Source organism: Hydrogenophaga sp. LT287, from assembly GCF_055702805.1.
The window spans coordinates 278,698-332,753 of record NZ_JBVPZC010000002.1 but is presented as its reverse complement, the minus strand read 5'-3'; the positions used below and the strand labels follow the sequence as shown (position 1 = coordinate 332,753).

Genomic DNA, 54,056 nt, shown 5'->3' with positions numbered 1-54,056 from the left:
GCAAACAGGGCGCGTTGCAACTGGCCGCCCGAGAGCGTGTCCAGCCCGCGCGACTCGAAGCCGGTGAGGCCCACCGCGGCCAGCGCCTCGTCGCACAGGCGGCGGTGTTCGGCGGTGAAGCGCCCGAGCGCGCCCACCCGGTGCCACAGGCCCATGGCCACCATGCGCCGCACGTCGATGGGGAAGCTCGGGTCCAGCCCGCTGTGCTGTGGCAACCAGGCGATGCGCTGCCCGGTCAGGCCGCTCACCGAGCCGCTGATGGGGCGCAGTTCACCCGCCAGCGCCTTGATGAGCGTGGACTTCCCTGCGCCGTTGGGGCCGACCAGCGCCAGCAGCGAGCCCGGCGCAATGCGCGCGCTGACGTGGTGCACCGCGGGGTGGCGGTCGTAGCCCAGCGTGAGGTTGTGCAGCTCAATCACCGGAGCTGCCGAGGTGGTCGGGTCTGCGGGCGGGTGGGACATGGGGGCGGGCCGTTTAAACTGTTGCAACTGAATTGCATTAATGTGCAAAGAAGGCGATAGTAACGCAACTTAGTTGCAACAAATGGAGGCAAGCCCATGTCTGCCCGTCCCGCCAAAGAGCCCGCTGCCGTGCCGCCCGAGATTCAGACCCGCCTGGAAGCCGCTGGCCTGCGCCGCACCCTGGGCACCCGCGCCGTGCTCGGCCTGTTCCTGGCGAATCCGCAGGGCACGCTGAGCCATGCGCAGGCACTGGCCTCGCTCACGGCCCGGGGGTTGGACATCAACCGCGTCACGCTGTACCGCCTGCTGGACCGGCTGGCCGCCTGCGGCGTGCTGCAACGCCACGCCGACGACGGCGCACGCACCTGGCGCTTTTGCCTGGCCGACGCGCCGCAAGACGGTCTGGTGCCCCGGTTTGAATGCGATGCCTGCCACCGCCAGTTTCGACTGACCGAGGCCAGCGAACCGACCCGCGCCGTGGCGACCGATCTGTTTCGCACCCTGGCCAGTCTGGGCCACCAGGGCCAGCGGGTCGACCTGTCCATTCACGGCACCTGTGCCGGCTGCATACCCGCTGCGCCCAGCGGCACCCAGGAGCCGCTCGCGTGATTCAGGCGCGGGGCGTGGCTTTTGCCTACCCTGCGGGGCAGGCGCTGCGCTTTGACGACGTGTCGGTGGCGCAGGGCGGCACGCTGCTGCTGCGCGGGCCGTCGGGCAGTGGCAAGTCCACCTGGCTGGCGCTGGCGGCGGGTTTGCTCACGCCCAGCGCGGGCGCGCTGCGGGTGGCTGAACAGGACGTGGCAGCGCTCGGCCCCGGCCTGCGCGACGCCTGGAGGGCGCGCCACGTGGGCTTTTTGCCGCAAAAACTCTACTTGAGCGACGCGCTCACCGTGGCCGACAACCTGGCGCTGGTGCATTTCGCCGCTGGTTTGCCGGTGGACCGCACGGCCATCGCGCAGGGGCTGGCCGCGCTGGGCGTGGCTGATCTGGCGGGCCGCAAACCCGCCCAGCTTTCGGGTGGACAGGCTCAGCGGGTAGCCCTGGCCCGCGCCCTGTTGCTGCGCCCACGCGTGCTGCTGGCCGACGAGCCCACCGCCAGCCTGGACGACGCGGCCTGTGCCACCGCTCTGCAGCGTTTGCAGCGCAGTGCCCAGGCCTGCGGTGCCACATTGGTGGTGGCCACGCACGATGCGCGGGTGCTGCAGGCTCTGCCGCAGGCGCAGGTGCTCACGTTTGACGCCATCGCACGCGAGGCCATCGCATGAATGTTTTCACGCTGTCGTGGCGCTACCTGTGGTCGCGCCCGCTGGCCACGGTGCTCAACCTGCTGTTGCTCGCGCTGGGCCTGGCGTCCGTGGCCTTTGTGCTGATTGCGCGCGACCAGGTGGACCGCGCCTTTGAACGCGACCTGGCCGGCATTGACCTGGTGGTGGGCGCCAAAGGCAGTCCCATGCAGCTCATTCTGGCGGGCGTGTTTCATGTGGACGTGCCACCGGGCAACATCGCGCTGGCCGATGTGCAGGCCCTGCAGCAGCACCCGCAGGTGGCCCAGCTCATTCCGCTGAGCCTGGGCGACAACCTGGCGGGCTTTCGCATGGTGGGCACCACGGCCGACTACCCGGCCCATTTCGGCGCCAAGCTGGCGCACGGCGCGCTGTGGCAGGCGCCCATGCAAGCGGTGCTGGGTTCGCAGGTGGCAGCCCGCACCGGTTTGCAAACTGGCCAGAGCTTTGAAGGCGCGCACGGCCTGGGCGCTGGCGGCGCTGTGCACGCCGAAGCGGCTTACACCGTCACCGGTGTGCTGGCGCCCTGCGGCTGTGTGCTCGACCGGCTGGTGCTGACCGCCACCGAGTCGGTATGGAAAGTGCACGACGACATGCACGCCACTGACGACATGGACGAAGAAGACCGCGCAGCGTTGGCCGCCGACCGCGAAATCACGCTGGCGCTCATCACCTACAGCACCCCGCTGGCGGCGGTGAGTTTGCCGCGCTTCATCAACGACAGCACCGCCATGCAGGCGGCCGCGCCGGCGGTGGAAATCACCCGCCTGCTGAGCCTGGTGGGTGTGGGCACGCGGGTGTTTCAGGGGCTGGGCGCTGTGTTGCTGGGGGTGGCGGCGTTATCGGTCTTCATCGCGCTGTGGAGCGCGGTGCGCGAGCGCCGGGGCGACCTGGCCATGCTGCGCATGCTGGGCGCATCACCGCTGAAGGTGGGCGCGCTGCTGCTGTGTGAAGCTATGTGGCTGGCGGCGCTGGCGTGCGTGCTGGGCTTGCTGGCGGCGCACGGCTTGGTCGCGCTGCTGGGCGCGATGTTGATGGCCGAGCAGTCGCGCGCCATCTCGGGCTGGCAATGGGTGCGCACCGAGGTGTGGGTGCCCGTGCTGGCGTTGGGGGTGGCGCTCTTGGCGGCGGGGCTGCCCGCGCTCAGCGCTTACCGGCTGGATGTGATGCCATTGTTGAATTCGAGGTGATGCACATGAAAAAATATTCGATGTTTCTAGCTGCTGCGGCGTTGCTGAGCACCGCCGCGCTGGCCCAGCATTCCGACAAAGAACGCAAGGAAGACGCCGCCCGCCACCGCGCCATGGCAGCCGCCCACGACAACGCGGCGAAATGTCTGGAATCGGCCAAGAGCGAAGACGTGTGCATGAAGGAACTCCAGGCGGCTTGCAAGGGTCTGGCCATTGGTAGATATTGCGGCATGAAACACGCCCACTGAGCCCACCCCCATCGCTTGCCCGCTGCGCGCAGCCGCTCAGCCCCTCAAGGGGCCACGCTGGCGCCCGGCAAGCCGGTTCTGTGGCGTTCTTGGGCTCAGACACTTCTTTCGCATGAATCACTTTTCCCGTTCTGTTGTTGCGTTGTCCGTGTGCGGAGTGGCCGCTTCCTTCGCGCAGACGCTGTCGTCGCCTCTGGGCACGCCGACACCATCAAAATCTGCACCTGCGGGCACGCCGTCGGCTGTGCCGCACGGGCAGGGCGCGGGCGTGCACAGCCCGCTGAGTCCGTTTGCGCCGCTGCCCAAACGCACCGACGTCGTGGCCTGGTCGGTTCTGACCGACGTGACCACGCGCATTGAAAACCGGCGCATCGTGCCCGTCTACCCCAAAGCCGTCGCGGCGCTGAACCAGAAAACGCTGCGCCTTCAGGGCTTCATGATGCCGCTGGAAGCGGGCGAGCAGCAGAGCCACTTCTTGCTGGCCTCGGTGCCATTGACCTGTTCGTTTTGCACCCCCGGCGGCCCGGAAAGCATGGTGGAAGTGCGTACCAAAACCCCGGTCAAATACAGCCTGGGCGCGGTGGTGGTCGAGGGCAAGTTCCATGTGCTGCAAAAAGACCCCTATGGGTTGTACTACCGCATCACCGAGGGTGTGGGCGTGAAGTAAGGTCATCGCCCTCAGCCGCTGTGCGCCGGCCTCCGCGCGACAGCGCCCATGCAGGGTCGGCGCTACCATCGCCGGGTGAACATCGCTACCCACCCCGTCGTCGCTTCCCTCACCCCGGTTTTTTTGCTCATTGCCCTCGGCTACCTGGCCGGGCGACTGCAGTGGATTCGTGAAGCAGCCGTCAAGGACCTGTCCAACCTTGTCTTCTTGCTGCTGATCCCGGCCCTGCTGTTTCGCACCATGAGCGCGGTGCATTTTGAGACGCTGGACTTGCGGCCCGTGGCCGCTTACTTTCCGGCGGCGCTGGCCCTGCTGGGCGTGTCCATTGCCTGGCGCGGCTTCAACCGCAGCAGTGTGGTGATGGCGCTGGGCGGGGTGTTTTCCAACATGGTCATGATCGGCATCACCCTGGTGGAGCTGGCTTACGGCCAGGCTGGCCTGGTGACGCTGCTGACCCTGGTGTCGGTGCACGCGCTGATCTTGCTCACGGTGGGCTCTGTGGTGCTGGAGCTGGCGGTGGCCCGCGAAGCCCGTGCCGGTGGCGAGCGCGCGCCCCATGTGCTGCAAACGGCTTGGTCGGCCTTCAAGGGCGCACTGATCCACCCCATTCCGTTGCCCATTTTGAGCGGCTTGCTGTTTGCCCAGACCGGCTGGGCCTTGCCTGCGGTGGTGGACAAACCGCTGCAGCTGCTGGGCAGCGCCTTCGGCCCCATTGCGCTGGTGCTGGTGGGGGTGACGCTGGCCCGCACACCACTGGGCGGCCACTTGCGCCAGGCGCTGTGGATCTCGGCGTCCAAAAACCTGGCTTTACCGCTGCTGGTGGGTCTGTCGGCCTGGGCATCCGGCATCACCGGCTTGCCGCTCACCGTGATGGTGGTGGCTGCCGCGTTGCCCATGGGCGCCAACGTGTTTTTGTTTGCCCAGCGCTACGAAGTGGCGCAAGAACTCACCACCACCAGCATGGGCCTGTCCACCTTGCTGGCGCTGTTTACGCTGAGCCTGGTGATGCTGGTGATGGCGTATGTGAACTGAGCCGCTCCGCCTTGCGAGCGCGCTACTGGCTGATCTTGCGGGCCTCTTCAATCTGGTATTCGAAGTAGTGCTGGATGCCGTAGGTCAAACTGCCCATGAACGACACGGTACCCAGCAGCAGGCCCAGCACCAGCGCGCCAATCGTCAGCCAGTTGGTGGCACCGGCCTTGGCTTCGTCATCGGTGCCCGGGTTGAACCAGCGGTTCCACTTGGCCCGGTCGCTGAGCGCATACACAATGCCCGCCAGGCAGCCCGCCGCGATGCTGCTGCCCAAAAAAGGAATGAGCACCCAGGCCAGCTTGTCGTCTTGCCCCAGCGCCTGCACCCGGTTCACGCCCCACCAGCCAAGACCTGACGCAATCGGGTGCAGCCAGCCGATCCAGTCGCCCAGGCCGCGCAGGTAAAAGCGGTGCACGCCCATGCTGCCAACCACCACAGCCAGCCAGGTGGCCACGGTTTTGTTTTTGGCGCGGCGCGTCATGCCAGGTCCTTCGGTGGCGTGCTGTCGCCAGCGCCCAGCGGCTTTTGCATCAGCACAATGTCCAGCCAGCGGTCAAACTTCCAGCCGCATGAGTTGATGACGCCCGCGGGCTCAAAGCCCAGCGCGCGGTGCACGCCAATGGACCCTGCGTTGGCCGAATCGCCAATCACCGCCATCACCTTGCGCACACCGGCGCGCTCCAGCGCCGCCAGCAGCTCGGCCAGCAAGGCGCGCCCCAGTCCCTTGCCTGCGGCTTCTGGCGCCATGTAAATCGAATCCTCTACCGAAAACCGGTAGGCCGGGCGGGGTTTGAACCAGTTGCCATAGGCAAAGCCCAGCACCTCGCCGCCGTCTTCCACCACCAGCCAGGGCAGGCCTTTGGCCAGCACGTCGGCGCGGCGGGTGGTCATGTCGGCCATGCTGGGCGGAGTGGTTTCAAAGGTGCCAGTGCCGTGCAGCACATGGTGGCCGTAAATGCGGGTGATGGCGTCGAGATCTTCGTCGCGGCTGGGGCGAATCAGGGGCATGGATAGCAAAAGGTTGGGCGGCCATGGGCCGGTGAGGGATGTGTGCTGGCCAGTGCGCCAGCACGGGGCTATAATCGCGGGTTTTGCGGCGTTTCGCTGACCGGGTGGTCAGTCGTGTGTCTCAAGCGTTGCAATGAAACGGGTTGACAAATCGGATGAAGTTCAGCCGATGAAAACCCGGTGAGGTACCGATTGTGGTGCCTCTCCACCCGAAGGATAAATCATGGTCGTCATTCGACTCTCCCGCGGCGGCTCCAAAGCCCGTCCTTTCTACAACATCGTGGTTGCTGACAAGCGCAACCGCCGCGATGGCCGCTTCATCGAGCGTATCGGTTTCTACAACCCCCTGGCCCGTGGTGGTGAAGAGCCCTTGCGTATCGCCGTGGACCGCCTGACCTACTGGACCGGCGTTGGCGCCGAGCCATCGGACACCGTGGCCCGCCTGGTCAAGCAACACGCTGCCAAAGCCGCTCCCGCTACCGCTGCCTGATCCCAGGCCTGCGACTCCCGTGAGCGATCCCACGTCTGGCGTCTTCAAGGCGTCTTCCCTGCCGGTCGACGCCATCGAGCTCGGCCGATTCCAGGAGGCGTGGGGCCTTAAAGGCTGGCTTCACATCCTGCCGCACAGCGCCGATACCGAAGCGCTGTTTGCCTCGACCGAATGGTTTTTGCAGCCGCCCGAAGCCCGCTTCGCGCGCGGCTTTTCGGCGTTTTCCGGCTGCGTCACCGTCAAGATCGCCGAGATCAAGATCCATGCCGACGGCGTGGTGGCCCGCATCGAAGGCGTGGACGACCGCAACGCGGCCGAAGCGCTCAAAGGCGTGCGCATTTATGTGCCCCGCAGTGCTTTTCCGGCCACGCCAGAAGGCGAGTACTACTGGGTTGACCTCATTGGTCTCGATGTGGTCAACCGCGAAGGCGTGCACATGGGCATCGTGCGCGACCTGCTCACCACCGGCCCCAATTCGGTGCTGGTGCTCGAATACACCGAAACGGTTGACGGTGCCGAGCGCATCGCCGAACGCATGATCCCGTTCGTGTCTGCCTATGTGGACAATGTGGATCAGTCCACCCGCCGCATCACGGTGGACTGGCAACTGGACTACTAAACGCAACGTTGCCGAGCGTCGCGATCGCTCAGTTGTGATGGCTGCCAGGTGGTTGCAGCCAGTGACATTTTTGCCCTGTCCACGTCAACGCTGCGAGCGCGACAATAACCGCCATGCGATTCGACGTCATCACCCTTTTCCCCGAGCTGTTTGCCCCGTTTTTGACCTGCGGCATCAACCGCCGTGCGTTTGAGTCTGGCCTGGTCGAGGTGCGTTTGTGGAACCCACGGGATTTTGCCGAAGGCAATTACCGCCGGGTGGATGACCGTCCGTTTGGCGGTGGCCCCGGCATGGTGATGATGGCCGAGCCGCTCTGGCAATGCTTGCAGGCGGTGCGCGCCGAGCGTGCCGAGCCCCCCCCAACCCAGGCGCCTGTGCTGCTGTTTTCACCCATCGGTGATCGGCTCGACCACGCGGCGGTGGAGAGCTGGTCACAGAGCACGGGGGCGGTGCTGGTGTGCGGCCGTTACGAAGGGATTGACCAGCGTTTCATTGATGCCTGTGTAGACGTGCAGATCAGTCTGGGTGACTTTGTGTTGTCGGGCGGTGAAATTGCGGCCATGGCACTGCTGGATGCGGTAGCCCGCCTGCAGCCCGGGGTGTTGAACGACGAAGGCAGCCACCAGCAAGACAGTTTCAACCCTGCGCTGGATGGCTTGCTGGACAGCCCGCACCACACTCGCCCAGAGACGTGGGAGGGCCCGAACGGAGCGGTCACCGTGCCCGAGGTGCTGCTCGGCGGCCACCATGAGCGCATTGCGCGCTACCGCCGCGAGCAAAGCCTGATGCTCACAGCGCGCCTGCGGCCCGATCTTTTGGCGCAGGCGCGGGAGCGGGGTGCACTCACCGCTGCGGATGAAAAATGTCTGCGCGCGCTGCGCAGCGAGCTGGGCGGGCTATAATCCAAGGCTTTTCGATCCTCTGACCGGCCGCCGTGACCGGGCCAGCCCGCATCTGTCACAAACCCGTTTGTGGCGCATGGACAGGGCCCCTGCCGGATTCGTGGCCTTTAGTGCAGCGCGGGCATGATCGTGAAATCAGGAAACCATGAACCTCATCCAGACCCTTGAGCAAGAAGAAATTGCTCGTTTGAACAAAGTCATCCCCACCTTTGCACCTGGCGACACCGTGATCGTCAGCGTGAACGTGGTTGAAGGCACCCGCAAGCGTTTGCAGGCTTACGAAGGCGTGGTCGTGGCCCGCCGCAACCGTGGCCTGAACTCCAGCTTCATCGTGCGCAAGATCTCCAACGGCGAAGGCGTGGAGCGTACGTTCCCGCTGTACAGCCCGCTGATCGCCAAGATCGAAGTCAAGCGCCGCGGTGCCGTGCGCCGTGCCAAGCTGTACTACCTGCGGGAGCGCAGCGGCAAGTCGGCACGTATCAAGGAAAAGCTGGGCGCTTAAAGCCATGGGCACCCAGTGCCCTTGGTTTTGCCCAAAAAAAGCCGCTCTTCGGAGCGGTTTTTTTTCGCGCGTTGATGACCATCGCCATTAGCCGGCCTTGCACCCTACGGTGCGGGCTTTTTGATGGCGATCCATACGTCCAAACATCCCCACCCGATAGCGACCCCATGAGCAAGGCTTTTACCCGCGAATCCGATCAGGACGAAGACGACGATCTGCCCGTGGTTGCGCCCCTGCCCACGGGGAAAAATTACATCACCCGCGCCGGTTACGAGCGCCTGCGCTCCGAGCTCTTCACCTTGATCGACGAAGAGCGTCCGAAAATGGTGGAGATCGTGCATTGGGCGGCCAGCAACGGTGACCGCTCGGAAAACGGCGACTACCTGTATGGCAAGAAGCGTTTGCGCGAAATTGATCGGCGCATCCGTTTTTTGACCCAGCGGCTGGAAATAGCCGAGGTGGTAGACGCCTCGGTACACCATGGCGGCGATCAGGTGTTTTTTGGTGCAACCGTAACCTACGCCGACGAAAGCGGCGTGGAGACGACCGTGACCATTTTGGGTGTTGACGAGGTCGAAAGCGCCCGTGGAGAAATTAGCTGGGTGTCACCCGTGGCGCGAGCGCTGACGAAGGCCCGCGTGGGTGAAGTGGTGCGCCTAGCGGTGCCGGGTGGTGCGCAAGAGCTTGAAGTGCTGGCGGTTCGGTACCCGCCTCACCAACCCGCAAGCTGAACGCTCTGCTGTGTTCAGGCCTTGGCCGGTCGGTGGCGCTGCGCTTTCAACACCGAAGGCGTGCGTTTGAGGCTGCGCAGCACGTCAGCCAGGTGAACCCGGTCACGCACCGCGATGGTGAACCGGATGTCGGTGGCGGTCTGCGCCGGCTCGTCACCCATATCGACGTGGGTGATGTCGGCCTCGGCCGATGCAATGGCAGACGCCACGCGGGCCAGCACGCCTTTGCCGTTGGTCACGGTCACCACCACCAGGGTCTCAAACGAGCGAACCGTTTCGTCGGCCCACTCAACTTCCAGGAATCGCTCGCTGTCGCGCAACAGCAGGCGTTTGCCCGTCGGGCATTCTTCGGCGTGCACCACCAGGCCTTCACCGCGGCCCAGGTAGCCAACGATGCGGTCGCCGGGGATGGGTTTGCAGCATGCGGCGTATTGCACCGACAAGCCTTCGCTGCCGTCGAGTGTGACCACGCCTTGGGATGCTGATTCGTCTTGACCGCTGGCATAGCGTTCGGTGCTGATCAGCAGCGCATCGGGCTTGAGCCCGGTTTCAGACAGCAACACGGCCAGCTTTTTGCCCACCATGCTGGCAATGCGCTTGCCCATACCAATGTCGGCCATCAGCTCGTCGCGCGTTTTGTTGCCCGTGAAGCGCAGCAGTTTTTCCCAGGTGGCTTTGTATTCGCCGTCTTCGCTGGGCAGGGTGGCAATGCCCTCTGAGCGCAGCGCCTGGCCCAGCATGCGTTCGCCCAGTTCATTGGACTTTTCTTGCGCCACCGTCTTGAGGTGGTGGCGTATCTTGGAGCGCGCACGCCCGGTTTTCACGAAGGACAGCCACGCGGGGTTCGGTTCGGCCTTCTCATCCGTGACGATTTCCACCACGTCACCGTTGTTGAGCTCGGTGCGCAAGGGCCGCTGTTCGCCGTTGATGCGCGCCGCCACGGCGCGGTTGCCCACCCCGCTGTGAATGGCGTAGGCAAAGTCCATGACGGTCGCGCCACGCGGCAGTGCCATGATCTTGCTCTTGGGTGTGAACACATACACCGCATCGGGGAAAAGGTCGATCTTGATGTGGTCCCAGAATTCCGAGGCGTCGTGCGTTTCCTGCTGGATGTCCAGCAGCGATTGCAGCCATTGCGTGCCCAGGCGCTGCGATGTGTCGCTGTTGGGCTCGCTGGCCTTGTACAGCCAGTGGGCCGCCACGCCAGACTCGGCCACCACGTCCATCGCGTGGGTGCGCAGCTGGAACTCGATGTTGGTGCCAAAAGGACCGATCAGCGTGGTGTGCAGCGATTGGTAGCCATTGACTTTGGGAATCGCCACATAGTCGCGAAACTTGCCGGGCACCGGCTTGTACAGCTGGTGCAGGATGCCCATGCCGGTGTAGCAGTCGGTCAACTCTGGCACCACGATGCGAAAGCCGTAAATGTCCGTCACCTGCGAAAAGGACAGGTGCTTGTTGTCCATCTTGCGGTAGACGGAATACAGCGTTTTTTCGCGACCCATGATGCGCACGGGCATGCCATGGCGGGCAAATTCGGCTTCCACTTCCAGCTGCACGCGCGCAATCAGGTCGCGGCGGCGGTGGCGTGACTTGTTCAGCGCCTTGGAAAGCACCTCGTAGCGCCACGGGTGCAAGAACCGGAACGCCAGGTCTTGCAGCTCGCGGTACGTGAAGTTCAGGCCGAGGCGGTGGGCAATGGGGGCGTAAATTTCCAGTGTTTCGCTGCTGATGCGCTCCCATTTGCTGCGCGGCATGTCACCCATGGTGCGCATGTTGTGGGTGCGGTCTGCCAGCTTGATCAAAATGACCCGCACATCCTTGGCCATGGCCAGCAGCATCTTGCGAAAGGATTCGGCCTGGTTTTGCTCGCGCGTGTCAAATTCCAGCTTTTCCAGCTTGGTCAAGCCGTCCACCAAGTCGGCTACGGGTGCGCCAAACCGCTCGGCCAGGTCCTGTTTGGTCACGCCACAGTCTTCGATGGCGTCGTGCATCAAAGCGGCCATCAAGGCCTGGGCGTCCAACTTCCATTCGGTGCACTGCGCCGCCACCGCAATGGGGTGGGTGATGTAGGGATCGCCATTTTTCCGCAACTGGCCCAGATGCGCTTCGTCTGCAAAACGGTAGGCCTGGCGGATGCTTTCAACGTCGGCTGGCGACAGATAATCCAGTTTGCCGAGCAGGGCCGCAAAGCTGGCCGCGGCGGCGCTGTCCGCTGGGTGGGCTTGGGCTGTGGTGGGCTCTGAATCGGGCACGGTGATCATCCCTGTACTTTAGCCTGAGATGGCCGGGTTTGCTGTCACCGCGCCGGGTGCCCGAAAACCACGGCAGGCGCGCTTGGAGGACGGCCGTGAACAGATGAAGACAGGACGAAAAAAAACACCGCAAAGCGGTGTTTTTTTGTTCCAAAAGTCAGCGCTCAGAGAGGGACTTTTTTCAGCATTTCCAAGCCAACTTTGCCTTCGGCAATTTCGCGCAGCGCGGTCACGCCGGGTTTGTTTTTGCTTTCGATCTTGGGGGCATGCCCTTGGCTCAGCATGCGGGCGCGGTATGTGGCGGCCAGCACGAGCTGAAAGCGGTTGGGGATTTTTTCCAGACAATCTTCGACGGTGATGCGTGCCATGGGCGGGCTTTCGGGAAATGTGCGGTGGGTCAGTGGATGTTGAGCGCGCGGAACGTGTCGCTGCGGGCGATACGTTGGGCGGCGAACTTGAGCCGCTGGGCATGGACGATGGCTTTGAGATCAAACAAAGCCCGCTCGAACAACTCGTTGATTATAACGAAGTCGAACTCCCGTGCGTGCCCCATCTCGGTGGCCGCGTTCTGCAGGCGCAGCTCAATCACCTCGGCACTGTCTTCGGCACGCCGCTCCAGCCGCGAGCGCAGCTCTTCCCAGCTGGGCGGCAATATGAAGACGAGCACCGCGTTCGGAAAGATCCGCTTGACCTGAATAGCGCCCTGGAAGTCGATTTCCAGCACCACATCAGCGCCCTGGGCCATGCGCTGCTCGATGGCTTGTTTCGATGTGCCGTAGCGGTTGCCATGCACCATGGCCCATTCAAGGAACGCACCTTGGATGACCATTTGGTCAAAGGTTTCCTTGGACACGAAGTAGTACTCGCGGCCATGCAGTTCCTGCCCGCGTGGCGGGCGGGTGGTGTGAGAAACGGACGGCACAACGCGCGAGTCCAGCTCCATCAAGGCCTTGACCAAGCTGGACTTGCCGGCCCCACTGGGTGCCGCAACAACAAAGAGATTTCCGGGGTATTCCATAACGGTAGGTGCTTGGTGTTGGGGTCACGGTCCGCGCAGCGGTACCGTGAGAGGTCAGGCCTTCATTCGATGTTCTGGACTTGCTCGCGCATCTGTTCGATCAGCACCTTCATGTCCACCGAAATGCGTGTCAGTTCCAGGTTGGACGATTTCGAGCCCAGGGTGTTGGCTTCGCGGTGCAATTCCTGGATCAGGAAGTCCAGCCGCTTGCCCACATCGGCCCCTTTTTTGATCAGGCGCTCGATCTCGGTCAGGTGCGAGTCCAGGCGGGTCAGTTCTTCGGCCACATCGATGCGAATGGCGAAGGCGGTGGCTTCGGTGAGCGCCCGGTCTTTGGCCATGTCGCTGGTGATGGCGTTGCCCAGCGTGCCGGAGGCTGCGGCGCCTGGCGCTGCCGCGGCAGAAGCGCCGAGCGCCTCGTTCCAGCGGTCAATGAACCGCTGGCGCTGCTGGGCCACCAGCTGGGGAATCAGGGGCTGCGCGTCTTTGGCCAGCTGGCGCAGCTGTTTCAGGCGGTCCAGCAGCATCTCGGCCAGGCGTTTGCCCTCACGTTCGCGCGCGGCCCGCAGGCCGTCCAGGCCGGTTTGCGCCAGCACCACCAGGGTTTCGTGCAGTTCGCCCGTGTTGCCTTGCTGGCGCGAGGTCAGTTGCAGCACCTCGGCCACCGACAGTGGCTCGGCGGTGGGCAGCCAGGCGCGGATGTTGTCTTGCAGACTCAGCAGCTTTTGCAGCTCCTGGGCGCTGGGCGCTCGGGGCCCTGCATCGGCCCGGCCCTCGACCCAGGCGCGCACCTCCACTTTGCCCCGTTTGAGGGTTGAAGTCAGCAGTTCCCGGATGGCGGGTTCCGACGCACGCAGGTCGTCGGGGAGCTTGAAGGTGAGGTCGAGAAAGCGGCTGTTGACCGAGCGAATTTCGATGCCCAGACCGGGCTTGGCCTCGCGTGCGGGCTCTGTGGCATTCGCGGCAGAGGGCCCGCCTGTTTGGGCCGTGGCGTAGCCGGTCATGCTGTAAACTGCCATTGAACTGTGTCCCATCAAGTTGTTTGGGCCAAAACGAGGCGTTCCGGAACCCATCCGAATTATGTCAAAGGTCAAACCCGCCCCGCTGCCACCCGATACCGTGATTGGTGGCTACCGCATCGTGCGCAAATTGGCGGCCGGTGGATTCGGTGTGGTGTACCTGGCGGTGGACACCGAAGGCCAGCAGGTGGCGGTGAAAGAATACCTGCCCTCATCCCTGGCCACGCGCGGCCCCGGCGAGCTGCTCCCGCAGGTGCAACCTGAAAAACTGTCGCTCTACCGGCTGGGCCTCAAGAGCTTCTTTGAAGAAGGCCGGGCTTTGGCCCAGATCTCGCACGCCTCGGTGGTGAGCGTGCTGAATTTCTTCCGAGAAAACGAGACCGTTTACATGGTCATGAACTACCTGGAGGGCGCGTCCCTGCAGGAATTCATTATCACCGCGCGCGAACTCAAGAAGCAAAAGGTGTTCCGTGAATCGACCATCCGGTCTCTCTACGACGAAGTGCTGCGGGGCTTGCGCATCGTGCACCAGCACAAGATGCTGCACCTGGACATCAAACCGGCCAACATTTTTGTCACGGACGACAACCGCTCCGTGCTGATCGACTTTGGCGCAGCCCGCGAGGTGCTGAGCAAAGAGGGCAACTTCATCCGCCCGATGTACACCCCCGGCTTCGCCGCGCCCGAAATGTACCGGCGCGATTCCAGCATGGGCCCCTGGACCGACATTTATGCCATCGGTGCCTGCATTTACGCCAGCATGCAGGGTTATCCGCCCAACGATGCACCCCAGCGTCTGGAAAAGGACCGCCTGTCGCTTGCGCTCTCCCGTCTGCGCGGCGTCTATTCCGACAACCTGATCGAGGTGGTCGAATGGTGCATGTCTCTCGATCCGCTGTCTCGCCCCCAGTCGGTGTTTGCGCTGCAGAAAGAGCTGAGCCGCGAAACCGAGCGCAGCTACACCAAGCTCACCGTGGCCGAGAAAATGCGTCTGCAGTTTGACAACATCGTGTCGGACAACAAGAAGTCAGCGCGCAAGACGGGTGTCGGGACCAAGTTTCGATGAAATTTTCGGTCTATCAGATCAGCCGCCAGGGCGGGCGTGAGCGCAACGAAGACCGCATGGGCTACGCCTACACGCGGGAGTCGGGGCTCTTTGTGCTGGCTGACGGCATGGGCGGGCACCCCGAGGGCGCCATGGCAGCCCAGCTCGCGCTGCAAACCTTTTCTGCGTATTTCCAAAAGGCGGCCAACCCCACTGTGCGGGAAGTGCCCGAATTTTTGTCCAGCGCGCTCATGGCGGCGCACCACCAGATCATTCGTTACGCCTCCGAAAAGGGCATGCTGGACACACCGCGCACCACGCTGGTGGCTGCGGTGATGGAGCGCAACACCATGCACTGGGTGCACTGCGGTGATTCGCGGCTGTACATCGTGCGCGACGGTGAGCTGCTGACCCGCACGCGCGACCATTCCTACATGGAGCAGCAGGCCCATCTGGGCCGTGCCACGCAGCACATCAACCGCAACATCCTGTTCACTTGTCTGGGTTCACCGGCCAAGCCCGTGTTTGACCTATCGGGCCCGCTGCCGCTGCAGCAGGGCGACCGCGTGCTGCTGTGTTCCGACGGTTTGTGGGGCACGGTGAAGGACCACGAAATTGCGTCTGAGCTGGCCAAGCGCCCGCTGGAGCAAGCGGTGCCCGAGCTGGTGGAAATGGCATTGAAGCGCGGAGGCCCCCGCTGCGACAACGTGACCGTGCTCGCTATGGAGTGGGAGACGGCCGAGGAGTTTCAGACCACCCGGGTGTCCACCGAGGACATTGAAGACGGCGTGTTTGCCTCCACCATCCAGTCGGGTGTGCCAGATCCGACCATTGAAGACATGGACGACGAGGCGATCGAGCGCTCGATCGCTGAAATCAACGAAGCGATACGGCGCACCGCCGAAAAAAATTCTTGAGCGGTTATGGCACTTGTGCCGCCTGCGGCGTCACTCCCCTAGGGGGTAACGCGAGCGGCCCGGCAAAGCCACTTTTGCCATGACCTGGACTTGCGTCCCTTGCGCGCCAGCCCCACCCACTTTTAAGCAACCGCCACTGAGGTTTTCATGACTGTTTCCACACGTCCCGGCCACCGAGCCGCCAATGCCCTGCGCCCGGTGAAGATCACCCGCGGTTTCACCATCCACGCCGAGGGCTCGGTGCTGATTGAGTTTGGTGAAACCAAGGTGCTGTGCACCGCATCGGTGGAAGAGAAAGTGCCGCCGCACAAGCGTGGCAGCGGCGAGGGCTGGGTGACCGCCGAATACGGCATGCTGCCGCGCGCCACCCACACCCGCAGCGACCGCGAAGCCGCCAAGGGCAAGCAGAGCGGGCGCACGCAAGAGATTCAGCGCCTGATTGGCCGCTCCATGCGCGCCGTGTTTGATCTGAAGGCATTGGGCGAACGCACCATTTCGCTCGATTGCGATGTGTTGCAGGCCGACGGCGGCACGCGCACCGCCAGCATCACCGGGGCCTTTGTGGCCGCGCACGATGCGGTGTCGCGCCTGTTGGCGGACGGCAAAATCGCCACCTCGCCCATCAAGGACCATGTGGCCGCCATTTCGGTGGGCATTTTGCAAGGCACGCCATTGCTCGATCTGGAGTACGTCGAAGACTCGGCTTGCGACACCGACATGAACGTGGTGATGACCGGTGCCGGACATTTCGTGGAAGTGCAGGGCACGGCCGAAGGGGTGGCTTTTAGCCGCCGCGAAATGGACGCCTTGTTGGAGCTGGCTGAAAAAGGTGTGGGTGAGCTGGTGGCGCTGCAGCGGCAGGCGCTGGGTCTGGTTTGAATTTCTGTTGCGGCCTGTGTCCATGAAACTTGTTTTGGCTTCGAACAACGCGGGCAAGCTCGCTGAATTGCAGGCGCTTTTTGCCCCGCTCGGGGTGGAGCTGGTGCGCCAGTCGGACCTGGGTATACCCGAGGCGCCCGAGCCGCACTGCACGTTCATTGAAAACGCGCTGGCCAAGGCGCGGCACGCAGCGCGCGTGAGCGGCTTGCCCGCCCTGGCCGACGACGCCGGCCTGTGTGTGGAGGCTTTTGGTGGGTTGCCTGGGGTAGACACCGCGTACTACGCGACACAGTTCGGTTATGCCAAAGGCGACGACAACAATGTGCGCGCCTTGTTGGAGCAAATGGCTGGCAAGACCGACCGCCGCGCCGCGCTGGTGAGCACACTGGTGGCGCTGCGCAGCGCAGACGATCCCGAGCCCCTGGTGGCCATGGGCCGTGCGCCAGGGCTGATCACCGAGCAGCCCATTGGCGACAACGGGTTTGGTTTTGATCCGGTGATGTACCTCCCGCAATTTGACAAAACCTTTGCGCAGCTGCCCACCGAAGTGAAAAACGCCAACAGCCACCGCGGCAAAGCGGCGCAGCAGATGCTGGCGCTGATGCGTGAGCGCTGGTTGTCTGAACCGCCGGCCCACGCATGAGCCAGGGCAACGGTGTCCCCATGTCGTGGCCCCGTGGCCTGGCTCCGGCTGCGGCACCTGCCAGCGCGGTGCCGGTGAACGATATTCGCCACTGGATGCGCCCCGGCACGCTGCAACTGCGCAGCCTGCCGCCGCTCTCGCTGTATATCCATCTGCCGTGGTGCCTGAAAAAGTGCCCTTATTGCGACTTCAACTCGCACGAATGGAGCGCCACGGCTGAGCCCGGCCAGGCAATGCCCGAGCAGCGGTACCTGGACGCCCTGCGGGCCGATCTGGAGGCGTCGTTGCCGCTGATCTGGGGTCGCTCGGTGCACAGCGTTTTCATTGGTGGCGGCACGCCCAGCCTGTTTTCGCCGGCCGCTATCGACCAGCTGCTGGCCGATGTGCGTGCCCGCGTGCGGCTGGACGCCGACGCCGAGATCACCCTGGAGGCCAACCCGGGCACGTTTGAAAAAGACCGCTTTCGCGCGTTTCGCCAGGCGGGGGTTACGCGCCTGTCCATCGGTGTGCAAAGCTTCAACGATGCGCACCTGAAGGCGCTGGGCCGTGTGCACGACCGTGCCCAGGCCATGGCGGCGGTGGAAGAGGCCGCGCAAGCGTTTGACACCTTCAACTTGGACATCATGTACGCGCTGCCGGGGCAGACGCTGGCCGACTGCGAAACTGACATGCGCACCGCCCTGGCGTTCAAGCCGCCGCACATTTCCATCTACCACCTCACGCTCGAACCCAACACCTACTTTGCCAAGTACCCGCCCGCGCTGCCGCCGGACGACGATGCCTATGCCATGCTGGACCGCATCACCGAGCTGACGGCCGAGGCCGGGTTGGCGCGTTACGAAATTTCAGCCTATGCCCGCGACGGACACCGTTGCTGGCACAACCTGAACTACTGGCAGTTTGGCGACTACCTGGGCATAGGCGCCGGCGCCCACAGCAAGCTGAGCTTTGCCCACCGTGTGGTGCGCCCGGTGCGGGTGCGCGAGCCGCGCCTGTACATGGAACGTGCGCTGGCAGGCGATGCGGTGGTGAGCGCCGACGAGGTGGCCAGGGCCGACCTGCCTTTTGAATTCATGCTTAACAGCCTGCGGCTGAAGGCGGGTTTCGAGTTGCAGGACTTTCTGGACCGGACCGGCCTGCCGCTTTCCGCGATTGAGCGGGGCTTGAGCCGTGCCGTGCAGCAGGGGCTGCTGGAGCGGGATGCCCAGCGCGTGTGGCCCACCGAGCGCGGGTTTGACTTTTTGAGCGATTTGCAGAGTCTGTTTTTGCCGGACTGAAACCTCAGGCCAGCCGCAGCCGCAGCGTGGCCACGGTGCCCTGCCCCGACTGGCTGTTCAGCTCGACACTGCCGCCATGGATTTCGGCGATTTCCCGCACCAGGTTCAGACCCAGGCCGGTGCCGGGGATGTTGCCCGATGCGTCGGCCCGGTAGAAGCGCTCAAAGGCACGGGCCAGCTGCTCCTGGCTCATGCCCATGCCTTTGTCCCGCACATGAATGGCCACAAACGGGACATCGCTGCGGTTTTCCTGGCTGATGTCCACGCTCACCTGGGCGCCGCCTGGGGAATACTTGAATGCATTGCTGAGCAAGTTGGTCAGCGCTTGCTGTATTTTTTCGGCGTCCGCCATCACCTGTAGATCGGGCATCGGGCCCTGGCTGACCGTGCGGCCCAGGTCGGGGTTGGCGATGCCGCGTATCGCTTCATCCAAAATGTCGGCCACGGGCGTGGCCACGATGTGGAAGTCTTTGCCCTGGCGCGCTTCGATGCGGGACAGGTCCAGCAGCTCTTGAATCAGGTTGGACAGCAGCGAGCCTTGGCGGTGCACCGTCTCCAGCAGGTCGCGTTGCTTTTCTTCGGTGAATTTGCGGTGCAGCATCAACTCGGTGAAGCCCAGAATGCTGGCCAGCGGCGTGCGCAGTTCGTGGGCAGCGGTAGCCAGAAACTCGCTTTTCATGCGGTCCACCTCGGTCTGGTGCGTCACGTCGCGAAAGTACAGAATCGTCTCGCCGCTGCCGCCCAGGTTGCGGCGAATCTCGCGCTCCAGCACCTTGAAGGTGGGGCGCGCCAGCTTGATGATGTCGGTGGTGCGGTCGTTCCAGGTTTCGGTGATGGAGCGGTAGTTGTCGAAGTCTTCGCACAGGTTTTTGAACCACACGTCAAACCGCTGCAGCGAACACCAGGCGGGAATGTCCCCCACCATGCCCCGGAATGCCGGGTTGCTGTTGATCAGCTCGCCCTTTGAGTCAAAGACGGCAAAGCCGTCGGGGCTCAGGTCAAAGGTGGCGTTGAGCCGGGCGGTGCGTTCAATCAGTTTTTGCTTGACTTCAATCTGGCCACTCACGTCTTCAATGACATTGATGTAATGGGTGATAGTGCCTTGCGCGTCCTTCACCGGTGACACCGACAGCTTGTTGTGGAACAGGCTGCCGTCCTTGCGGTAGTTTTTCAGGGTCAGGCTCACCTCGCGGCCTTCCTGCAGCGTGCGGGCCAGCAGCGCCAGGTCGTCCTTGTCGGTCAAGGGTCCTTCCAGAATGCTGCTGAAGCGCCCCAGCACCTCGTGCGGCGCATAGCCGGTGATGCGTTTGAACGCCGGGTTCACGTACACCAGCGGCTGGGGGTAGCGGCGTGCGTCGCTGATCATGATGCCGTTGATGGTGCAGTCCACGGCACGGCTGTAGAGCGTCAGGTATTCCTCGGCCAGCTTGGTGTCGCTCAGGTCGCGCACGATGCAGGTGTACCGGATTTCGGGGTCGTTTTGAATCTCGCCCAGCAGCACCTCCACCGGGAACTCGGTGCCCCCGTGGCGCACGGCGCTGATCTCGGTGCGGCCAATGCGGCTTTGCGTGCTGTGGATCAGCATGCCGCCGTCCATGGTCTGTTGCAGGCCTTCGCAGTTCAGGCCGATAAGAAAAGTCTCCAGCGGCTGGCCCCGGACTTCCTCGGCGGGCCGCCCAAACATGCGCTCGGCGGCCGGGTTGACGCTGTCGATCAGGCCCGCTGGGCTGACACCAATGATGGCGTCGGCAGCGGTGTCCAGAATGGCGTGCAGGCGGGAAAGGCGCTGCTGGGTGCTGGCCATTTGTGTGGCCAGTTCCTGGGACGACCAGTTGAGCGCACGGCCCAGTTCGCGCACTTCGCGGCTGCCCCAGCGCATGCGCAGCTGTTCGCCCGGCTGCGCTGCCATGGCGGTTGAAAATCGCGCCAGTTCGCTCAGGGGCTTGATGGCACGGCGCAAAAACAGCAGAAAAAACCAAAGGCCCAGCACCACCAGGCCCAGCGCGGCCATGGCGCCTATCAGCCAGCCATGCTGTCCCCTTTCCAAGCGTGCGTCGTAGCTGAAGACCACCTCGGCCCAGCCTTCATTCAAGTAGCTCCCATAGTCCTCAGCGCCAATGGGGTCGCGGTGATCGCGCGTGAGCAGGCTGGCATAAGCGTGAACATGACCGTCTTCGACAGAGAACGGACTGCCGGGAGGTGTATCGTCCTGGTCGGTCGGGAAAATGGACAGAGGCCCGCCAGTGGGCTGGCTCAGCACACGCAGGGCCACCCTCCCACCCGGGCGCACCACGTGGATGGCCTGCACCCCCGGCAAGTTGGCGATTTCCTGCAACACGCTTTCCAGCGCGGCGAAGTCGCTGTCCAGCAACGGGGTCGCGCTGGAATGTGCCACCAGCTGAGCGATGGCCATGGCCCGTTCGCGGCTTTCCACCTCGGTTTCTTCGACGCTGCGCTGGTAAGAAACCACACCGATCAACGAGCCGGCCACCAAGGTAACGCCCATCACCAGCCAGAGCATTTGGGTTTTCAGCGAGCGCTGGGAAAAAAACCGCCCGGGCCACCGCAAAGTCTTGTGCCACAGTGTTTTCACAGCGGTTTTCTCTCTGCGAACGGTTCGTTGACCACGTAGCTTTCCAGCGCCAGCTTTTCCAGCGGCTGGTAATCCCGGGCGTAGGTGGTGGCCACGGGGTTGGGTATCAGCGCTTGGTCCAGCTGCGCTTGAAGCGGGCTGTCGGGCGGAGCGTTCAGCAGCGTCTGCTGGATGCAACTGCGCACGGCCGAAGGCACCCGGGGGTGTGCTGCCAGCGGGTGCGGTGCAATCTGGGGTGTTTCGTAAATGACCCGCAGGCGCTCAGCAATGTGGCGTGGCTCAATGCCCAGCGTGTAGCTGGCACCGCTTGCGGCATCGGCTTCACCCACGATGACCTGGCGGTAGCTGTTGCTGTGCGTTCGGGCGTATTGCACCTTGACCTGGACCTTGTGCTCCCGCTCCAGCAAGGCGCGCATGTAAAGCGATGCTGCCAAGGCGTTGGGTGATGGAAATGCGACGGTCTTGCCTTCCAGATCGGACACGTGGCGCACGGGGCTGTCATCGCGCACCACCAGGACGCCCTTGAAGGGTTGCTTGCCCTCGCGGACCAGCGGCAGGTAGCCCTGGGCCTTGTGCGCGGTCACCATGTGGTACGGATTCAAAAAGACAAGGTCGAATTTGCCCTTTTTGAGCTGCGCTTCAAATTCGGCCGTCGAGCGGGACAAGGCCAACTGCACCGGCTGGCCGCAGGCCGTGGCCAGGGAAACGGCCAGAGGATGGGCGCGCTTGTGGAGTTCGGCGCTGGAAAACACCGGCACCACGCCCATGGAGAGCACCGGCGCTGCGGTACGGGTTTGCGCGGCCAACACCAGCGGCAGCGCGGCCAGGCCCAGACCCCATGCGCGCACCCAAGAACAGGTGCTGAAGGCACCACGGGCCATCAGCTGCGCCCCAGCATGTTGTCCACCAAGTCCAGCAGCTTCAGGGGGCTGAAGGCCTTGGTCAGGTAGGCGTCGCAACCCACTTTGCTGCCCTGCTCCAGGTCTTCCTTCTGGGCCCGGGCGGTGAGCAGCACCACTTTGGTGGTGTTTTTGAGTTCGGGGTGTTTTTTGACCTTGTCGCAGACCTGGTAACCATCGAGTTCGCCCGGCATCATCACGTCGAGCAGCATCACGCCGGGCTTGAGGTCTTGCGCCATGCGCCAGCCTTCGCTGCCGTTTTCGGCTTCAAACACCTCGGCATCGTCCAGGTGTTGCAGCGTGAGGCGAATGAGCTTTCGGATGTCCGGCTGGTCATCGACGATGAGAATGCGGGCGGTCATGCAGCGCTCCGGTTGCGGCCTCGGGCCAAGAGTTTCGAGAGGTCTTCCGCGTAAATTTGGGCTTGCAGCATATCGAGGTGGTGGGTGCTTCGGCGCGGAGCGCCGGTGGGGAGTTCGAGCATCACGTTGAGTTCCTGGTCGGATTCCTGCTCGACTCGCAAGCGTCCGCCGTGCAGTTGCAAAATGCGCTGGGCCAGTGGCAATCCGATGCGCATCACCGGAGGTGCGGTGTCGGGTTTGCCGTTGTCCAGCGCAGCAGGTTTGAAGAGGGAAGCGGCGTGCCGGTTGAGGGCGGCGGCCGACAAAGCGCCCATGTTGACGATGCTGACGAGCAGGTGCTGGCCAGAGGCGCGAAAACCGATTTCCACACCCACTTGCTGGGACGGGTTGATTTCGGACCGGGCGTGCAGCACCGCGTTGTGGATGCATTCGAGCAGGGCGCGTCGGATCAGGCGGCCACTGCCGTAAATGGGTGGCAGGTCGTCCTTGTCGCCATTGAACACGATGGACACGCCCTTGCTGCGGATGAGCGGCGAGAGTTCCATGCAGGTGCTGCGCACCAGGTCCACCATCATCATGCGTTCGTCGCCAATGAGCACATCTTCACCAAACACGTCCACCAGGTCCACCAGGCGGTCGAGGCGCTCGGTCAGGCCCAGCAGGCTGTCTTTCAAGCCGAGCATGGGCTCCGGGATAGGCGTGCTGCGGGTGTGGGCCAGCACGTCCTGCACGGGGGGCAGCAGTTCGCTGCGCAAGAGCTCCATGATCTGTTGCAAAGACAGTCGCTGGTCGGCCACGGGAGCCACCAAGGCGCTCTCGGCGGGGTCGGCTTCAGCGGTCGGTGCTTCGGCGGTCACCGCCATGGCCACCAGGCCCGCAATGGGTTTGGGTGCGCAGCGGCACAGCAGCTGGGCGATGCCGTTGTCGGACAGCGCTTCCACACGCAGCTCGTTGTGGGTGACGATTTTTCCCTGCGCGATGGCCTTGACCAGCTCGCGCACGTGGGGGTCGCTGCCCAGCACCAGTGCGGGGCGGCTGTCCAGCTGTTTGGCAGCCTGGTTGGCAAAGACCACATGGCCATCGTCGCTGAACAGCAGCAGGGGGCTGTTGATCAGGTCCAGCAGGACCAGCAGGGGGTTGCTCGCGGGAGGTGAAGCTTTCTGCATGTTGCGAACCAATACCGAACGGGGAAATACCCGGTCGTCCTATGTGTAGGCTGTATCGGCAGTTGGCCCGCGAGCTTTAGATGGCCGGATGATGCACCCCGGTCGTTTGGCTCTTGAGGTGAGGTCTAAAGAACTCTTATCGGAACTTTTTACAAACAAATTCACCTTTTTTTGCAGTTTTAAACGATAAAAATATGAGATGCGTGGGTGCCTGCGGTGTGCAGAGTCACTTTTCTGCTCGCCTGGGCCAAGTGAGCAGACCAGGCGAGCTAGATATCTTCGCGCGCTTCGATACAGAGCTGTTGCACGCTGGACCCCTTCACCCCGGCCGCCGCGCGGATGCGCAGCGACCGCCCGGTTTCCAGCTGGACGCGGCAGTGGTAGTCCAGTCCGTCGGTGTGGCCTGGGCTGTGGCTGGCAATGCGGCGTAGCCATTGCTGTTTGCCGTCGAGTTCCACGCGCAGTTCGTGCCAGGGCTCTGCCGCCTCGGCGGGTACCCGCACCACCAGGGTCACGTCGATATCAAAGGTCCGGCGCCGGTCCAGCGCGCCCGGGATGTCAACCACCGCCACGGTGGCGCTGCCCACGTCGCAGCGCCAAAGCTCGGCCCGGGGTGGCTTGCTGGCGGCGCGGTTCATGGTGCCAGCAGCCTCTGGAGCTCGCCAGAGGCGATGCACTGATCCAGCTCTTGGGCTCCGCCAATGAGCATGCCGCGCGCAAACACCATGGGAAATGTGGGCCAGCCGGTCCACATCTTCAACGCGTTGCGCCGCCGCCATTGCGACGCATAGCCGCCAAACGCCAGGTAGCCGTGGGCGATACCGGCCGACGCCAGGGATTTGCGGGCCTTTCGCACAAAGGGGTTGCCGTTCATGCCCACCACCACCACCGGGTGGGTGTTGATGGCTGTTTGCACCTGTTGGATCACATCGCTGTGGAGTTCAGCCACCCCCTGCCGGATGGCGGGGTGCAGGTGGGTTTCGTCGAGCACGGGGCGGGTCATAGAGGGTCTCCAAGGGTGAGGGCTGAACTGTAGTGCCTGGGCGAAAACCTTGGGGCAGGGGTGTGTCAGCGTGCGGCCTCGGTTTTCCTGGTCATGGCTTGAGGCGGCTCAACAGGGTGCAGGGAATCCGCCGGTCGGGCGTCTGGGGTGGCGACACAATTTCGTTCAAGTCACGACGTGTGGCGTTTTCAGGTGGTGCGTTGGCCCCGCCTGCTCAGGAGTGTTTATGCACGCAGTGGTGTTGGACCCCCGGCTGTGGGAGTCGATGGAGGCCGGTGACCAAGCCCGCCTGGAGCGTTGGGTGGTGTCCGAGGGCGAGCACGTGAACGCCGGGCAGTTGCTGGCGCAAGCGCGGTTGCTGCACCAGACGCTGGACATCACCGCCCCACACGCGGGTGTGGTGGAGCAGATTGTGGTGGGCCATGGTGAGCCCATTGGGCACGGTGCGGTGCTGGCCCACCTGGTGCCCATTTGAGCTCGCGGTTTTGTCTTGTGGCGAACGCTGTTGCGGCCCGCTGCGCTTGGCACCATTGAGCCCGCTCAACGTCGCAGGCAACCGGCTCATTAAGCTGGGGCCAGGCCTTGTGTCGGGCTGGTCCCAAAGCAGGTGTTTGCATGGGGCTTTGGCGGGGGCTGCGAAAGGTTCTCCATGTTAAAAATTTTGATCTCCGTGGATGGTTCGGTGCCCGCCCACCACGCCATTGAAGCCGTGGCCCGAATGGCGCGAGAACAGGTCCAGGTGGCGGTGTCGCTGGTGAATGTGAGAACCCCTCTGCTGGACGGCGAATGGTCGCCCGACTCGCGGGAACAGATTGACGCCGCTTTGCGCGCACAGCAGGCACGCACGCTCAACGAAGCCACGCGCCTGGCCACCGCCAACGGCCTGGTGGTGGGCGCCAGTTACAACCCCGAAGGCCTGGTGGCCCAGGAAATAGTGCGTGTCGCCCAGGCGGCTGGCGTCGACCAGATTGCCATGGGCACACGCGGCATGGGCGCGCTGGGCAGTTTGCTCATGGGCTCGGTGGCTTTGCGGGTGGTGCACATGGCGCCTGTGCCGGTGCTGCTGGTGAAGTGATTTGCCGCGCGGCACAAGGGGGCAGGCTTATTTTGGGAGGCGCGCGATGAAACGCATTTTGGTGGTCTATTACTCGCGCAGCGGCCACACCGCATTTGTGGCGGAGCAAATTGCACGGCGCTGCCGGGCCGATCTGGTGTGCATCCACGACCCGACCGATCGCCGTGGCGCCGTGGGGTATCTGCGCAGTGCCTGGGAGGCCCTGCTGGATACGCGCCCGCTGATCGAGTTGGACCTGTGCCGGCCACAAGACTACGACCTCGTCATGGTGGGTACGCCGGTGTGGTTCTGGAACATGTCCAGCCCGGTGCGCAGCTTTTTGCACCGCTACGGGCGCCGCTGCGCACAGATCGCGCTGTTTTGCACCTATGGCGGCTCGGGCCAAGAGCGGGTGATGGACAGCATGGAGCGCCTCTGCAAACAGCCCGCCGTGGCACGGCTCGCGCTGACGGAACGCCAGTTGGTGCAACGTCAACATGCCCTGGCCCTCACCCGCTTTTTGGGCGAGGTCAAGCGCTGGCACCGGCTGAGCGATTCGGGTCAGACGGCGCAGAACACGGGCAGACCACCCGGCTGAAAAGGTTGCGCTGTTAAAAAAAGCCCGTCAACCGCGATGGATGACGGGCCCCGGTGAAGGCCCCCGGCATCGCCTGTGAGGGCTACGCCGGTCTGAGGGTGCCTTCATCCACCGCGGTGTCGGAACACCACAGCAACCCCCCTCGCGGGGAATCCCCATCTGACCGTTGACGATGGGACTCACATTCCATCACCGCCGGTTCTGGGTATCTTGCCGCGGCCCTGGCGTTGGTGATTGAGCGCGCTCAATGCCGGCCGCGGTGCGCTGAAAAACGCTGATCAGCACACACCCGAATCCAACCGGCGTTGCGCGGTTCAATCGGGGTCGTTGTCGTTCGCGCCCAGGGCCGCTTGCTTGCGCCCCGCGTGGTAGGCCGTCAGCACCTGTGTGGCCACCAGGTCCAGGCTGGGGCGGGTGATGCCTTGTTTGTCCGTCCACACCTTGGGCGTGAGCGAGCCCGTCAGGCTCAGCGCGTCGCCATCGGCCAGCGCCAGCAGGGCCGCGCAGGCCGCGTCGTCAAACGCAATCACGTTGACGATGAATTCTTCGTCTGCCTTGTTGCGTGCCAGCACCCGGGCCACGGTGTACCCGCGCCCCATTTTGTCCGTCCGCCGCGAGGCGTCACCCATCAGGCGACCGGCAATCAAACCATCAATCATGTGGGTGCTTTCTGTGCGTTGGGGTCGGTGTCGCTGGGGATGGGGCTGGGTTTCAACGGGGCCGCTGGTAGCCAGAAGCCACCCAGGCTTGCGCGCTGTCCAGCGTCAGCTTGAAGCTGGGCGGCACCGGCACGCGGGCCAGTTCTTCATCGAACCCGTCCAGTGCGGTCAAGCTGGCGGTGGCGCCTTCTTCGTCGGGCACGATGGCCAGCGCCACCCGCACACGGTTGCCGTCCACCGTCACGGTCACGTTTTTGTTCAGCTCCGCGTGGCGCTGCTGCTCAGAGCGGCGAATCACTTCTTTGGCCGTTTTCACCAGCGTGTTGAACGCCGCGGTGTCGAGCGGCTTGGGGTTCTTTTTGTCGCGCCCCATGGTCCACGGCCCCACCAGGGCGGGCTCGGACTCGCCCGCCAGAAACATCGCCACCGCCCAGCCATCGTCGTCATCGTTGTTGATGACGCGCGCGGTCCAGTCGCCATCGCTCCAGAGGCGGGCTTCGTGAATGGGCTCGTCGGCGGCGTCGGTGGTCATGGTGGCTGGGCTTGTGGGGCTGGCTGGGTGCGAGCCGTGTTGGGTGCAGCGGCAACAAAAAAGCGGCTTTGAAGCCGCTGGTTGCCTGTGCAGGTGGCGGAGACTGTGTCCGCGAAAAACCTAGGTTTTATGCGGGTTCCGAGGCTTTTCGGTGATTCATCCCACCGTAAAACCCACCACCAAAAGCACGCCAGCAAGCGCTTGAAAATATTTTTCGTGTGTGGCTGATTGCTGACACATCGATGGCCCGATTGTACGGGCGCCAGCACCTGGCGCTCGGGTGTTCCGCTTGCGCCGGCCATGGCGGTGCACGCCGGCAACCCCTCCACCCGGTAGCAGACGCACACGCAAAAAAAACCCGCATCTTTCGAAGCGGGTTCTAGTGGGGATTAGCCTTGCCAAGCCCCACCCTTAAAAGGGCTGGGTTCAGCTTCTCACTCCGTGCTGCAGCCCTGCACCACAGCACCAGAAAAGGTGCCGGCCGTGCGCTCCCCAGCGCCGCCGGCGGTCGATCTTCTGCCCGGTTCGACGGACCGGTGGAAAGGCCGAGACCTTGCAGTTTTTAAGCCTCGTGTTTAGCGGACGCCAGACACGATGCAAAAGGCTTTTGGATACAGCGCGGCCACGTCCAAGCGGGCGTGACACATGAAACCGATCTGCCCATACTCCGAGAAAGCCTCTTCCAGAACTTGGATCGAAACCTGCTCACGCAGACCGATCACAAATTGCGTGAAGTCGCCAAGATAGATCTCGCTGCAGTCGGTCGAAGATCCGACCGTCAGGTTGTTCGGAACCTGGGACGTTTGCAGCAGCTTCACGGGTTTGAGCATGTCGGGAACCTGCAGCGGTTGGCCGGTGGTATCGACCAGGGCGCCCAACTTCACGCGGGAGCGCGGGCTCATGATGGCCGCGCCAGGCATGGGGGCGTTGGCTTCCATCAGCTTCTCCGCGCCTGCAAAGAAGTTTGCATAGCCGGCCAGGGCGGCGCCGTCGGTGCCGTTGGTCACGGTTTGCACGCCAGGTACGTTCAGCAGTCCGCGAATCTCTGGCGCGGTGCCGCTGCCACGCAGACCAGCGCGGTCCATTTCCACGGCAAAGGCCTGGGCAATCGCCACCTGAAGCGCAGACTCGACGTTGACGCCATCGGCCAGCAGCTCGCGGGAAACCTTGACCACAAAAGAAAGCGACTGCGGGGTCATCTGCACGTTGCGGAAGGTTGGGCCGGATTCAGCCACCTGCCCATTCTCTGCACGCCAGGCGGCCGTGGGGATGGTGTCCACGGCAGCAAAGCTGAAGCTTTTCGCGTCACCCAGCGGAACGATGGCCGCGCCGGCTTGCATCAGGCTCGACTCGGGGACCATGGCCTCCAGAATGCGCGGCATCACGGAGCTGGGCACAGCGTAGCCGCCCGATGCGTCAACCCCAACAGAAAGGGCACGCACCACCTCTGGCGTTGACTTCATGCGGGCCACGCCGCGCAGAAAGCCGGCCAGGCTGAGTGCGTCCCGGAAGTCTGGGCGCTGGCTGTAGTGGCGCCGGAAATCGTCACCCGTGCGCAGCATCGCCGCAGCATCCAGTGTGCGGTGCTCGGTTGCGCCGGCAGGCGTGCCCAAGTCAGCAGTCGCCAGCGGCTTCGTTGCCATTGAGCGGATCAGCTCCTGCTGGAATTGTTCGACCGTTTGGCCGGCGCCAATGGAGCGCATGGCCAGGGCTTCGACGCCAGGCAGTGCGCAGGACTTTGCAACTTCTGCGATTTCGGCGGCATGGTTGCGGGTGGAAATGTTTTCCATGGTGAGTGTCTTTCGTTTGGTGATTGGGTGCGAACGGTTGAAGCCGGCCTTTGGGTCGGCAGGGATGGCGACAGCAGAAACCTCGTAGGGCATGAAGCCGAATCGAAGGGCTGTGCGGCCGTCTGGCAGGGTTTCCGGGGTGCCGGTGTCGGTCAGTTGGTAGCCGATGGAGACGCCGGTCACGATGCCGGCATCCACATCGGCCAGAACCTCGCCGGCCCGTGCGGATGTACCGAACACAGCATCGCCGCGCAGCTTCCCGCCTTCGGGGCGGATGTTGCGAACGATGCCAATGTTCAGGGTGCTGTGGTCGTGCGATTCGATCAATGGAAGATCGCCGCGCGACAGGTCGGCTTTGGAAGCGTCCAGAACTTCGACGAATCCCGATCGCTCGACCGGGTGGTCGGTCGCCAGAACCACGGGCACGGTACGCGCCTGGAGGTCCGGTTTTCCTAAGTCTGCTCTGCGCAGTTGCATATACAGCTCCTATGTTTGGCGCGGGCCAATAGAAAAGGGCCGCGCCGACGTTGAATCACACCGAATTGACGGTGCGCCTTCTCGATCGGTACGGCCCTTTACTGGAGCTGTACTTTTTTGGTTCTCAAGACCCCCCGGCGTCCTAGCCGGTTTCAGACTTCGCGGTACTGGTGGCAATCCATCCAGAACCACTAAGCCTGTTCTTTCAAACTCGATGACAAGCACATCGTATCACATTTTTTTAAAAAAGCAAGCCTAGTGCATGGCTTTTTTGATCACCTCGACAGCGGCCGTGTGGGCGCCGGATTGCAGCGCGGCCATGGTGTGGGATGCCTGGGTCACGCCGGCCAGGATGACGGCGCGGGCCACGGCCGCTTCTGTCTCGTTTGCGGCAGGCGTGGCGAACCAGGTCAGAAGCTCGCCACCGCTGCAGAACCCCACAATGACGACGCTGCTGGCTGGTGAGTGCCACATGACAGCGCCGGCCCCCTGGGTGGTGGCCTGGGTCACCAGGTCGTTGAACGAAGCCAGTTCAGCGGCGGGGAGCATGTTTTCAAGGGTGATCATTTGTGTGTCCTTCGGTGTTGGGTTCAGTCTCTAAGTCGTCGTCGTCCTGAAAGTCATCAGGAGCCGGCTCGTCGTCCACCATGGAATCAAGCGCGGCATCAATCAGGCTGCCGGTTGACTTGACCCACTGGTTTCGCGCACTTGCCACCACCTGCAGGACGGCGGTCATCACGTCCTCGTCAATTTCTGGGCAGGTCTTGCGCAGCGTGCCCTCCAGCAGGTCGAAGCGGTCCACCACGGCGCTGGATGCCATGCCCAGGACGTCAGCCAGTACACCGATCGGTGCGTACTCACCCCGTGCGATCTGGTTTTTCAACTCCTGCGACTCGCGCTGTGAACGAGCGAGCGCAGCACGCTCTTGCACCAGGTCAAGCCCACCAAGCTCGTTCCCCAGGCGTCCTGCAGCCTGATCGCGCAATCGCTGGCAATAGGCCTGCAAAGCCTCACCCAGCGTCCCCTCGGTTGTGATCTTCCCTTCGCTCACCATGGCGCTGATCGCCTGCTGGGTCACGCCCACCATGTCGGCAAGCTCGGTTTGTGTTGCTGGTGCTTTAAGGTCAACTTTCACAATACAACCCCCTTAGGAGCACTGTGGAACAGCCCGACTACGCGGTTCGAATTACCCGCACCAGGAGCACATGGGAAGGACCCAGACCGGGGGGTATGGGTAGGAGCTGAGCGTTCACCATTCACCGTGCACCATTCACCATTTACCAAAAGGTTTCGCTGGCGCGTGCACGTGGTTTGAATGACCCGTGCCAGGGAAACACCCAGGGGGACCCGTGACGGGGCATAGGCCATGGCCTGCCCATGGCTCACAGGCGTTGGAGTAGTGGGCCGGTGCCAGCAGCGTGGTGCGCTTGGTGGTTTCGTCTTGAGGTTGCTCATGTTCTGCTCTTTCAATACTGGGTGTGAGATAAGTGATTTATGTGATTTATCAATGAAATCAACAACTTACGTGAGATTTAATGGTGATTTAATGTGTGAGTTAATGCTTGTCCTGAGTTGCTGGTGTTCTGGTGTTCTGGTGTTGGGGTGTTACCTCACGGTTCTCTCACCCTTACTTCACCCTCCTAACCCGCATAAACACTCATTTCTCACATAACTCACATATCTCACTCACGCGCCCGATTCACTGCGGCAGTACTGGGTAGTACCGGTGCGCTGGCCTTCCACCGCCCGTTGAATCGCGCTTCATTTCGATCAGTGGCGGCGCCAGGTTCAGCAGCGTCTCGAGCGCGGCCTTCACCTCTGGTATGCGCTTGCGTTTCCAGTGGTCCTGAAGGTCCGACAGCTTCACGCCGGGGCGCCCGTTGACTTGCGCCAGCACGTCTTTGGTGAAGTCGTCCAGATCGGCCTGCTCTTTTCCGTCGCGCCAAATGAAGTCGATGCTTTCGCGCCAGTACTCCACCCAGGCCAGCGCAGCAAGAAGATCGTTTGGCTCGATCACGTCGCGCTTGTCGATCAGTGCAAACACCATCGCCAGCATCCGCGCATAGACCTCACTTCGGGCCATCAAGCTACCCGCCAAGCCCTCACGGTCGCGGGTGATCTGTGGGTACAGCTCACACCAAACAGCCTTTGCCGCTGGTGACATCACCACCTCGTGGGTGTTGTTGCCGTGGGGGTCGCCGCCCGTCGCAAAATCAATGGCGTCTGCCAGGCGCTCGGCAAGAGCGTCCAGCACTTCGTCTGGTGTTGGCTCGGGCAGCGGGACCAACTTGGGCCGGTGGACGTGCAGCATCATGAAACGATTAAGCAGGCCGTTGGCCGCGTCGTTTGCCGTGGACTTTTCGCGCAGCTCGTGTCCGGTGATGTGGCCCATCAAAACGACATGGGGCTTTGTGGCTGTCATCTGGCTGGTCTTGGTCAGCGGCTCCATGTCGCGCCCGTCAAATAGGTTGCGAATCGTGGCCGATAGGGTGTTCCCATCTCGTTTGATTTGCGCCAACACGTTCGCTAACTCCGACTCGATCGCCAGCAGGCGCTTGTCCTTGATGCCGGGGTCGCCGCCTTTGCCGGTCTTTTCGTCTGGCTCACGCGGATCACGAATACGAAAAATAATGCCCTCGCCGCTGGATAGGCCTCCCGCGTGCTGGGGTGTTTTGTCGTTGTTGCTGTGACGCTTGCGCAGCAGGGCGTCTGAGCGTCTGGTCGTTTCGCGCGGGGTGTGTTCTGACGTGCCTTTGCGGGCCTTGCCCGACTTGCCGATGATCAGCAGGAACGGCCGACAATGAATGGTTGCGTCGCCGATTCTTTGGTATGCCGTGCGCCCGATAGCGGTGCTGAACAGCGCCAGGACGTTCGCAGCCACCGCCACAGGGTGCGCCTCGCTGGAATAGGTCGCAGCGCTCACCACGTCGCGCACCAGGGCGGGGTATGCGTGCTGGGGCATAACAGGAGGCGCCACAGGCGCCTCCAAAGGTGCGGCGCCGTCGCTGGGCAGATCGTCGCCGCCTCCTTCGTCCATGGGGCCAAAGTTGTACCGCGGTGCGGTGCGCTCGATTTCTGCGTCCAGCCCTGCGGCCAGGTGGTTGTACTGGGCTGGTGTTTTCATGCGAAGTCCTCCACCAGCTTGGTGATCCGGTTGCAGCACACCAGCAAGCGGGCGCGGTCCGCCTCGCTGAGTGGTTTGCCTGAAGCCAGGTTGCCCGCTGCCACCGCGCACACGGTCGCTTCAAAGCCCAACACCTCGAGCGCACTACGCGGCGACAGCGCCGCCGCCTTGTGGTTTGCTTGCGGTTTGCCGTCATCAACCCAGGCGCCTAGCGCCTTCGCAGCCTCTACAAAATCCAGGTTTGCGCCTTGCATTTCGTGCGCCAGCACGTCGCCACCTTTGACGCCGCAAGACATGCACACCCAGGCGCCGGTAACGGTGTTCACGCGCATCGAATCACTGCCACCATGGAAGCGACAGTTGGTTGTTTTCCACTTCGCACGGGATGGCCCGGTAAGCTTGTGCCCCAGCTCCTCAAAGTAGGTGACAGGATCGGGGAGTAGGTTTCGGTCGAAGGTCATACAGGAGCCCCCTCAACTTGCGCCAGGAACGCACGCACGTCGTGCGGGTGACTGAGCACGTTGGTCTTAGAACTGCGCATGATGTGGAAGCTGGCGCGGCCATCGCCGGCCCGGTAAACGCGCTGCAGGCTGTAGCCACGTTTGGCGAAACGCGCCCGCAAGTGGCGAAACTCGCCCGGCTCAAATTCATGGCCGGTGGGGTTGCCCGATAGGCCGCTGAAGCGGATAATCGCGCCGTTGGTTGGTTTTGTTTGATCTGCGTGAAGCCCGGTTGCCGCCGGGCTTTGTGCTTTCTGGTCGGCGCTTTGGCTCAGTAGGGACGTGCCTCGTCCTGCCGTTGCGGCATGTTGTTGGTCGTGCATGGTGCCCCCTTACTTGCCGAGGTTGGCAATGAGGGCATCGATCTCGCTGGCTTTCCAGACGGTCACGCGGGGGGACAGCTTGATCCCCTTCGGATACTTGCCGTCTTTCACACCCTTCCACCAGGCCGACCGGGATATGCCCATGCGGTCGGTGATGTGGGGAACTGCGCGAAGCAAACGTTCTGGCTGATTTTGGGTTGAATGGTGGGTTGTCATTGTTGGGTTTTCGTAACGGTTACAAAAAACCAAAACCCAACACCACCCCACCCGTTCCGGTAACGGGGTCGGTGATACCATCAAAGTCCCGTGTCAGGGAGACCTCAAGGCTTTCGGGTTTTGGCGGTCTAGACGGCCCTTCGTGTGCAACCACTTGGGGCCGTCGCCTTTTGTGGGCCTTTTTTAAGTCCACGATCTAAATATAAGCCACACAGGTTCCTTTGTTTTCGGTACCGGCCCCGGCCTGAAAATAAAGATCCTGCGCTGCCATTCACCGTGCGGCCTTCATCAAGTGCCAGCGCCAAGCCGGTGAAGTTTTCCGACCCGGCGTCCCGGATATCAGGCCCGGTTTCTGCGCTCATTCATCCGCACAAGTTGCTCGGCCTCTCTCAGCCTCTCGGCCTTACCATTTGCTGTGTGCTGCAGGTACGCCCACCTTTTCAGGCTTTCGGCCTGCTCCGACAGCAGGTCCATATTGACAGCCACCATGCGCAGCAAAGCCCCGCGGTAGTAGTCACTCAGCACAGGCGCCGGCATGGTTTCCGGTTCGTTCTCGTGGTCATCGCCTCGCAGCCCATCCCACTCAATCAGCCGCAGTATCGAAGCGGCCCCGATGGACACGGCCTCCACTTTGTCAGCGAACCGTTGCACCGCGCCCCCGGGCAGATTCGCGTGCTCAACCTCTGGCCATCCGTAGTCACAAGCCTCAAAGGCGTATTCCGTGGCCTGCTTTGCGGCTTCGTTGGGTTGGTCTTTTGCGGTAGATTCGTTAGTAGCCATTTTCAAAGTTCCTTTTTGATGATGGTCAGGCGGGGCCGGTGTTAGTACCACCAGGCCCCGCCGCCTTTTGTGCCCAGCAAAAAACCGCCGCTGGGCATGGCGGAATCACTTCAAGCGCCTGGCACGCTCTCGCAGTAGTTGGCCCAGGCCTGCATCATGTCTCTGCGGCGGTCCAGCGCGTCACCCCGTCGATACGCAGCCTCTACCTTCGATTCCAGGGCATGGGCCAGCGCGGCCTCTGCCAGATCACGCGGGTATTCGGTGTGCTCAAACACCCAATCGCGGAAGGTTGAGCGAAAGCCATGGGGCACGCACAGGCGCCCATCGTCATCACGGAAGTTCATGCGCCGGGTAAGCGCTGTAAAGGCCATATCCGATAGCTGGCCACCACGCGGCGCGGGAAACGCTAGCTCGGTGCCCTCTATGCGCGGCATAGCCTTCAGCAGCTCGACAGCCTGGCTACTGAGCGGCACGCGGTGTTCCTTGCCTGCTTTCATCCGAGCGCCTGGCACCGTCCAGACTTTCGCCACCAGGTCGATCTCTGCCCAGGTTGCACCACGCACCTCGCCACTGCGGGCGGCGGTCAGGATGACAAATTCCAGCGCCTTCGGTGAAATGCCTTCACGCTGGCGCAAGGCCTCGATGAACGCCGGCACGTCGCTCGTTCTTACGGCGGGCTGGTGCTTTGGTTTTGCGACTTTGCCGGGTGCCGGTAGAAGTTGATCCAGCAGGCCATCCCACCGAGCGCAGTTCTCACCCTGGCGAAACCCTGCGGCAGTTGCCCAGGCCAGCACCTGCTCGATTCGGCCGCGTAGCCGTGACGCCGTCTGTGTCTTGGTTTTCCAGATCGGCAGCAGCACGGCCATCACATGGGCTTGCGTCACTTCGCCCACCAGAACGCTGCCCATGGTGGGATAGACGTACGTTTCAAACGTGGCGGGCCATTGGGCGCGGTGCTTTGCGTTGCGCCAGGAATCGGAATGCGCCTCTATGTACGCCTTGGCGCAGTCTGCAAAGGTCTTTTGTTTTGCGCGGAGTGCCTGCCGTGCGCTGCGTGCATCTTTGCGCTGCGCTACGGGGTCAATCCCCATGGTCGTGTCCGAGCGGGCGGCGCGGGTTTTTTCTCTGGCGATGGAAAGCGAAACGTCAGGAAAGCCGCCGAGGCCCATCTCGCGGCGCTTGCCGTCAACGTTGACCCGGGCAATCCACGAACGGGCGCCGGTAGGGGACACGCACAGGTACAGGCCAGCCACGCCGCCCACTGCGTGCATACCTGGCTCGGTCAGTCGTTGGACTGCCAGCGCTGAAAGCTCTTTAGCCTTGCTTCCCACCGTATCCCCACATCTGTCCCACCGTAAATTGGTGGATTGGGTGGGAGTGTAGTGGACTAACTTGGACTAATGCAATAGTCCGTAAGGGCAGGGACTAGGGAAATCAACGACTTATGGGACGTTGTTGGACTAGCTTTTGCAGTCATCTGGCGGAGACTGTGAGATTCGAACTCACGGACCCTTGCGGGTCGGCAGTTTTCAAGACTGCTGGTTTAAACCGCTCACCCAAGTCTCCGGATGCGGCTGCACAAGGCGCTTATTTTAGCCTGAGCGTGCCGGCCTGTTCACAGCGCGCCGGCTTCTGTCAGCAGCATGCCCCGCGTTTCGATGAAGCGCACCACCTCGGCCACGCCAGCCTGGGTTTTCAGGTTGGTCATCACCCAGGGGCGGCGTGCGCTGTCGGGGCGCATGCGGGCGGTGTCGGCCTTCATCACCTCCAGGTCGGCGCCCACGTAGGGGGCCAGGTCGGTTTTGTTGATGACGAAGAGGTCGCTCTTGGTGATGCCCGGGCCGCCTTTGCGCGGTATTTTTTCGCCGGCAGCCACGTCGATCACGTAAATGGTGAGGTCGCTCAGCTCGGGGCTGAAGGTGGCGGCCAGGTTGTCGCCGCCAGACTCCACAAACACGATGTCGGCGTTGGGGTGCTCGCCCAGCATGCGGTCGATGGCTTCGAGGTTGATGGAGCAGTCTTCGCGGATGGCGGTGTGCGGGCAGCCACCGGTTTCCACGCCCATGATGCGATCGGCCGGCAGCGCGCCGCTCACGGTGAGCAGGCGCTGGTCTTCCTTGGTGTAAATGTCGTTGGTGATGGCGATCAGGTCGTAGCGCTCGCGCATGGCTTTGCACAGCATTTCAAGCAGCGTGGTTTTGCCGGAGCCCACTGGGCCGCCGATGCCCACGCGCAATGGTGGCAGGGGTTTGGTGCGGTGGGGAATGTGGTGCAGAGCGGTCATGGTGAACTTGGGGTCAGGATCGGAACAGGCGGGAATATTGGGTTTCGTGGCGGGCCGACAAAATGGCCAGCATGGGCGTGAAGGCCTGGCGGGCGTGGTCGGGCAGGGCCATGGCGTGGTCCACCGCAGCGGGTATTTCTTGGGCCAGCCGCGCCAGCATGCGCTGGCCCGCGCTTTGGCCCAGCGGCACCGACTTGATGGCCGCCTGCACCATGTTTTCGGCCCAGCCAAAGGCGTAACCCAGCAGGCTGTCGCGGTGGCTGGCCTGGCTCTGGGCGGCGGCGCAGGCCATGGCCACGGGGTAGGTGGGCGGGTTCAGGGCAGCGCTTTGCAGCTGCTCAAACACGCCGGCGCCCAGCTCGCCCAGGTGGCGCGCCCATTCCAGCAGCGACCGGCCCATTTGTTCGGTTTGCAGGCGAAATTCGTGCGTTTCGCGGGTGTGCAGCACCCATTGGTTGAGCGCTTGGATGCGCGCCAGGTCGCCGCGTTGCCAAGCGGGCAGGGCCTGGGCCACCACGGCCAGGTCGGTGCGGGCCAGGCCCAGGTGCAGCTGGTCGATGAGCCACTGCGCGGCGCTGGCTTCGTGGCTGACCAGGCCGGCTTCCACAGCGGCTTCCAGGCCTTCGGAATACGAAAAGCCGCCCACCGGCAGCGTGGGCGAGGCCAGCCACAAAATGTGCAGCAGGCCCGAGGCCGAGCGCGCTGTGCCTGGGGTCAACGGGTCAGCCGTGGGCATGGCCGTGAGCGTGGGTGGTTGAGGTGTTGTGCCCGTGCGCATGTGTAGCGGAATGCCCGTGCCCATGGTGGTGGGTTTGCCCGCCGGCTTGGGGCGTGTAAGCACCGCCTTCGGGTTCAAAGGGTTCGCGCACTTCCTCCACCGTGAGGTGCATGGCGCGCAGCATCTCGGCCAGCACGTGGTCGGGTTCGATCTTCAGGTGGTCGGGCTTGAGCTCAATGGGCACATGGCGGTTGCCCAGGTGGTAGGCGGCTCGGGTCAGGTCAAACGGGCTGCCGTGTGCGGCGCAGGGGGTGATTTTCAGCACCGCTTGCGGCGCGGCCACCACACGCAGCAGCGAGCCGTCTTGCGTCACCAGCACGTCGCCACCGCGCACCACGGTGCCGCGCGGCAAGAACACGCCCACGTGCCGCTCGTCCGACGCGGTGGCGTCAAAGCGGCTTTTTTGTCGCACATCCCAGTCGAGTTCCAGATGTGCGGCGCGGCGCAGCAACGCGGGGGCCAGGCCTCGGCCTTGGGGAATGAGCTTGGACGCTTGAAGCATGAATAATGAGCCTGAAACCGTTAAAAAAGAAAGTACCGCTGCGCCAGCGAAAGCCGGCTGGCGGGCTCACAGGTCAGCAACACCCCGTCGGCACGCACGGTGTAGCGCTGCGGGTCAATCTCCATGTGGGGCAGGGCGCTGTTGTGCACCATGCTGGTCTTGGTGACGCTGCGGCAGCCTTTCACCGCTACCAGGTTTTTTTGCAACCCGAAGCGCGCGCCAATGCCGGCGGCCAAACCAGCTTGCGACACAAAGGTGAGGCTGCCTTTGGCCAGCGCCCCGCCCAGGGCGCCAAACATGGGCCGGTAGTGCACCGGTTGGGGGGTGGGGATAGAGGCGTTGGGGTCGCCCATGGCGGCCAGCGCAATGCTGCCGCCTTTCAACACCAGCGCCGGTTTGACGCCAAAGAAGGCCGGCTTCCAGACCACCAGGTCGGCCCATTTGCCCACTTCCAGCGAGCCAATGATGTGCGACATGCCGTGCGCAATGGCCGGGTTGATGGTGTATTTGGCCACGTAGCGCTTGACGCGGAAGTTGTCGTTGCGGTTGCTGTCTGGCGCCAGCGAGCCACGCTGGCTTTTCATTTTGTCGGCCGACTGCCAGGTGCGCAGAATCACCTCGCCGACTCGGCCCATGGCCTGGCTGTCGCTGCTCATGATGCTGATGGCGCCCATGTCGTGCAGGATGTCTTCGGCCGCAATCGTCTCGCGGCGGATGCGGCTTTCGGCAAACGCCAGGTCTTCGGGGATCGATGCGTCCAGGTGGTGGCACACCATGAGCATGTCCACGTGCTCGTCGAGCGTGTTGACCGTGTAGGGCATGGTCGGGTTGGTGCTGGAGGGCAGAAAGTTGGCCTCGCCCACCACCCGCAAAATGTCGGGCGCGTGGCCCCCGCCCGCGCCTTCGGTGTGAAAGGCGCAGAGCGTGCGGCCCTTGGTGGCGGCAATGGTGTCTTCCACAAAACCCGACTCGTTGAGCGTGTCCGAGTGCAGCGCCACCTGGGTGTCGGTTTCTTCGGCCACGTCCAGGCAGTTGCTGATGGCGCTGGGTGTGCTGCCCCAGTCTTCGTGCAGCTTCAGGCCGATCACGCCGGCCTCAATTTGCTCGCGCAGCGGCGCGGGCTGGCTGGCGTTGCCTTTGCCCAGAAAGCCCAGGTTCATGGGCAGGCCGTCGGCGGCTTGCAGCATGCGTTCAATGTGCCAGGGTCCAGGCGTGCAGGTGGTGGCAAAGGTGCCGGTGGCCGGGCCGGTGCCGCCGCCGAGCATGGTGGTGATGCCCGAGGCCAGCGCCTCGTCCACCTGCTGCGGGCAGATGAAGTGAATATGGCTGTCAATGCCGCCCGCGGTGACGATGGCACCCTCGCAGCTGATGACTTCGGTGCCGGGGCCAATGACGATGTCCACACCCGGCATGGTGTCGGGGTTGCCCGACTTGCCGATGGCCACGATGTGCCCGCCCTTGAGGCCAATGTCGGCCTTGACGATGCCCCAGTGGTCGATGATGAGGGCGTTGGTGAGCACGGTGTCCACGGCGCCTTCGGCGCGGGTGCGCTGCGACTGCGCCATGCCGTCGCGAATGGTCTTGCCGCCGCCAAACTTGGCTTCCTCGCCGTAGCCGCCGGCGCGCAGGGTGAAGTCTTGTTCCACCTCAATGACCAGTCCGGTGTCGGCCAGGCGCACCCGGTCGCCCACGGTGGGGCCGTACATGTCGGCGTAGGCGCTGCGAGCAATGTGGGCCATCACAGCGCTCCTTGGGTGAGGCCGCGAAAGCCGATCACCACGCGGTCGCCCGCATAGTCCACCAGCTCCACGGTGCGTTGCTGGCCGGGCTCAAAGCGCACGGCGGTGCCGGCCGCAATGTTCAGCCGCATGCCGTGGGCGGCCACGCGGTCGAAGCTGAGCGCCGCGTTGGTTTCGGCAAAGTGGTAATGCGAACCCACCTGCACCGGGCGGTTGGCGGTGTTCTGCACCACCACCGTGGCGGTGCGCCGGCCAGGGTTCAGGGCGTGCTCGCCTGCTTCAATGAAGTATTCGCCGGGGATCATGGCGGAGCTCACTTCTTTGACAGCCAAACGGCCACAGCCAGCAGCGCACCCGCTGCCACAAAACCCAGGGCGTCGGTGGCATGCCAGTGGCTGCCCAACAGACCATGGCCTTCGTGGGCGAAGGCGGGCAGGGTGGCCAGGGTAGCCGCGATTGTGGGCAGAGATTTCATGTCATGGCTCCAAAGTGAAGAGGCAGGCAGTCGGCGCGAAATGTTTGAATCCAGGGATGCGGTGGAACCGGCTTCGCCGGGCCACTTGCATCGCCCCCTGGAGGGGGTCGCGCGCAGCGCGGCGGGGGTGGGTCAAATACCGCGGCGCGGGGGGTATCACGGTATCGGTTGGTGCACGGTCACCAGCTTGGTGCCGTCGGGAAACGTGGCCTCCACCTGGATGTCGGGAATCATTTCGGCGATGCCGTCCATCACGTCGGCGCGGGTCAGCACGCTGCGGCCTTCGCTCATGAGTTGGGCCACGGTCTTGCCGTCGCGCGCACCTTCCATCACAGCGGCCGAAATCAGCGCCATGGCCTCGGGGTAGTTGAGCTTGAGCCCCCGGGCGCGGCGGCGCTCGGCCAGCAAGGCGGCGGTGAAGATCAGCAGCTTGTCTTTTTCACGAGGGGTCAGTTCCATTGCGTTTCACTCAATAGTTGGCTCTTGCAGCCGCACATGCCGGCTGAGCACGGGGTGTCAGTTCCATGGCGGCGCCCAGGTATCGGGGCTTTGTATGGGGGGTCTCCAGCAAGTCCCGTGCCCTCTGGTGCCCTTGCACACCCGGCATGGCATGAAAGCTGCACAAACCCGGTGTGAACACCCCTTTGCCCGAACCCGTCGCCAACCGCTCGCCCCGCCCCGTTGCCGAGGCCCCGGACGCCAGTGCGCCCCAGCGCATCACCCGCGTGCGCCGCGACTACAACCATTGGGTGGGCAGCGAAACCATGGAGGATTACGCGCTGCGCTACACGCCCCAGCGCTTTCGCAAGTGGAGCGAATGGCGCGTGGCCAACACCGCGTTTGGGGCCGCGTCGTTTCTCATTCTTGAAGCGGTGGGCGCCACGCTGCTGGTGCAATACGGCTTCATCAACGCGTTCTGGGCCATCCTGGCCACCGGGCTCATCATCTTCGCGGCGGGTCTGCCCATCAGCGTCTACGCCGCGCGCTATGGCGTGGACATGGACCTGCTCACGCGTGGTGCGGGTTTTGGCTACATCGGCTCCACCATCACCTCGCTCATTTACGCTTCGTTCACCTTCATCTTTTTTGCCCTGGAAGCTGCGGTGATGGCCTATGCGCTGGAACTCGCGCTCGGCATTCCCCCCGCCTGGGGCTACCTGATTTGTGCCGTGGTGGTCATTCCGCTGGTCACACACGGCGTGTCGGCCATCAGCAGGTTTCAAATGTGGACGCAACCGCTGTGGCTGGTGATGATGGTTGTGCCCTTTGTGGCGGTGGCGGTGCTCGACCCTGGTGCATTTGCCAACGTGGTGCACTACGGTGGTGAATCGGGTGCGGGTGCTGCGTTTGACTGGCACCTGTTTGGTGCGGCACTCACGGTGGGCATTGCGCTCATCACCCAAATGGGTGAACAGGCCGATTACTTGCGCTTCATGCCCGCGCAAGCGCCGGGCAAACCGCTGCGCTGGTGGGCCGGTGTGCTGGCCGGCGGGCCGGGCTGGGTGGTGCTGGGTGTGCTGAAAATGCTGGGCGGTGCGCTGTTGGCCTACCTGGCCATCAGCCACATGGTGCCGCCCGACCGCGCGGTAGACCCCAACCAGATGTACCTGGCGGCTTACGAATACGTGTTTCCGCACTACGGCTGGGCGGTGGCGGCCACGGCGCTGTTTGTGGTGGTGTCGCAGCTCAAGATCAACGTGACCAACGCCTACGCTGGCTCGCTGGCCTGGAGCAACTTCTTTTCGCGCCTCACCCACAGCCACCCCGGGCGCGTGGTGTGGGTGGTGTTCAACACGTTCATCGCCTTCATGCTGATGGAGATGAATGTGTTTCAGGCGCTCGGCGAGGTGCTGGGGCTGTACAGCAACATCGCCATCGCCTGGATCATGGCCGTGGTGGCCGACCTGGTGATCAACAAACCGCTGGGCTGGTCGCCCAAGGGCATCGAGTTCAAGCGTGCCCATTTGTACGACATCAACCCCGTGGGTGTGGGCGCCATGGGGCTGGCCTCGGCGCTGTCCATCGTGGCGCACCTGGGCCTCATGGGCGCGGGCGCTCAGGCCTTTTCGGCGGTGATCGCCATGGTCACGGCGCTGGTGGCGGCGCCACTGATCGCTTGGGCCACGCAGGGGCGCTACTACATTGCGCGTGCCGCTGCGGATGGGGATGCGGCGGCTTGTGTGACGGGCGGTTGCGGCGGTTGCGCCCGCCAAGGAGGCTCGTGCGCAAAAGCAGGACACACCCTCCAGACCTGCGTGATTTGCGAGCGCGCCTACGAAGCGCCCGACATGGCCCATTGCCCCGCCTACCAGGGTCACATTTGCTCGCTCTGCTGCACGCTGGACGCGCGCTGTGGCGACCTCTGCAAACCCCATGCGCGCCTCTCCGAGCAGTGGCAGGGCGCGTTGCGTACGGTGCTGCCGCAGCGGGTGTGGCCGTATCTGGAAGCGGGCCTGGCGCACTACCTGCTCATCATGCTGGTGATGGCGCCGGTGCTGGCCGCTGTGCTGGGTTTGCTGTACCAGCAGCAGGCGCAAGGCCTGGGGCAGGGGCTGCAGGCCGGGGCCGACGCTGGCTTGATCGACGCCGCCCTGCGCGCGGGTTTTCTGCATGTGTACGCCGTGCTCATGCTCATTGCAGCCACCGTGGCCTGGTGGCTGGTGCTGGCGCACAAAAGCCGCGAAGTGGCGCAAGAAGAAAGCAACCGGCAAACCCGTTTGCTGATGCAAGAAATTGACTCGCACCGCAAGACCGACGAAGCCCTGCAACACGCCCGCCAGGCCGCCGAGCAAGCCAACCAGGCCAAGACGCGCTACATCAGCACCATCAGCCACGAGCTGCGCACACCGCTCAACAGCATCCTGGGCTACGCGCAATTGCTGCAAGAAGACACCGGCATGGCGCCGCACCGCGTGCAAGCCATTCGCGTCATTCACCGGGGTGGTGAGCACCTGCTTTCGCTCATTGAAGGCACGCTGGACATTGCACGCATCGAGTCCGGCAAGCTTGCGCTCGACGTGAAACCCATGGCCTTTGCCGACACCCTGCGCGAAGTGGCCAGCATGTTCGAGCTGCAGGCCGCGGCCAAAGGCCTGCAGTTCGCGTTTGAAAGCGGCAGCCGCCTGCCCGACGCCGTGCGCGCCGACGAAAAGCGCCTGCGCCAGATCCTCATCAACCTGCTGGGCAACGCTGTCAAGTTCACCCGCGTGGGCCAGGTGCGCCTGCGCGTGGTGCATGCGCGCGAAATGGCGCTGTTTGAAGTGCACGACACCGGCCCCGGCATGGCCGCCGCCGACCTGGAGCGCGTGTTTGAACCCTTTGCCCGCGCCCAGGGCGAAGCCGCTGCGGTGGCACCCAGCGCCGGCACCGGCCTGGGCCTCACCATCGCCAAAATGCTCACCGACCTCATGGGCGGCGAAATGACCGTGCGCAGCACCCCCGGTGTGGGCAGCGTGTTCACCGTGCGGCTGTTTTTGCCCGAGCTGCACGGCGTGGCGCTGCCGCGCGCCGCCACCGCACCCGCCGTGACCGGCTACGCCGGCGAGCGCTTGCGCCTGCTGGTGGTGGACAACGAAGAGGCCGATCGCGAACTGCTGCAGCGCTGGCTGGCCCCGCTGGGTTTTGACGTGATGCTGGCCACCAGCGGGCTCGATGCCTTGCGCCTGCTCGACGGCCTGCAACCCGGTGACCCCGGCGCGCCTCACGCGGTTTTCATGGACCTGGCCATGCCCGGCATCGACGGCTGGGAAACCGTGCGCCGGCTGCGCGCCGCAGGCTGGGTCGCGGTGCCGCTGGCCATCGTGTCGGCCAATGCGTTTGACAAAGGGCTCGACAACGATCTGGGTCACCGCCCGCAAGACTTTTTTGTGAAGCCCGTGCGGCGTGAAGACCTGCTGGCCTGGCTTGCTCAGCGCCTGGCGCTGCAATGGCTCAGCGCCGAACCCGCTGCACCGGCCGCGTTGAAACCGCCCACGACCGCCGCCAGCAGCCCCACCGAACTGGCGCCCCTGCTGGAGCTGGTGCGCCTGGGTTACTACAAAGGCATCGTCACCTGGCTCGACGACTGGGTGCGCCAGCGCCCCGAACAGGCCGACTTTGCCCAGAGCCTGCGCACCCTGGCGCGCGAGTTTCGCTTTGAAGTGATCGAGCAGCGCCTGCTGGCCCACAGCGCCACACCCCAAATACCATGAACTCCCGCTCGCCCGCCGAACACCCCGCGACCCTGAACGACGCCCTGGTCGTACTCATCGTGGACGACGTGCCCGACAACGTGGCGCCGCTGCACGACGCGCTGGACGAAGCCGGCTACACCGTGCTCGTGGCGCTCGACGGTGAGGCCGCCATCCGCCGCGCCACCCAGGCCCTGCCCGACGTGGTGTTGCTCGACGCCGTCATGCCCGGGCTGGACGGCTTCGAGGTGGCCCGCCGGCTCAAGGCCAACCCCGCCACGGCCCACATTCCCATCATCTTCATGACCGGGCTGACCGAAACCGAGCACCTGGTGGCCGCGCTCGACGCCGGCGGTGCCGACTACGTGACCAAGCCCATCAAGCCGCGCGAGGTGATGGCGCGCATGGGCGTGCACCTGCGCACCGCGCGCCATGTGCGCCAGGGCGCGGTAGAACGCAGCCAGGCGCGCAACGCGCTGGATGCCTTTGGCTACGCCACCATCACCGTGCGCGCACAAGACGGCCGCCTGATGTGGCAAACCCCGCTGGCGCGCGACCTGCTGCAGCGCTACTGCGGCACCGAAGCGCCCCACACGCCACCCGCCGTGGTGCAGTGGCTGCGCCGCCACCTGGGCGAAGCGCAAGCCCAGCGCGAGCCGCCGCGCCTCACCCTGGAAAACGGCCCGCGCCGCCTCACCTTTCGCCTGCACCAGCAGGTGGGCGACCAGGACGCCGAAGGCAGCGAAGCCCCCGGCGAGGGCGGCGACTGGCTCATCGTCATGCAAGAGACCTCCGACGCCAGCGTGCTCGAAGCCATGGCCCACGCCTTCGCGCTCACCGCCCGCGAAGCCGAGGTGTTGTACTGGGTGGCCAAAGGCAAGATCAACCGCGATATTGGCGACATCCTGGGTTCCAGCCCTGCCACCGTGAAGAAACACCTGGAGCGCATCTACGCCAAGCTTGGCGTCGAAACCCGCACCGCCGCAGCGGCCATGGCCATCAACCGCGTGCCGCTGCTGCAGCCGCAGCACGGGGGGTGATCTGGAGGGCGTAGCGCGTCAGTTCAAGCACTGTCTTTTTTCAGGATGGCGGCGGTGAAGCGGAGGAAATCGTTCAGATGCACGGTCACCACCCGCTGCAAAATGGGGAGCAGCAACTTCTGGTCATCGTGCACCGCGATGTTGCGAAAGCCCACCATGCGTTGCATGGTGTCTTGCAATGTCGCATCCATCCAGCCCGCTTGCGCCAGCAGGGAAAACACATCGCGCGCACTCTGTGGCAAGCCCAGCCGGTCACGGCGAATCAGGTGCTGGCCCATGTCCAGGCAGGCCTCACAAGCCCGCTGAATGTTCAACACGGCAGCATCCTGCCGGGTGAAGTCGGTCGCAAAGTCCGGACTGGCCGCATATTCCTCGCGCGCACGGGCCACACACCGCTCCACGGTGGCCGCCTTGTTGAGCAACACGTCGTCAGCCATGAATGCTTCCTCTCTCGGCAATGTCGCGCAGCAAGCCAGCGCGTGCTTCGTCCAGATGCAGTTTTTCGGTCAGCGCGAAACACTCGAACAGACCGGCGGCGAGGGCATCACCCCACAGGCGCTGGCCGGTGGTCAGCACCTGATGCTGCATCACCGTGCTGGCTGCGCGCAGGTCCAACAGATCGACATGCCGGTTGAGCAGCGCGGCCAATTCCATAGCGGTATCCCACAGCGCGTTGGCGTTGGCGTAACCGGGCAGCAAGACCGCCAGATCCACGTCGCTCAAGGCATCAGCCTGGCCACTGGCCTGGCTGCCAAACACATAAAACGCCAGTGCATCAGGAAACCGCTGCTGCAACACGCGCAGCACCGGGCCTTGGGCGCTGAGCGCGTGGGTCAGATCAAGGGATGTGGTGTGCATGGTTCATGGGGCGGACGTTATGCGAGCCATGATAACGATGGCAGCCGAACACCGGGGGCGGCGGCAGCGCTGGACCACAGCAGGCGCAGCCCGACGCGGCGAAGTTTTCAGCCGTGGGACCCCCGCATACGCCACCCGGCGTACATACGCCGATCAGGGTTCTCCCTAGCATCCAGTTGTCCGCTGTGAACCGCCAGAAAGGTCGGGTTCGGCGGCAAGAGTCACCCCCTCAACTGGATGTTTTTTAGAACCCCTGGAGAAGCGCCATGATGCAACGTCGATTCACCCTCAAAGCCCTGTCTGTGGCCGCCGCCCTGGGCGCTTTTGGCCTGCCGGCCCACGCACAAAGCACCATCAAGGTCGGGGTGCTGCACAGCCTATCGGGCACGATGGCCATTTCAGAGACCGTGCTGAAAGACGTGGCCCTGATGGCCATTGACGAGATCAACGCCAAGGGCGGCGTGTTGGGCAAAAAGATCGAACCCGTGGTGGTGGACCCGGCTTCCAACTGGCCGCTGTTTGCCGAAAAGGCCAAGCAGCTGATCGACCAGGACAAGGTGGCCGCGGTGTTTGGCTGCTGGACGTCGGTGTCGCGCAAGTCGGTGCTGCCGGTGTTTGAAGAAAAGAACAACCTGCTGTTCTACCCCGTGCAGTACGAAGGCGAAGAGCTGTCCAAGAACGTGTTCTACACCGGCGCTGCGCCCAACCAGCAAGCCATTCCCGCGGTCGAATACCTGATGAGCAAGGACGGCGGCAGCGCCAAGCGCTTCGTGTTGCTGGGCACCGACTATGTGTACCCCCGCACCACCAACAAGATCCTGCGCGCCTTCCTGAAAAGCAAGGGCGTGGCCGATGCCGACATCATGGAGGAATACACCCCCTTCGGTCACTCGGACTACCAGACCATCATTGCCAACATCAAGAAGTTTGCAGCGGCTGGCAAAAAGACGGCGGTGGTGTCCACCATCAACGGTGACTCCAACGTGCCGTTTTACAAGGAACTGGGCAACGCAGGCCTGAGCGCCAAAGACGTGCCCGTGGTGGCCTTCTCGGTGGGCGAAGAAGAGCTGCGCGGCGTGGACACCAAGCCGCTGGTGGGCCACCTGGCCGCCTGGAACTACTTCATGAGCATCAAGAACCCGACCAACGCCGCGTTCATCAAGAAGTGGAGCGACTACGCCAAGGCCAAGAACATCCCCGGCCACAAAGACAAGCCGCTGACCAACGACCCGATGGAAGCCACCTACATCGGCATCCACATGTGGGCGCAGGCGGTTGAAAAGGCCAAGAGCACCGACACCGACAAGGTGATCGCCGCCATGGCCGGCCAGACCTTCAAGGCACCGGGTGGCTTCACGTCCACCATGGACAAGGAAAACCACCACCTGCACAAGCCGGTCTTCATTGGTGAGATTCGCGCCGACGGTCAGTTCAACGTGGTGTGGAAAACGCCGGGCCCCGTGGTGGCCGACCCCTGGAGCGATTACATCGCTGAAAACAAGGGCAAGAAAAACGTGCCCATGGTGAAGTGAGCGCCGCCAGCCTTTGACCCGTGCGGGCGCAGCCATGGGGCCGCGCCCGCACCTTGACCCGAATGCCCCGGCACATTTGAAAGACGGACCCATGCGTCCCACCCTGAATACCTGGTTGTTGCGAACGCTGTGTGCGCTGTGGCTGCTGTGCAGCCTGCCCGCCCACGCCCTCACGCCCGCCGACGCCCTGGCCCTGGTCGCCGGCGACACGGACGACCGCATCACCACCCTGAACCGGCTGGCCACCGAGCCCGACCCCAAAGCGTCTGCCCTCATCCAGGCCATGGCCGACGAAAGCGTGCGTGTGGACGGTGAGCGTGTGCTCATCGTTCAGGGCGAAGGCGCTGTGGACGCCGTGACCGGCGAGCTGCTGGCCACGCTGCCCGACGCCGCTGAAGACGTGATGATCAACAACCGCATGCGCAGCGCGATGGAAACCGCGTTGGCTGGCATGGACCTGTTTGGCGCGACACCGGAGCGCCAGCGCGAGGCCGCCAAGAGCCTTCAGCGCAACGCGTTTGACGAACCCGACGCTGCCCAGTTGCCGCTGATCGACAAAGCGCTGGCCGGCGAGCTGGACCCGCAGGCACGCCAGATGCTGGAACTGGCACAGGCGGCGGTGCTGCTGACCAGCGACGACGAAACGCAGCGCCTGGGTGCTGCCCAAAAGTTGGGCGAAGCCCGCCAGGCCATCGTGCGGCCTCTGCTGGTGCAGCGCATGGAAACCGAAGAAAGCCCGGCTGTAAAAACTGCGCTGAAGGCTTCTCTGGCCTCATTGGAGCGCTCGCTGTCCATCAGCAGCGCGCTGGCCCAAGCTTTTACAGGCGTCAGCCTGGGCAGCATCTTGCTGCTGGCTGCCCTGGGCCTGGCCATCACCTACGGGCTCATGGGTGTCATCAACATGGCCCACGGCGAGCTGATCATGATCGGCGCCTACGCCACCTGGCTGGTGCAGTCGTTTTTTCGGGAGTCGCTGCCGGGCTTGTTCGACTGGTATTTGCTGGTGGCCTTGCCGATTGCGTTCATTACTTCTGCGCTGGTGGGCGCGGCCATGGAGCGCACGGTGATCCGCTTCCTGTATGGCCGCCCGCTGGAAACGCTGCTGGCCACCTGGGGCATCAGCCTGGTGCTGATGCAGGGTGTGCGCACGCTGTTTGGCGCGCAAAACGTGGGTGTGGAAAACCCCAGCTGGATGAGCGGCAGCATCACCCTCATGGGCAACCTCACGCTGCCGTGGAACCGCATCATCATCATCGCCTTTGCGGCCGCCGTGCTGGTGGGCGTGACGCTCATGATCACCCGCACGCGGCTGGGCCTGTTTGTGCGCGGCGTCACGCAAAACCGGCCCATTGCCGCCTGCATGGGCGTGAACACCGCGCGCATCGACACCTATGCGTTTGCGCTGGGTTCGGGCATTGCCGGCCTGGCTGGTTGCGCGCTGAGCCAGATCGGCAACGTGGGCCCCGACCTGGGCCAGAGCTACATCGTGGACTCGTTCATGGTGGTGGTGCTCGGCGGCGTGGGCCAGCTCGCCGGCACGGTGTACGCCGCACTCGGTCTGGGTGTGCTCAACAAGTTTCTTGAAGGCTGGGCCGGTGCGGTGCTGGCCAAGATCGCGGTGCTGGTCTTCATCATCGTGTTCATACAAAAACGGCCGCAGGGGATTTTCGCGATGAAAGGCCGCAGTGCGGAAGCATGAACACCATGACCACAACAACACAAGCACCCGTTCGCCCTGAGCCTGTCGACGGGCTCGCAAGGGCTTCGACAAGCTCGGCCCGAACGGACGTGGTTTCTCCTGTCACACTGCCTCAAGCTGGCCCCCTGCTGACCCGCACCGGCTGGAGCGGTGCGCTGGTTGCGCTGCTGGTGGTCTGTGCCGTGGCGCCCACCCTCAACCTGCTGGTGCCCGAGAGCAGCGTGTTCCACCTGAGCGACTACATGGTCGGTCTGCTGGGCAAGATCATGTGCTACGCCATCTGCGCGTTGGCCATGGACCTGATCTGGGGCTACACCGGCATTCTGAGCTTGGGCCACGGCCTGTTTTTTGCGCTCGGTGGCTACGTGATGGGCATGTACCTCATGCGCCAGATCGGTACCGACGGAAACTACAAAAGTGAGCTGCCCGACTTCATGGTGTTTCTGGACTGGAAAGAGCTGCCCTGGCACTGGGCGCTGAGCGACAGCTTCATCGCCACGTTGTTGTTGATCGTGCTGGTGCCCGGGGTGGTGGCCTTCGTGTTCGGCTACTTCGCTTTCCGCTCGCGCATCAAGGGCGTGTACTTCTCCATCATCACGCAGGCGCTGACCTTCGCCGCGCTGCTGCTGTTCTTTCGCAACGAAACCGGCCTGGGTGGCAACAACGGCTTCACCGACTTCAAACGCATTCTGGGTATGCCGCTGGCCACGCAAGAGATGCGCATGGCGCTGTTTGTCATCACCGGCCTCACGTTGCTGGGCTTCTTTTTGTGGGCGCGCTGGCTGGTCAACAGCAAGTTTGGCCGCGTGTTGCAGGCGGTGCGCGACGCCGAGAGCCGTGTCATGTTTTGCGGCTACAACCCGCTGCCCTACAAGCTCACCATCTGGACCATTTCGGCGGTGATGTGTGGCGTGGCGGGTGCGCTGTATGTGCCGCAGGTGGGCATCATCAACCCCGGCGAAATGAGCACGGCTGCCAGCATTGAAATCGCCATCTGGGCCGCCGTGGGCGGGCGCGCCACGCTCATCGGCCCCATCATCGGCGCTTTCATTGTCAACGGTGCCAAGAGCTGGCTCACGGTGAGCTTCCCCGAATACTGGCTGTATTTTCTGGGTGCCCTGTTCATCGTGGTCACGCTCTACATGCCGCAGGGCGTGGTGGGGCTGGTTCGCAAACTCAGAGGAGCGCGCGCATGACACCCGACCTGATGGAAGACGGCGCGCAGCGCTATGAAAAAGTCGCCGCAGTGGCCGCGCAGGGCCAGACCGAATCGGGTGGCCGCAGCGCGGGCTATGGCCGCGTGCACACACCCGGCGCCGTGGACACCACGCACGGCCGCATCCTCTATTTAGAAGACGTGCATGTGAGCTTCGACGGTTTCAAGGCCATCAACGGCCTGAGCCTGGACATCGCGCCCGGTGAGCTGCGCTGCATCATCGGCCCCAACGGTGCGGGCAAGACCACGATGATGGACATCATCACCGGCAAGACCAAGCCGGACGCGGGCCAGGTGTTTTTTGGCAGCACCCTTGATTTGCTGCGTTACCGCGAAGCCGAGATTGCCGCACTCGGCATTGGCCGCAAGTTCCAAAAGCCCACGGTATTTGAGCAACTCAGCGTGTTTGAAAACCTGGAACTGGCGCTGGCCACCGACAAGCGCGTGCGCCACAGCATGGTGTTCAAACTTACCGGGCTAGAGAAAGACCGCCTGGGCGAGGTGCTGCAAACCATCCACCTGCTGGACAGCGCCGGTCGGCAAGCGGGCTTGCTGAGCCATGGGCAAAAGCAGTGGCTTGAAATTGGCATGCTGCTGATGCAAGAACCCAAGCTGTTGCTGCTGGACGAGCCGGTGGCCGGCATGACGGATGAGGAGACTGCGCGCACCGCCGAGCTGTTTTTGTCGCTGAAAGGCAAACACTCGCTGATGGTGGTGGAGCACGACATGAGCTTCATCCGCGCTATTTCTGAGAAGGTGACGGTGTTGTGTGATGGCGCGGTGTTGGCTGAGGGGACGTTGGATGAGGTGCAGGGGGATGAGCGGGTGATTGAGGTTTATCTTGGTCGCTGAATTGGCTTCTTTGGTGAATGTTTCGGCTTTCGCGGCGTGCCGGGTCTCGCCCCGGCGGGCGACTCACTTTTCTTTGCTTCGCCAAAGAAAAGTGAGCAAAAGAAAGGCGAGCCGAAGTCCGGGCCGCTGCGCGGTTCCTTGCGCTGCTCGGTTCGAGCGGGGTCGGGCTGAACTCGCCTTCGGCTCAAACAACGCCCGCCCTGATCCGCTCGCCCCTGCGCTGCTCAGCCCGGCCACACGGCACAGCATGAATGCGGGAACGGGAACGGGAACGGGAACGGGAACGGGAACGGGAACGGGAACGGGAACGGGAGCCCGGCGCCCTCCCGGCGAGCGTGCCTTTCTCCCTCTCCCTCTGGGAGAGGGCAGGGGTGAGGGCCACGCCAGCCATGCAGCCGAAGGAAGTGCACCCGCACCCGCACCCGCATCCGCATCCGCACCCGCACCCCGCCGTCATGCGCTGGCGAGTAGCGCAGGTCTGGGCGGATCAGGGCGGGCGTTGTCTGAGCGCAGCGAGTTCAGCCCGACCCCGCCCGGACCGAGCAACGCAGCGTGCCCGAAGCGCAGCGCAGGGACAGCGCATCCGGCTCGCCTTTCTTTTGCTTACTTTTCTTTGGCGAAGCAAAGAAAAGTAAGGCGCCCGCCGGGGCGAGACCCGGTCAAACCCTCAAGCCGGAGAAAGCCATGAGCCTGCTAGAAGTCAAACAAGTCAACCAGTACTACGGCGGCAGCCACATCCTGCGCAACGTCAACCTCACCGCCGAACTCGGCAAGGTCACCGTCGTGCTGGGCCGCAACGGCGTGGGCAAGACCACGTTGCTCAAATCGCTCATGGGCCTGGTGCCCATCAAGAGCGGCAGCATCCTGCTGGACGGCGTGGCCATCGAAAAAACCACGCCTTACGAGCGCGCCCGCATGGGCGTGGGTTTTGTGCCGCAGGGGCGGGAAATTTTTGGCCGCCTCACGGTGGAAGAAAACCTGCTCATGGGACTGGCCTACAAAAAGGGCAACACACCCATTCCGGCCGAGTTGTTTGAGCTGTTTCCGGTGCTCAAGCAGATGCTGGGCCGCCGCGGCGGCGACCTGTCGGGCGGGCAGCAGCAGCAACTGGCCATTGCGCGCGCGCTGGCCGCTGGCCCCAAGTTGCTGATCCTGGACGAGCCCACCGAGGGCATTCAGCCCAACATCATCAAAGACATTGGCAAGGTCATCCGCATGCTGGCCGACCGGGGCAACATGGGCATCGTGCTGGTGGAGCAGTACTACGACTTTGCCGAGGAGCTGGCCGACCGCTACGTGGTGATGGAGCGTGGCGAGGTGATTGCGAGCGGGCCGGGCAGCGAGATGCAGGCAAAAGGCGTTCGGCAGCTGGTCGCCATCTGAGCAACTGCTGCCAAGTCGCCGAACCGCGGCCGGGCGCGGCTTAGTCGGGCTCGTCGCCGGGTGCGCCCTGGCGCGACAGCAAGCCTTCGGTGCTGGGGGGCTTGTAGCCCGCGGGCAGGGCCACACCGGTGGATGACACAGCGCTGCTCGCCTGGTCACCCAGGCCCACATTCACTTCGGTGCTGCGGTACAGGTCGCGCATGGCCTGCACCTGTTCGGCCAGCGCGGGGTGGTCCTCCATGCGCTCACCGTAGCGCTGAAGCACCTGGTAGGCCGACTCGATCAGCTTGCCGTTCAACGTGGCTTGTGCGCTTTCCAGTAGCATCACCACGGTGCCGCGGTGGTCGCCCTTGAGGTTGTGCGTCATGGCCTGCTCGGACATTTTGAGCACCTGGGCGTGCGCCGCTCGGATGCGGTTGGCAAATTCGGTGCGGCCTGCGGCGGCGCAGGCCAGCAGTTCGGTCAGGGCCTTGCTGGTGCAAAAGCGCAGGCCCATGGTGTCCACGGCCGCGTCCACCTCGTAGAGCTGTATCGAGCGGTTCGCCAGCTCGGTCATCAGCGCCAGCAGGTTGCAGGCGGCTTCAAAGTCGAAGCTGGGCTCGCTGATCGTTTTGGCCATGCGCCGCACCTCTTCGAGCACGCGCGCGGTCTGGTATTCCTGCAGCAGCTGGATGGTCTGCACCACATCCAGCAGGCGCTGCAGCCGCTCGCTGTCCTCCTCGCGGTCGCGCAGCCGCATCAGCTGTTCGGCGCAGCGCAACAGGCCACGCTGGTCGTCGTTGGTGAGCCGGGCAAAGGCCAGCAGCACCAGCGCTTGCGGGTCAAAGAGCTTGGATTCCAGGCCGATGCGGGCGGCACGGTCCAGTATCTCAATGCCCTTGTCGCGTTCGCCGGCGTAGTAGGCCATCATGCCCTGGCGAAGCAAGCGCTTGACCGAAGACGGCGTGAGCTTGGCCGCCATGGTGAAGGTGGCCAGGGCGTTGTCAAAGTTGCCTTGCTCAAACTGCGCGCGCCCCATCAGGTCGTAGGCGTCCGCGCACCCGGGGTCGGCTTGTATCAGGGCTTCCAGCGTGGTCGCGGCGCGCAGCGGGTAGCCCGCGTCCAGCTGGGTGCGGGCCACGCCCAGGCGGGCCCAGGGCAGGGTTTTGGCTTCCACCACGGCTTCGTAGAGCTTCTGCGCGTCGGCCACGCGCCCGGCGCGCAAGAGCAGTTCGGCACCAATGCGCGCGGCATACAGCCAGTAGGGCTGGCGCGATTCAAAACGCTC

Annotated in this window: 60 protein-coding genes and 1 tRNA gene (2 of these 61 only partly in view); 26 read left to right on the top strand and 35 right to left on the bottom strand. The window is 63.7% G+C overall.

Annotated elements, in window-relative coordinates; all coding sequences use genetic code 11:
• A protein-coding gene (gene aztA, locus AC0GNR_RS03480) for a zinc ABC transporter ATP-binding protein AztA (RefSeq protein ID WP_472899606.1) crosses the window boundary here: on the bottom strand, window positions 1–461 show its 5' portion. 352 nt of this gene lie to the left of the window's left edge; only the first 461 of its 813 coding nucleotides appear in the window; the start codon lies at window positions 459–461; the stop codon falls past the left edge of the window.
• 96 nt (window positions 462–557) lie between these two features.
• On the opposite strand from aztA, the gene AC0GNR_RS03475 reads away from it, so the two are divergent.
• The 6 genes from AC0GNR_RS03475 to AC0GNR_RS03450 all read left to right on the top strand — a co-directional run bounded on the left by AC0GNR_RS03475 (window position 558) and on the right by AC0GNR_RS03450 (window position 4,881).
• A complete protein-coding gene (locus AC0GNR_RS03475; protein WP_472899605.1) occupies window positions 558–1,070 on the top strand; it encodes a Fur family transcriptional regulator in 513 nt (170 codons plus the stop codon).
• The gene (locus tag AC0GNR_RS03470; RefSeq protein WP_472899604.1) at window positions 1,067–1,726 is read left to right on the top strand and encodes an ABC transporter ATP-binding protein; all 660 of its coding nucleotides are present in this window, start codon (window positions 1,067–1,069) and stop codon (window positions 1,724–1,726) included. The genes AC0GNR_RS03475 and AC0GNR_RS03470 overlap by 4 nt, the downstream gene beginning before the upstream one ends.
• Window positions 1,723–2,934, top strand: a complete 1,212-nt coding sequence (locus AC0GNR_RS03465; protein ID WP_472899603.1) for an ABC transporter permease — start codon at window positions 1,723–1,725, stop codon at window positions 2,932–2,934. The genes AC0GNR_RS03470 and AC0GNR_RS03465 overlap by 4 nt, the downstream gene beginning before the upstream one ends.
• Window positions 2,935–2,939: 5 nt before the next feature.
• The gene (locus AC0GNR_RS03460) at window positions 2,940–3,182 is read left to right on the top strand and encodes a hypothetical protein (RefSeq protein ID WP_472899602.1); all 243 of its coding nucleotides are present in this window, start codon (window positions 2,940–2,942) and stop codon (window positions 3,180–3,182) included.
• A 112-nt stretch (window positions 3,183–3,294) separates the two neighbouring features.
• Complete coding sequence (locus AC0GNR_RS03455; protein ID WP_472899601.1) at window positions 3,295–3,849, top strand: DUF3299 domain-containing protein; 555 nt, start codon at window positions 3,295–3,297, stop codon at window positions 3,847–3,849.
• A gap of 48 nt (window positions 3,850–3,897) precedes the next feature.
• Complete coding sequence (locus AC0GNR_RS03450) at window positions 3,898–4,881, top strand: AEC family transporter (protein WP_472899600.1); 984 nt, start codon at window positions 3,898–3,900, stop codon at window positions 4,879–4,881.
• A 22-nt stretch (window positions 4,882–4,903) separates the two neighbouring features.
• Here AC0GNR_RS03450 and AC0GNR_RS03445 read toward each other — a convergent pair whose 3' ends face one another.
• Together AC0GNR_RS03445 and AC0GNR_RS03440 are read right to left on the bottom strand one after the other, a co-directional pair.
• Window positions 4,904–5,362 carry an NINE protein gene (locus AC0GNR_RS03445; protein ID WP_472899599.1) on the bottom strand — a complete coding sequence of 153 codons (459 nt, stop codon included), beginning with the start codon at window positions 5,360–5,362 and terminating at the stop codon, window positions 4,904–4,906.
• Complete coding sequence (locus tag AC0GNR_RS03440; RefSeq protein ID WP_472899598.1) at window positions 5,359–5,889, bottom strand: GNAT family N-acetyltransferase; 531 nt, start codon at window positions 5,887–5,889, stop codon at window positions 5,359–5,361. The genes AC0GNR_RS03445 and AC0GNR_RS03440 overlap by 4 nt, the downstream gene beginning before the upstream one ends.
• Before the next feature lie 223 nt (window positions 5,890–6,112).
• On the opposite strand from AC0GNR_RS03440, the gene rpsP reads away from it, so the two are divergent.
• The 5 genes from rpsP to greB all read left to right on the top strand — a co-directional run bounded on the left by rpsP (window position 6,113) and on the right by greB (window position 9,133).
• Window positions 6,113–6,379 (top strand): 30S ribosomal protein S16, encoded by a 267-nt coding sequence (gene rpsP, locus AC0GNR_RS03435; protein WP_472899597.1) that lies wholly within the window; start codon window positions 6,113–6,115, stop codon window positions 6,377–6,379.
• A gap of 19 nt (window positions 6,380–6,398) precedes the next feature.
• Window positions 6,399–6,998 carry a ribosome maturation factor RimM gene (gene rimM / locus AC0GNR_RS03430; RefSeq protein ID WP_472899596.1) on the top strand — a complete coding sequence of 200 codons (600 nt, stop codon included), beginning with the start codon at window positions 6,399–6,401 and terminating at the stop codon, window positions 6,996–6,998.
• 113 nt (window positions 6,999–7,111) lie between these two features.
• Complete coding sequence (gene trmD / locus AC0GNR_RS03425; RefSeq protein WP_472899595.1) at window positions 7,112–7,900, top strand: tRNA (guanosine(37)-N1)-methyltransferase TrmD; 789 nt, start codon at window positions 7,112–7,114, stop codon at window positions 7,898–7,900.
• A 145-nt stretch (window positions 7,901–8,045) separates the two neighbouring features.
• The gene (gene rplS, locus AC0GNR_RS03420) at window positions 8,046–8,402 is read left to right on the top strand and encodes a 50S ribosomal protein L19 (protein WP_439113965.1); all 357 of its coding nucleotides are present in this window, start codon (window positions 8,046–8,048) and stop codon (window positions 8,400–8,402) included.
• Between the two features lie 167 nt (window positions 8,403–8,569).
• Complete coding sequence (greB, locus tag AC0GNR_RS03415; RefSeq protein ID WP_472899594.1) at window positions 8,570–9,133, top strand: transcription elongation factor GreB; 564 nt, start codon at window positions 8,570–8,572, stop codon at window positions 9,131–9,133.
• 14 nt (window positions 9,134–9,147) lie between these two features.
• On the opposite strand, the gene AC0GNR_RS03410 is transcribed toward greB, so the two are convergent.
• From AC0GNR_RS03410 to AC0GNR_RS03395, 4 genes are all read right to left on the bottom strand, one after another.
• The gene (locus AC0GNR_RS03410) at window positions 9,148–11,397 is read right to left on the bottom strand and encodes a RelA/SpoT family protein (protein ID WP_472899593.1); all 2,250 of its coding nucleotides are present in this window, start codon (window positions 11,395–11,397) and stop codon (window positions 9,148–9,150) included.
• Window positions 11,398–11,552: 155 nt separating this feature from the next.
• Window positions 11,553–11,756: a DNA-directed RNA polymerase subunit omega gene (rpoZ, locus tag AC0GNR_RS03405; protein ID WP_069047262.1), complete on the bottom strand. Its 204-nt coding sequence runs from the start codon at window positions 11,754–11,756 to the stop codon at window positions 11,553–11,555.
• Between the two features lie 29 nt (window positions 11,757–11,785).
• The gene (gene gmk, locus AC0GNR_RS03400; RefSeq protein ID WP_304835173.1) at window positions 11,786–12,406 is read right to left on the bottom strand and encodes a guanylate kinase; all 621 of its coding nucleotides are present in this window, start codon (window positions 12,404–12,406) and stop codon (window positions 11,786–11,788) included.
• 62 nt (window positions 12,407–12,468) lie between these two features.
• Window positions 12,469–13,425: a YicC family protein gene (locus AC0GNR_RS03395; protein WP_472899592.1), complete on the bottom strand. Its 957-nt coding sequence runs from the start codon at window positions 13,423–13,425 to the stop codon at window positions 12,469–12,471.
• Window positions 13,426–13,486: 61 nt separating this feature from the next.
• Here AC0GNR_RS03395 and AC0GNR_RS03390 point away from each other — a divergent pair, with 61 nt between their 5' ends.
• The 5 genes from AC0GNR_RS03390 (at window position 13,487) to hemW (ending at window position 18,186) form a co-directional block, all read left to right on the top strand.
• On the top strand, window positions 13,487–14,491 hold the full coding sequence (locus tag AC0GNR_RS03390; RefSeq protein ID WP_439113969.1) for a serine/threonine protein kinase: 1,005 nt from the start codon (window positions 13,487–13,489) through the stop codon (window positions 14,489–14,491).
• The gene (locus AC0GNR_RS03385) at window positions 14,488–15,387 is read left to right on the top strand and encodes a PP2C family protein-serine/threonine phosphatase (protein WP_472899591.1); all 900 of its coding nucleotides are present in this window, start codon (window positions 14,488–14,490) and stop codon (window positions 15,385–15,387) included. Before AC0GNR_RS03390 ends, AC0GNR_RS03385 begins: the two co-directional genes overlap by 4 nt.
• A 147-nt stretch (window positions 15,388–15,534) precedes the next feature.
• Window positions 15,535–16,266, top strand: a complete 732-nt coding sequence (gene rph, locus AC0GNR_RS03380; RefSeq protein WP_472899590.1) for a ribonuclease PH — start codon at window positions 15,535–15,537, stop codon at window positions 16,264–16,266.
• Window positions 16,267–16,288: 22 nt separating this feature from the next.
• Window positions 16,289–16,909, top strand: coding sequence for an RdgB/HAM1 family non-canonical purine NTP pyrophosphatase (rdgB, locus tag AC0GNR_RS03375; protein ID WP_472899589.1), 621 nt, complete (start codon window positions 16,289–16,291; stop codon window positions 16,907–16,909).
• Between the two features lie 20 nt (window positions 16,910–16,929).
• The gene (hemW, locus tag AC0GNR_RS03370; RefSeq protein ID WP_472899588.1) at window positions 16,930–18,186 is read left to right on the top strand and encodes a radical SAM family heme chaperone HemW; all 1,257 of its coding nucleotides are present in this window, start codon (window positions 16,930–16,932) and stop codon (window positions 18,184–18,186) included.
• Window positions 18,187–18,190: 4 nt separating this feature from the next.
• Here hemW and AC0GNR_RS03365 read toward each other — a convergent pair whose 3' ends face one another.
• The 6 genes from AC0GNR_RS03365 to AC0GNR_RS03340 all read right to left on the bottom strand — a co-directional run bounded on the left by AC0GNR_RS03365 (window position 18,191) and on the right by AC0GNR_RS03340 (window position 24,209).
• Complete coding sequence (locus AC0GNR_RS03365; RefSeq protein ID WP_472899587.1) at window positions 18,191–20,707, bottom strand: sensor histidine kinase; 2,517 nt, start codon at window positions 20,705–20,707, stop codon at window positions 18,191–18,193.
• 68 nt (window positions 20,708–20,775) lie between these two features.
• Window positions 20,776–21,660, bottom strand: a complete 885-nt coding sequence (locus AC0GNR_RS03360) for a phosphate/phosphite/phosphonate ABC transporter substrate-binding protein (protein WP_472899586.1) — start codon at window positions 21,658–21,660, stop codon at window positions 20,776–20,778.
• Window positions 21,660–22,040 (bottom strand): response regulator, encoded by a 381-nt coding sequence (locus AC0GNR_RS03355; protein ID WP_472899585.1) that lies wholly within the window; start codon window positions 22,038–22,040, stop codon window positions 21,660–21,662. The genes AC0GNR_RS03360 and AC0GNR_RS03355 overlap by 1 nt, the downstream gene beginning before the upstream one ends.
• Window positions 22,037–23,206 carry a histidine kinase gene (locus tag AC0GNR_RS03350; RefSeq protein WP_472899584.1) on the bottom strand — a complete coding sequence of 390 codons (1,170 nt, stop codon included), beginning with the start codon at window positions 23,204–23,206 and terminating at the stop codon, window positions 22,037–22,039. The genes AC0GNR_RS03355 and AC0GNR_RS03350 overlap by 4 nt, the downstream gene beginning before the upstream one ends.
• A gap of 269 nt (window positions 23,207–23,475) precedes the next feature.
• Window positions 23,476–23,844 (bottom strand): hypothetical protein, encoded by a 369-nt coding sequence (locus AC0GNR_RS03345; RefSeq protein WP_472899583.1) that lies wholly within the window; start codon window positions 23,842–23,844, stop codon window positions 23,476–23,478.
• The gene (locus AC0GNR_RS03340) at window positions 23,841–24,209 is read right to left on the bottom strand and encodes a glutaredoxin family protein (protein ID WP_472899582.1); all 369 of its coding nucleotides are present in this window, start codon (window positions 24,207–24,209) and stop codon (window positions 23,841–23,843) included. Before AC0GNR_RS03340 ends, AC0GNR_RS03345 begins: the two co-directional genes overlap by 4 nt.
• Window positions 24,210–24,435: 226 nt before the next feature.
• Here AC0GNR_RS03340 and AC0GNR_RS03335 point away from each other — a divergent pair, with 226 nt between their 5' ends.
• The 3 genes from AC0GNR_RS03335 (at window position 24,436) to AC0GNR_RS03325 (ending at window position 25,861) form a co-directional block, all read left to right on the top strand.
• Window positions 24,436–24,684: a lipoyl domain-containing protein gene (locus AC0GNR_RS03335; protein WP_472899581.1), complete on the top strand. Its 249-nt coding sequence runs from the start codon at window positions 24,436–24,438 to the stop codon at window positions 24,682–24,684.
• Window positions 24,685–24,858: 174 nt separating this feature from the next.
• Window positions 24,859–25,284: a universal stress protein gene (locus AC0GNR_RS03330; RefSeq protein ID WP_472899580.1), complete on the top strand. Its 426-nt coding sequence runs from the start codon at window positions 24,859–24,861 to the stop codon at window positions 25,282–25,284.
• Between the two features lie 46 nt (window positions 25,285–25,330).
• A complete protein-coding gene (locus AC0GNR_RS03325; protein ID WP_472899579.1) occupies window positions 25,331–25,861 on the top strand; it encodes a flavodoxin family protein in 531 nt (176 codons plus the stop codon).
• A gap of 314 nt (window positions 25,862–26,175) precedes the next feature.
• On the opposite strand, the gene AC0GNR_RS03320 is transcribed toward AC0GNR_RS03325, so the two are convergent.
• The 19 genes from AC0GNR_RS03320 to AC0GNR_RS03230 all read right to left on the bottom strand — a co-directional run bounded on the left by AC0GNR_RS03320 (window position 26,176) and on the right by AC0GNR_RS03230 (window position 40,499).
• Entirely contained in the window at window positions 26,176–26,520 is a 345-nt protein-coding gene (locus AC0GNR_RS03320; protein WP_472899578.1) for a single-stranded DNA-binding protein, read from the bottom strand.
• A 52-nt stretch (window positions 26,521–26,572) separates the two neighbouring features.
• The gene (locus AC0GNR_RS03315; RefSeq protein ID WP_472899577.1) at window positions 26,573–27,052 is read right to left on the bottom strand and encodes a hypothetical protein; all 480 of its coding nucleotides are present in this window, start codon (window positions 27,050–27,052) and stop codon (window positions 26,573–26,575) included.
• Window positions 27,053–27,627: 575 nt separating this feature from the next.
• Entirely contained in the window at window positions 27,628–29,319 is a 1,692-nt protein-coding gene (locus tag AC0GNR_RS03310) for a phage major capsid protein (protein WP_472899576.1), read from the bottom strand.
• Window positions 29,320–29,574: 255 nt separating this feature from the next.
• Complete coding sequence (locus AC0GNR_RS03305; protein WP_472899575.1) at window positions 29,575–29,886, bottom strand: hypothetical protein; 312 nt, start codon at window positions 29,884–29,886, stop codon at window positions 29,575–29,577.
• Complete coding sequence (locus AC0GNR_RS03300) at window positions 29,873–30,454, bottom strand: hypothetical protein (RefSeq protein ID WP_472899574.1); 582 nt, start codon at window positions 30,452–30,454, stop codon at window positions 29,873–29,875. The genes AC0GNR_RS03305 and AC0GNR_RS03300 overlap by 14 nt, the downstream gene beginning before the upstream one ends.
• Before the next feature lie 564 nt (window positions 30,455–31,018).
• Entirely contained in the window at window positions 31,019–32,356 is a 1,338-nt protein-coding gene (locus tag AC0GNR_RS03295) for a DUF3987 domain-containing protein (protein ID WP_472899573.1), read from the bottom strand.
• 83 nt (window positions 32,357–32,439) lie between these two features.
• Window positions 32,440–32,904: a CHC2 zinc finger domain-containing protein gene (locus AC0GNR_RS03290; RefSeq protein ID WP_472899572.1), complete on the bottom strand. Its 465-nt coding sequence runs from the start codon at window positions 32,902–32,904 to the stop codon at window positions 32,440–32,442.
• Window positions 32,901–33,266, bottom strand: coding sequence for a hypothetical protein (locus AC0GNR_RS03285; protein ID WP_472899571.1), 366 nt, complete (start codon window positions 33,264–33,266; stop codon window positions 32,901–32,903). The genes AC0GNR_RS03290 and AC0GNR_RS03285 overlap by 4 nt, the downstream gene beginning before the upstream one ends.
• A 9-nt stretch (window positions 33,267–33,275) precedes the next feature.
• The gene (locus AC0GNR_RS03280; RefSeq protein ID WP_472899570.1) at window positions 33,276–33,482 is read right to left on the bottom strand and encodes a helix-turn-helix transcriptional regulator; all 207 of its coding nucleotides are present in this window, start codon (window positions 33,480–33,482) and stop codon (window positions 33,276–33,278) included.
• Window positions 33,483–33,821: 339 nt separating this feature from the next.
• Complete coding sequence (locus tag AC0GNR_RS03275; RefSeq protein WP_472899569.1) at window positions 33,822–34,262, bottom strand: hypothetical protein; 441 nt, start codon at window positions 34,260–34,262, stop codon at window positions 33,822–33,824.
• Between the two features lie 110 nt (window positions 34,263–34,372).
• Entirely contained in the window at window positions 34,373–35,515 is a 1,143-nt protein-coding gene (locus AC0GNR_RS03270) for a tyrosine-type recombinase/integrase (protein ID WP_472899568.1), read from the bottom strand.
• A gap of 225 nt (window positions 35,516–35,740) precedes the next feature.
• Window positions 35,741–35,828: transfer RNA gene (locus AC0GNR_RS03265), tRNA-Ser, on the bottom strand.
• Between the two features lie 49 nt (window positions 35,829–35,877).
• Window positions 35,878–36,546 (bottom strand): urease accessory protein UreG, encoded by a 669-nt coding sequence (gene ureG, locus AC0GNR_RS03260; RefSeq protein ID WP_472899567.1) that lies wholly within the window; start codon window positions 36,544–36,546, stop codon window positions 35,878–35,880.
• A gap of 13 nt (window positions 36,547–36,559) precedes the next feature.
• A complete protein-coding gene (locus tag AC0GNR_RS03255) occupies window positions 36,560–37,282 on the bottom strand; it encodes an urease accessory protein UreF (protein ID WP_472899566.1) in 723 nt (240 codons plus the stop codon).
• Entirely contained in the window at window positions 37,269–37,826 is a 558-nt protein-coding gene (gene ureE / locus AC0GNR_RS03250; RefSeq protein WP_472899565.1) for an urease accessory protein UreE, read from the bottom strand. Before ureE ends, AC0GNR_RS03255 begins: the two co-directional genes overlap by 14 nt.
• 20 nt (window positions 37,827–37,846) lie before the next feature.
• Window positions 37,847–39,565 (bottom strand): urease subunit alpha, encoded by a 1,719-nt coding sequence (ureC, locus tag AC0GNR_RS03245; protein ID WP_472899564.1) that lies wholly within the window; start codon window positions 39,563–39,565, stop codon window positions 37,847–37,849.
• Window positions 39,565–39,870 carry an urease subunit beta gene (locus tag AC0GNR_RS03240; RefSeq protein ID WP_472899563.1) on the bottom strand — a complete coding sequence of 102 codons (306 nt, stop codon included), beginning with the start codon at window positions 39,868–39,870 and terminating at the stop codon, window positions 39,565–39,567. The genes ureC and AC0GNR_RS03240 overlap by 1 nt, the downstream gene beginning before the upstream one ends.
• 8 nt (window positions 39,871–39,878) lie before the next feature.
• Window positions 39,879–40,040, bottom strand: a complete 162-nt coding sequence (locus AC0GNR_RS03235) for a hypothetical protein (protein WP_472899562.1) — start codon at window positions 40,038–40,040, stop codon at window positions 39,879–39,881.
• 156 nt (window positions 40,041–40,196) lie between these two features.
• Complete coding sequence (locus AC0GNR_RS03230) at window positions 40,197–40,499, bottom strand: urease subunit gamma (protein ID WP_472899561.1); 303 nt, start codon at window positions 40,497–40,499, stop codon at window positions 40,197–40,199.
• Window positions 40,500–40,684: 185 nt separating this feature from the next.
• Between AC0GNR_RS03230 and AC0GNR_RS03225 the strand changes: the two genes are divergently transcribed.
• Complete coding sequence (locus AC0GNR_RS03225) at window positions 40,685–44,230, top strand: hybrid sensor histidine kinase/response regulator (RefSeq protein WP_472899629.1); 3,546 nt, start codon at window positions 40,685–40,687, stop codon at window positions 44,228–44,230.
• Window positions 44,227–45,249: a response regulator gene (locus AC0GNR_RS03220; protein WP_472899560.1), complete on the top strand. Its 1,023-nt coding sequence runs from the start codon at window positions 44,227–44,229 to the stop codon at window positions 45,247–45,249. The genes AC0GNR_RS03225 and AC0GNR_RS03220 overlap by 4 nt, the downstream gene beginning before the upstream one ends.
• Window positions 45,250–45,272: 23 nt before the next feature.
• Here AC0GNR_RS03220 and hepT read toward each other — a convergent pair whose 3' ends face one another.
• Window positions 45,273–45,686: a type VII toxin-antitoxin system HepT family RNase toxin gene (gene hepT, locus AC0GNR_RS03215; RefSeq protein WP_472899559.1), complete on the bottom strand. Its 414-nt coding sequence runs from the start codon at window positions 45,684–45,686 to the stop codon at window positions 45,273–45,275.
• Window positions 45,679–46,107: a type VII toxin-antitoxin system MntA family adenylyltransferase antitoxin gene (gene mntA, locus AC0GNR_RS03210; protein WP_472899558.1), complete on the bottom strand. Its 429-nt coding sequence runs from the start codon at window positions 46,105–46,107 to the stop codon at window positions 45,679–45,681. Before mntA ends, hepT begins: the two co-directional genes overlap by 8 nt.
• 269 nt (window positions 46,108–46,376) lie before the next feature.
• Here mntA and urtA point away from each other — a divergent pair, with 269 nt between their 5' ends.
• From urtA to urtE, 5 genes are all read left to right on the top strand, one after another.
• On the top strand, window positions 46,377–47,639 hold the full coding sequence (gene urtA, locus AC0GNR_RS03205) for an urea ABC transporter substrate-binding protein (RefSeq protein WP_472899628.1): 1,263 nt from the start codon (window positions 46,377–46,379) through the stop codon (window positions 47,637–47,639).
• A 91-nt stretch (window positions 47,640–47,730) separates the two neighbouring features.
• The gene (gene urtB, locus AC0GNR_RS03200; protein ID WP_472899557.1) at window positions 47,731–49,338 is read left to right on the top strand and encodes an urea ABC transporter permease subunit UrtB; all 1,608 of its coding nucleotides are present in this window, start codon (window positions 47,731–47,733) and stop codon (window positions 49,336–49,338) included.
• A gap of 89 nt (window positions 49,339–49,427) precedes the next feature.
• On the top strand, window positions 49,428–50,534 hold the full coding sequence (urtC, locus tag AC0GNR_RS03195) for an urea ABC transporter permease subunit UrtC (RefSeq protein WP_472899556.1): 1,107 nt from the start codon (window positions 49,428–49,430) through the stop codon (window positions 50,532–50,534).
• A complete protein-coding gene (gene urtD, locus AC0GNR_RS03190) occupies window positions 50,531–51,406 on the top strand; it encodes an urea ABC transporter ATP-binding protein UrtD (RefSeq protein WP_472899555.1) in 876 nt (291 codons plus the stop codon). Before urtC ends, urtD begins: the two co-directional genes overlap by 4 nt.
• A 690-nt stretch (window positions 51,407–52,096) precedes the next feature.
• The gene (urtE, locus tag AC0GNR_RS03185; RefSeq protein WP_472899627.1) at window positions 52,097–52,789 is read left to right on the top strand and encodes an urea ABC transporter ATP-binding subunit UrtE; all 693 of its coding nucleotides are present in this window, start codon (window positions 52,097–52,099) and stop codon (window positions 52,787–52,789) included.
• A 40-nt stretch (window positions 52,790–52,829) separates the two neighbouring features.
• On the opposite strand, the gene AC0GNR_RS03180 is transcribed toward urtE, so the two are convergent.
• A protein-coding gene (locus AC0GNR_RS03180) for a response regulator (protein ID WP_472899554.1) crosses the window boundary here: on the bottom strand, window positions 52,830–54,056 show its 3' portion. Its footprint extends 474 nt past the window's final position; 1,227 of the gene's 1,701 nt are visible here — the last part of the coding sequence; its start codon lies beyond the right edge, outside the window — the gene reads right to left on this strand; the stop codon is at window positions 52,830–52,832.

Bases quoted from the DNA above. Each gene is read 5' to 3' on its own strand.
- AC0GNR_RS03475 (WP_472899605.1), top strand. From the start codon at position 558: ATGTCTGCCCGTCCCGCCAAAGAGCCCGCTGCCGTGCCGCCCGAGATT.
- AC0GNR_RS03465 (WP_472899603.1), top strand. From the start codon at position 1,723: ATGAATGTTTTCACGCTGTCGTGGCGCTACCTGTGGTCGCGCCCGCTG.
- AC0GNR_RS03460 (WP_472899602.1), top strand. From the start codon at position 2,940: ATGAAAAAATATTCGATGTTTCTAGCTGCTGCGGCGTTGCTGAGCACC.
- AC0GNR_RS03455 (WP_472899601.1), top strand. From the start codon at position 3,295: ATGAATCACTTTTCCCGTTCTGTTGTTGCGTTGTCCGTGTGCGGAGTG.
- AC0GNR_RS03450 (WP_472899600.1), top strand. From the start codon at position 3,898: ATGCAGGGTCGGCGCTACCATCGCCGGGTGAACATCGCTACCCACCCC.
- AC0GNR_RS03445 (WP_472899599.1), bottom strand. From the start codon at position 5,362: ATGACGCGCCGCGCCAAAAACAAAACCGTGGCCACCTGGCTGGCTGTG.
- AC0GNR_RS03440 (WP_472899598.1), bottom strand. From the start codon at position 5,889: ATGCCCCTGATTCGCCCCAGCCGCGACGAAGATCTCGACGCCATCACC.
- rpsP (WP_472899597.1), top strand. From the start codon at position 6,113: ATGGTCGTCATTCGACTCTCCCGCGGCGGCTCCAAAGCCCGTCCTTTC.
- trmD (WP_472899595.1), top strand. From the start codon at position 7,112: ATGCGATTCGACGTCATCACCCTTTTCCCCGAGCTGTTTGCCCCGTTT.
- rplS (WP_439113965.1), top strand. From the start codon at position 8,046: ATGAACCTCATCCAGACCCTTGAGCAAGAAGAAATTGCTCGTTTGAAC.
- greB (WP_472899594.1), top strand. From the start codon at position 8,570: ATGAGCAAGGCTTTTACCCGCGAATCCGATCAGGACGAAGACGACGAT.
- AC0GNR_RS03410 (WP_472899593.1), bottom strand. From the start codon at position 11,397: ATGATCACCGTGCCCGATTCAGAGCCCACCACAGCCCAAGCCCACCCA.
- rpoZ (WP_069047262.1), bottom strand. From the start codon at position 11,756: ATGGCACGCATCACCGTCGAAGATTGTCTGGAAAAAATCCCCAACCGC.
- gmk (WP_304835173.1), bottom strand. From the start codon at position 12,406: ATGGAATACCCCGGAAATCTCTTTGTTGTTGCGGCACCCAGTGGGGCC.
- AC0GNR_RS03395 (WP_472899592.1), bottom strand. From the start codon at position 13,425: ATGGCAGTTTACAGCATGACCGGCTACGCCACGGCCCAAACAGGCGGG.
- AC0GNR_RS03390 (WP_439113969.1), top strand. From the start codon at position 13,487: ATGTCAAAGGTCAAACCCGCCCCGCTGCCACCCGATACCGTGATTGGT.
- AC0GNR_RS03385 (WP_472899591.1), top strand. From the start codon at position 14,488: ATGAAATTTTCGGTCTATCAGATCAGCCGCCAGGGCGGGCGTGAGCGC.
- rph (WP_472899590.1), top strand. From the start codon at position 15,535: ATGACTGTTTCCACACGTCCCGGCCACCGAGCCGCCAATGCCCTGCGC.
- rdgB (WP_472899589.1), top strand. From the start codon at position 16,289: ATGAAACTTGTTTTGGCTTCGAACAACGCGGGCAAGCTCGCTGAATTG.
- hemW (WP_472899588.1), top strand. From the start codon at position 16,930: ATGTCGTGGCCCCGTGGCCTGGCTCCGGCTGCGGCACCTGCCAGCGCG.
- AC0GNR_RS03365 (WP_472899587.1), bottom strand. From the start codon at position 20,707: ATGCTCTGGCTGGTGATGGGCGTTACCTTGGTGGCCGGCTCGTTGATC.
- AC0GNR_RS03360 (WP_472899586.1), bottom strand. From the start codon at position 21,660: ATGGCCCGTGGTGCCTTCAGCACCTGTTCTTGGGTGCGCGCATGGGGT.
- AC0GNR_RS03355 (WP_472899585.1), bottom strand. From the start codon at position 22,040: ATGACCGCCCGCATTCTCATCGTCGATGACCAGCCGGACATCCGAAAG.
- AC0GNR_RS03350 (WP_472899584.1), bottom strand. From the start codon at position 23,206: ATGCAGAAAGCTTCACCTCCCGCGAGCAACCCCCTGCTGGTCCTGCTG.
- AC0GNR_RS03345 (WP_472899583.1), bottom strand. From the start codon at position 23,844: ATGAACCGCGCCGCCAGCAAGCCACCCCGGGCCGAGCTTTGGCGCTGC.
- AC0GNR_RS03340 (WP_472899582.1), bottom strand. From the start codon at position 24,209: ATGACCCGCCCCGTGCTCGACGAAACCCACCTGCACCCCGCCATCCGG.
- AC0GNR_RS03335 (WP_472899581.1), top strand. From the start codon at position 24,436: ATGCACGCAGTGGTGTTGGACCCCCGGCTGTGGGAGTCGATGGAGGCC.
- AC0GNR_RS03330 (WP_472899580.1), top strand. From the start codon at position 24,859: ATGTTAAAAATTTTGATCTCCGTGGATGGTTCGGTGCCCGCCCACCAC.
- AC0GNR_RS03325 (WP_472899579.1), top strand. From the start codon at position 25,331: ATGAAACGCATTTTGGTGGTCTATTACTCGCGCAGCGGCCACACCGCA.
- AC0GNR_RS03320 (WP_472899578.1), bottom strand. From the start codon at position 26,520: ATGATTGATGGTTTGATTGCCGGTCGCCTGATGGGTGACGCCTCGCGG.
- AC0GNR_RS03315 (WP_472899577.1), bottom strand. From the start codon at position 27,052: ATGACCACCGACGCCGCCGACGAGCCCATTCACGAAGCCCGCCTCTGG.
- AC0GNR_RS03310 (WP_472899576.1), bottom strand. From the start codon at position 29,319: ATGCAACTGCGCAGAGCAGACTTAGGAAAACCGGACCTCCAGGCGCGT.
- AC0GNR_RS03305 (WP_472899575.1), bottom strand. From the start codon at position 29,886: ATGATCACCCTTGAAAACATGCTCCCCGCCGCTGAACTGGCTTCGTTC.
- AC0GNR_RS03295 (WP_472899573.1), bottom strand. From the start codon at position 32,356: ATGGACGAAGGAGGCGGCGACGATCTGCCCAGCGACGGCGCCGCACCT.
- AC0GNR_RS03290 (WP_472899572.1), bottom strand. From the start codon at position 32,904: ATGACCTTCGACCGAAACCTACTCCCCGATCCTGTCACCTACTTTGAG.
- AC0GNR_RS03285 (WP_472899571.1), bottom strand. From the start codon at position 33,266: ATGCACGACCAACAACATGCCGCAACGGCAGGACGAGGCACGTCCCTA.
- AC0GNR_RS03280 (WP_472899570.1), bottom strand. From the start codon at position 33,482: ATGACAACCCACCATTCAACCCAAAATCAGCCAGAACGTTTGCTTCGC.
- AC0GNR_RS03275 (WP_472899569.1), bottom strand. From the start codon at position 34,262: ATGGCTACTAACGAATCTACCGCAAAAGACCAACCCAACGAAGCCGCA.
- ureG (WP_472899567.1), bottom strand. From the start codon at position 36,546: ATGACCGCTCTGCACCACATTCCCCACCGCACCAAACCCCTGCCACCA.
- AC0GNR_RS03255 (WP_472899566.1), bottom strand. From the start codon at position 37,282: ATGCCCACGGCTGACCCGTTGACCCCAGGCACAGCGCGCTCGGCCTCG.
- ureE (WP_472899565.1), bottom strand. From the start codon at position 37,826: ATGCTTCAAGCGTCCAAGCTCATTCCCCAAGGCCGAGGCCTGGCCCCC.
- ureC (WP_472899564.1), bottom strand. From the start codon at position 39,565: ATGGCCCACATTGCTCGCAGCGCCTACGCCGACATGTACGGCCCCACC.
- AC0GNR_RS03240 (WP_472899563.1), bottom strand. From the start codon at position 39,870: ATGATCCCCGGCGAATACTTCATTGAAGCAGGCGAGCACGCCCTGAAC.
- AC0GNR_RS03235 (WP_472899562.1), bottom strand. From the start codon at position 40,040: ATGAAATCTCTGCCCACAATCGCGGCTACCCTGGCCACCCTGCCCGCC.
- AC0GNR_RS03230 (WP_472899561.1), bottom strand. From the start codon at position 40,499: ATGGAACTGACCCCTCGTGAAAAAGACAAGCTGCTGATCTTCACCGCC.
- AC0GNR_RS03220 (WP_472899560.1), top strand. From the start codon at position 44,227: ATGAACTCCCGCTCGCCCGCCGAACACCCCGCGACCCTGAACGACGCC.
- hepT (WP_472899559.1), bottom strand. From the start codon at position 45,686: ATGGCTGACGACGTGTTGCTCAACAAGGCGGCCACCGTGGAGCGGTGT.
- mntA (WP_472899558.1), bottom strand. From the start codon at position 46,107: ATGCACACCACATCCCTTGATCTGACCCACGCGCTCAGCGCCCAAGGC.
- urtA (WP_472899628.1), top strand. From the start codon at position 46,377: ATGCAACGTCGATTCACCCTCAAAGCCCTGTCTGTGGCCGCCGCCCTG.
- urtB (WP_472899557.1), top strand. From the start codon at position 47,731: ATGCGTCCCACCCTGAATACCTGGTTGTTGCGAACGCTGTGTGCGCTG.
- urtD (WP_472899555.1), top strand. From the start codon at position 50,531: ATGACACCCGACCTGATGGAAGACGGCGCGCAGCGCTATGAAAAAGTC.